This is a genomic window from Ruegeria sp. 6PALISEP08, assembly GCF_001238295.1.
Lineage (GTDB): Bacteria > Pseudomonadota > Alphaproteobacteria > Rhodobacterales > Rhodobacteraceae > Ruegeria.
This window is the reverse complement of record NZ_LGXZ01000021.1, coordinates 1-43,511: the sequence shown is the minus strand read 5'-3', so window position 1 is coordinate 43,511 and position 43,511 is coordinate 1. Positions and strand designations below refer to the sequence as shown.

Annotated in this window: 41 protein-coding genes and 1 tRNA gene; 21 read left to right on the top strand and 21 right to left on the bottom strand. The window is 54.4% G+C overall.

The features are described 5' to 3' along the window. Positions 1–143: 143 nt before the first annotated feature. Positions 144–758 (bottom strand): protein-methionine-sulfoxide reductase heme-binding subunit MsrQ, encoded by a 615-nt coding sequence (msrQ, locus tag ALB80_RS20810; protein ID WP_050606024.1) that lies wholly within the window; start codon positions 756–758, stop codon positions 144–146. Positions 759–762: 4 nt separating this feature from the next. Beyond that, on the bottom strand, positions 763–1,665 hold the full coding sequence (gene msrP, locus ALB80_RS20805; RefSeq protein WP_050606023.1) for a protein-methionine-sulfoxide reductase catalytic subunit MsrP: 903 nt from the start codon (positions 1,663–1,665) through the stop codon (positions 763–765). Between the two features lie 283 nt (positions 1,666–1,948). Between msrP and ALB80_RS20800 the strand changes: the two genes are divergently transcribed. From ALB80_RS20800 to ALB80_RS20790, 3 genes are all read left to right on the top strand, one after another. Next, the gene (locus ALB80_RS20800; protein WP_157054297.1) at positions 1,949–2,863 is read left to right on the top strand and encodes a hypothetical protein; all 915 of its coding nucleotides are present in this window, start codon (positions 1,949–1,951) and stop codon (positions 2,861–2,863) included. 162 nt (positions 2,864–3,025) lie between these two features. Next, on the top strand, positions 3,026–3,841 hold the full coding sequence (locus tag ALB80_RS20795; RefSeq protein WP_050606021.1) for a cyclase family protein: 816 nt from the start codon (positions 3,026–3,028) through the stop codon (positions 3,839–3,841). A gap of 96 nt (positions 3,842–3,937) precedes the next feature. After that, positions 3,938–4,561 (top strand): class I SAM-dependent methyltransferase, encoded by a 624-nt coding sequence (locus ALB80_RS20790; RefSeq protein ID WP_253276945.1) that lies wholly within the window; start codon positions 3,938–3,940, stop codon positions 4,559–4,561. 53 nt (positions 4,562–4,614) lie between these two features. Here the strand turns inward: ALB80_RS20790 and clpB are convergent, their stop codons facing one another. Both clpB and ALB80_RS20780 read right to left on the bottom strand, forming a co-directional pair. Next, positions 4,615–7,233, bottom strand: a complete 2,619-nt coding sequence (gene clpB, locus ALB80_RS20785) for an ATP-dependent chaperone ClpB (RefSeq protein ID WP_050606020.1) — start codon at positions 7,231–7,233, stop codon at positions 4,615–4,617. A 126-nt stretch (positions 7,234–7,359) separates the two neighbouring features. After that, positions 7,360–7,677, bottom strand: coding sequence for a hypothetical protein (locus tag ALB80_RS20780; RefSeq protein WP_050606019.1), 318 nt, complete (start codon positions 7,675–7,677; stop codon positions 7,360–7,362). Positions 7,678–7,817: 140 nt separating this feature from the next. On the opposite strand from ALB80_RS20780, the gene pyrF reads away from it, so the two are divergent. After that, positions 7,818–8,522 carry an orotidine-5'-phosphate decarboxylase gene (gene pyrF / locus ALB80_RS20775; protein WP_050606018.1) on the top strand — a complete coding sequence of 235 codons (705 nt, stop codon included), beginning with the start codon at positions 7,818–7,820 and terminating at the stop codon, positions 8,520–8,522. A 336-nt stretch (positions 8,523–8,858) separates the two neighbouring features. Then, on the top strand, positions 8,859–10,112 hold the full coding sequence (locus ALB80_RS20770; RefSeq protein ID WP_050606017.1) for a DNA polymerase IV: 1,254 nt from the start codon (positions 8,859–8,861) through the stop codon (positions 10,110–10,112). Between the two features lie 2 nt (positions 10,113–10,114). Here the strand turns inward: ALB80_RS20770 and ALB80_RS20765 are convergent, their stop codons facing one another. Then, entirely contained in the window at positions 10,115–10,975 is an 861-nt protein-coding gene (locus tag ALB80_RS20765; RefSeq protein WP_050606016.1) for an N-formylglutamate amidohydrolase, read from the bottom strand. Positions 10,976–11,123: 148 nt separating this feature from the next. On the opposite strand from ALB80_RS20765, the gene ALB80_RS20760 reads away from it, so the two are divergent. From ALB80_RS20760 to ALB80_RS20735, 6 genes are all read left to right on the top strand, one after another. Beyond that, positions 11,124–11,198 (top strand) — tRNA-Val (locus tag ALB80_RS20760). A 90-nt stretch (positions 11,199–11,288) separates the two neighbouring features. Further along, positions 11,289–11,414, top strand: a complete 126-nt coding sequence (ykgO, locus tag ALB80_RS22045; RefSeq protein ID WP_008755722.1) for a type B 50S ribosomal protein L36 — start codon at positions 11,289–11,291, stop codon at positions 11,412–11,414. Positions 11,415–11,528: 114 nt separating this feature from the next. After that, complete coding sequence (locus tag ALB80_RS20750; RefSeq protein ID WP_050606014.1) at positions 11,529–12,689, top strand: sialidase family protein; 1,161 nt, start codon at positions 11,529–11,531, stop codon at positions 12,687–12,689. A 185-nt stretch (positions 12,690–12,874) separates the two neighbouring features. Then, positions 12,875–13,891 carry a Fe(3+) ABC transporter substrate-binding protein gene (locus ALB80_RS20745; RefSeq protein WP_050606013.1) on the top strand — a complete coding sequence of 339 codons (1,017 nt, stop codon included), beginning with the start codon at positions 12,875–12,877 and terminating at the stop codon, positions 13,889–13,891. Between the two features lie 118 nt (positions 13,892–14,009). Beyond that, positions 14,010–14,564 (top strand): helix-turn-helix domain-containing protein, encoded by a 555-nt coding sequence (locus tag ALB80_RS20740; protein WP_050606012.1) that lies wholly within the window; start codon positions 14,010–14,012, stop codon positions 14,562–14,564. Further along, positions 14,561–15,082, top strand: a complete 522-nt coding sequence (locus tag ALB80_RS20735; protein WP_050606011.1) for a GNAT family N-acetyltransferase — start codon at positions 14,561–14,563, stop codon at positions 15,080–15,082. Before ALB80_RS20740 ends, ALB80_RS20735 begins: the two co-directional genes overlap by 4 nt. A gap of 14 nt (positions 15,083–15,096) precedes the next feature. Here the strand turns inward: ALB80_RS20735 and phhA are convergent, their stop codons facing one another. Continuing rightward, positions 15,097–15,897: a phenylalanine 4-monooxygenase gene (gene phhA / locus ALB80_RS20730; RefSeq protein ID WP_050606010.1), complete on the bottom strand. Its 801-nt coding sequence runs from the start codon at positions 15,895–15,897 to the stop codon at positions 15,097–15,099. Between the two features lie 119 nt (positions 15,898–16,016). On the opposite strand from phhA, the gene ALB80_RS20725 reads away from it, so the two are divergent. Together ALB80_RS20725 and ALB80_RS22950 are read left to right on the top strand one after the other, a co-directional pair. Continuing rightward, positions 16,017–16,475 (top strand): Lrp/AsnC family transcriptional regulator, encoded by a 459-nt coding sequence (locus ALB80_RS20725; protein ID WP_050606009.1) that lies wholly within the window; start codon positions 16,017–16,019, stop codon positions 16,473–16,475. Positions 16,476–16,564: 89 nt separating this feature from the next. Next, positions 16,565–16,792, top strand: a complete 228-nt coding sequence (locus ALB80_RS22950) for a LysR family transcriptional regulator (protein WP_083445412.1) — start codon at positions 16,565–16,567, stop codon at positions 16,790–16,792. A 13-nt stretch (positions 16,793–16,805) separates the two neighbouring features. Here the strand turns inward: ALB80_RS22950 and ALB80_RS22780 are convergent, their stop codons facing one another. Continuing rightward, entirely contained in the window at positions 16,806–17,045 is a 240-nt protein-coding gene (locus ALB80_RS22780) for a hypothetical protein (protein ID WP_253276944.1), read from the bottom strand. Between ALB80_RS22780 and ALB80_RS22035 the strand changes: the two genes are divergently transcribed. Next, entirely contained in the window at positions 16,938–17,174 is a 237-nt protein-coding gene (locus ALB80_RS22035; protein ID WP_371256012.1) for an oligopeptide/dipeptide ABC transporter ATP-binding protein, read from the top strand. The two genes, ALB80_RS22780 and ALB80_RS22035, sit on opposite strands and share 108 nt — an antisense overlap. A gap of 87 nt (positions 17,175–17,261) precedes the next feature. Here ALB80_RS22035 and ALB80_RS20715 read toward each other — a convergent pair whose 3' ends face one another. The 4 genes from ALB80_RS20715 to ALB80_RS20700 all read right to left on the bottom strand — a co-directional run bounded on the left by ALB80_RS20715 (position 17,262) and on the right by ALB80_RS20700 (position 23,463). Beyond that, a complete protein-coding gene (locus tag ALB80_RS20715) occupies positions 17,262–20,051 on the bottom strand; it encodes a bifunctional aconitate hydratase 2/2-methylisocitrate dehydratase (protein ID WP_050606007.1) in 2,790 nt (929 codons plus the stop codon). A 189-nt stretch (positions 20,052–20,240) separates the two neighbouring features. Beyond that, on the bottom strand, positions 20,241–21,587 hold the full coding sequence (locus ALB80_RS20710) for a serine hydrolase (RefSeq protein WP_050606006.1): 1,347 nt from the start codon (positions 21,585–21,587) through the stop codon (positions 20,241–20,243). A gap of 516 nt (positions 21,588–22,103) precedes the next feature. Then, positions 22,104–22,874 carry a hypothetical protein gene (locus tag ALB80_RS20705; protein WP_050606005.1) on the bottom strand — a complete coding sequence of 257 codons (771 nt, stop codon included), beginning with the start codon at positions 22,872–22,874 and terminating at the stop codon, positions 22,104–22,106. Positions 22,875–22,947: 73 nt separating this feature from the next. Then, the gene (locus tag ALB80_RS20700) at positions 22,948–23,463 is read right to left on the bottom strand and encodes a DUF805 domain-containing protein (protein ID WP_050606004.1); all 516 of its coding nucleotides are present in this window, start codon (positions 23,461–23,463) and stop codon (positions 22,948–22,950) included. A gap of 559 nt (positions 23,464–24,022) precedes the next feature. On the opposite strand from ALB80_RS20700, the gene ALB80_RS20695 reads away from it, so the two are divergent. Next, positions 24,023–24,322: a hypothetical protein gene (locus tag ALB80_RS20695; protein WP_050606003.1), complete on the top strand. Its 300-nt coding sequence runs from the start codon at positions 24,023–24,025 to the stop codon at positions 24,320–24,322. A gap of 462 nt (positions 24,323–24,784) precedes the next feature. Here ALB80_RS20695 and ALB80_RS20690 read toward each other — a convergent pair whose 3' ends face one another. Next, positions 24,785–25,516 carry a hypothetical protein gene (locus tag ALB80_RS20690; protein ID WP_253276943.1) on the bottom strand — a complete coding sequence of 244 codons (732 nt, stop codon included), beginning with the start codon at positions 25,514–25,516 and terminating at the stop codon, positions 24,785–24,787. A 373-nt stretch (positions 25,517–25,889) separates the two neighbouring features. Between ALB80_RS20690 and ALB80_RS20685 the strand changes: the two genes are divergently transcribed. Next, positions 25,890–27,422, top strand: a complete 1,533-nt coding sequence (locus ALB80_RS20685; RefSeq protein ID WP_050606001.1) for a phospholipase D family protein — start codon at positions 25,890–25,892, stop codon at positions 27,420–27,422. 246 nt (positions 27,423–27,668) lie between these two features. Here ALB80_RS20685 and ALB80_RS20680 read toward each other — a convergent pair whose 3' ends face one another. After that, positions 27,669–28,775 carry an alkene reductase gene (locus ALB80_RS20680; RefSeq protein ID WP_050606000.1) on the bottom strand — a complete coding sequence of 369 codons (1,107 nt, stop codon included), beginning with the start codon at positions 28,773–28,775 and terminating at the stop codon, positions 27,669–27,671. Positions 28,776–28,896: 121 nt separating this feature from the next. After that, positions 28,897–29,631 (bottom strand): TetR/AcrR family transcriptional regulator, encoded by a 735-nt coding sequence (locus tag ALB80_RS20675; protein WP_253276942.1) that lies wholly within the window; start codon positions 29,629–29,631, stop codon positions 28,897–28,899. Between the two features lie 432 nt (positions 29,632–30,063). Between ALB80_RS20675 and ALB80_RS20670 the strand changes: the two genes are divergently transcribed. The 3 genes from ALB80_RS20670 to ALB80_RS22845 all read left to right on the top strand — a co-directional run bounded on the left by ALB80_RS20670 (position 30,064) and on the right by ALB80_RS22845 (position 31,185). After that, on the top strand, positions 30,064–30,483 hold the full coding sequence (locus tag ALB80_RS20670) for a hypothetical protein (protein WP_050605998.1): 420 nt from the start codon (positions 30,064–30,066) through the stop codon (positions 30,481–30,483). 129 nt (positions 30,484–30,612) lie between these two features. Beyond that, positions 30,613–30,816 (top strand): hypothetical protein, encoded by a 204-nt coding sequence (locus tag ALB80_RS20665; RefSeq protein WP_050605997.1) that lies wholly within the window; start codon positions 30,613–30,615, stop codon positions 30,814–30,816. 237 nt (positions 30,817–31,053) lie between these two features. Beyond that, positions 31,054–31,185: a hypothetical protein gene (locus ALB80_RS22845; RefSeq protein ID WP_256364033.1), complete on the top strand. Its 132-nt coding sequence runs from the start codon at positions 31,054–31,056 to the stop codon at positions 31,183–31,185. 59 nt (positions 31,186–31,244) lie between these two features. Here ALB80_RS22845 and ALB80_RS20660 read toward each other — a convergent pair whose 3' ends face one another. Continuing rightward, positions 31,245–31,940 carry an alpha/beta fold hydrolase gene (locus ALB80_RS20660; RefSeq protein WP_050605996.1) on the bottom strand — a complete coding sequence of 232 codons (696 nt, stop codon included), beginning with the start codon at positions 31,938–31,940 and terminating at the stop codon, positions 31,245–31,247. A gap of 228 nt (positions 31,941–32,168) precedes the next feature. Here ALB80_RS20660 and ALB80_RS20655 point away from each other — a divergent pair, with 228 nt between their 5' ends. Together ALB80_RS20655 and ALB80_RS20650 are read left to right on the top strand one after the other, a co-directional pair. Continuing rightward, a complete protein-coding gene (locus tag ALB80_RS20655) occupies positions 32,169–33,794 on the top strand; it encodes a murein L,D-transpeptidase (RefSeq protein WP_253276941.1) in 1,626 nt (541 codons plus the stop codon). A 112-nt stretch (positions 33,795–33,906) separates the two neighbouring features. Then, positions 33,907–36,651 (top strand): AsmA-like C-terminal region-containing protein, encoded by a 2,745-nt coding sequence (locus ALB80_RS20650; RefSeq protein ID WP_083445410.1) that lies wholly within the window; start codon positions 33,907–33,909, stop codon positions 36,649–36,651. Between the two features lie 11 nt (positions 36,652–36,662). Here ALB80_RS20650 and ALB80_RS20645 read toward each other — a convergent pair whose 3' ends face one another. From ALB80_RS20645 to ALB80_RS20620, 6 genes are all read right to left on the bottom strand, one after another. Beyond that, the gene (locus ALB80_RS20645) at positions 36,663–37,163 is read right to left on the bottom strand and encodes a hypothetical protein (RefSeq protein ID WP_083445409.1); all 501 of its coding nucleotides are present in this window, start codon (positions 37,161–37,163) and stop codon (positions 36,663–36,665) included. A 124-nt stretch (positions 37,164–37,287) separates the two neighbouring features. Then, a complete protein-coding gene (locus ALB80_RS20640; RefSeq protein WP_253276940.1) occupies positions 37,288–38,901 on the bottom strand; it encodes a mechanosensitive ion channel family protein in 1,614 nt (537 codons plus the stop codon). After that, positions 38,898–40,220, bottom strand: a complete 1,323-nt coding sequence (locus tag ALB80_RS20635) for a mechanosensitive ion channel family protein (protein ID WP_050605992.1) — start codon at positions 40,218–40,220, stop codon at positions 38,898–38,900. The genes ALB80_RS20640 and ALB80_RS20635 overlap by 4 nt, the downstream gene beginning before the upstream one ends. A gap of 151 nt (positions 40,221–40,371) precedes the next feature. Then, a complete protein-coding gene (locus ALB80_RS20630) occupies positions 40,372–41,595 on the bottom strand; it encodes a carbohydrate porin (protein WP_050605991.1) in 1,224 nt (407 codons plus the stop codon). A 62-nt stretch (positions 41,596–41,657) separates the two neighbouring features. Next, on the bottom strand, positions 41,658–42,059 hold the full coding sequence (locus ALB80_RS20625) for a hypothetical protein (RefSeq protein WP_157054296.1): 402 nt from the start codon (positions 42,057–42,059) through the stop codon (positions 41,658–41,660). A 71-nt stretch (positions 42,060–42,130) separates the two neighbouring features. Further along, on the bottom strand, positions 42,131–43,511 hold a 1,381-nt coding region (locus ALB80_RS20620), incomplete at its 5' end, for an amidohydrolase family protein (protein ID WP_050605989.1).

The following is a 43,511-nucleotide window of genomic DNA, read 5'->3' as shown; positions in this document are numbered from 1 at the left end:
CCATCTAATCTGCTTTTCGATTATAATTCAAAAGCTTAATCACCTCTACGCTCGCCAAGAACTGCCGAAACCTGGTGACGTCACCCCAAAATTTGTGGCGCCGACCCCTTATGCACACAGTTACCCACAGACTCGGCGGCGAGTCAGACGGAATCTGCAGCTTTGGATCTGGAAACGACACTTGGAATCGGCAAACGAAGGGCAAGAAGAGTGAGAATGATCGTTAGATAAACCAGCGGCTCGATCTGAAACCCTTTGGCAAGCATGACGTAGTGCAATGCACCCAGCAATGCGGTCGGATACATCAATCGGTGAAGCTTGCGCCAACGCCGCCCCAACCTGCGCACCGACCAGTTGTTCGATGTCACCGCCAGCGGCAACATAAGAAGGAAAGCAGCCATGCCAACGGTGATATAGGGGCGCTTGAGGATATCCGCCCAGATCTGGCTGGGAAGCTGTACATCCAATACCAGCCAAACCAGAAGATGCAGACTGACATACGAGAACGTCAGAACTCCGATGGCGCGCCGAAACTTCATCAGGTTCAAACCCGCAAACCGACGCATGGGAGTGATTGCCAGACCGGCGATCAGAAGTTGCAGGGCCAGTTCACCATAGCGATGCTCCAACGCTTCGATCGGATCGATACCCAAACCTCCGGTCAGGCCGAGATAAAACAGCCAGGGCGCAGGCAGAGCCCCTAGCAGGTACACGACCCATACCGGAATACGGCGGAATATCTGGTTCACGGCCTGCATGATCTTAGTAGTTCTTAGCCAGATCCATGCCTTCATATAGGCCGGCGACTTCTTCTTCATAACCGTTGAACATAAGCGTGCGGATCCGCTTGGCGAACAAACCGCCGCCAATGCGACGCTCGGAGGCCTGAGACCAACGCGGATGATCCACATTCGGATTCACATTACTGTAAAACCCATATTCGCGCGGGTTGGACATGTTCCAGCTTGTGGGCGGCTCTACATCGGTCAGTGTGATGCGCACAATCGACTTGATCGACTTGAACCCGTATTTCCATGGAACCACCAACCGCAATGGCGCACCGTTCTGGTTCGGAATCGTTTTCCCGTAAATTCCGGTGGCCATGATCGTCAGCGGATGCATCGCCTCATCCAGACGCAGCCCTTCGCGATATGGCCATTCAAGTATCGGGAAACGTGTTCCGGGCATTTCATCCGGGCGGTACGCGGTTTCAAGGGCCACATATTTTGCGCCCTCCTTCACACCAGCCATATTCAGAAGGTCCGCAAGTTCGAACCCGTTCCAGGGAATGACCATTGACCACGCCTCGACGCATCGGAAGCGGTAAATCCGCTCTTCGATGGTCATTTCGGACAGAATATCCTTGAAGTCAAAATCACCCGGGCGATCCACCAGACCATCTATCTTGACACTCCAAGGTTCGGTCACAAGCGATCCGGCATATTTGGCCGGGTCATCCTTTCCGGTCCCGAACTCATAATAATTGTTGTAGGTCGTGATCTCTTCCCACGTGTTCGGCTCCAGCTCCTCCTGCGCCGCCGCCGGGCGTGCCATCGCGGTCAGTCCGACACCTGCCAGACCGGCCATCACCTGCCGCCGGTTCAGGAACGCCGCCCTAGGGGTGACGTCGGCTTGTGTCAAGGTATTAGTCCAGCGATGCGCCATATGGGTCTCCGTTACGTACATCTGTCTCTGTTAAGGTATAGTGCTGATAGCACAGCGCCACCGAAACAGGCGTAACGATTGAGCGAAGTGACTGTAACGTTCCCCAATCGGCCATCTCACACGCAAACCCGCTCTGAACACCGGTACCGATTATCTTCGGAAAAATCTGGCAACTCTGGAAGAAAATCCGATTATCCGCGCGCAACCATTGATTGTCTCAGGTATCAAAATACTCGTCATTAGAACCCTGCCGCTTTCCTTCGCCATACTCTGGCGCTTCATTGTGACCTTTCCGCTTCTTGTGATCGGCTTGCTGGTCTATGGCCTCATCAGCGGTGTGATCGCAGGGGTCGTTGGCGGGTTGCTCAACCTGATCCTTCCGGGTGCATTCACTCTTGTCCTGATTCTGGTCAGCGCATCCTCCAGTGTGATTCCCGTCATCGTTAGGACCCGGTTTGGCTTTCAATCCCGCCACATCCGAGCAAACAACAGCTACACCGGGTTGATCTTTCCCGCACTGACGTACGGAGCATTGGAAATCATAGTTATCGGGATGTCATTTGCACCGGCTCTGGGGTTTTTGCTTTTATCGACTGGGTCTGGAATTCCGGAATTGGTATCGCTGCAAAGCACAGTTCTGGATGAGCTTACGGGCGCAACCAGCCCGATGATACTTGCTGTGGTCCTGCCCTTTCTTGCTGCTTGCGCCATCCGGGCAAGCCTGCTGGTTCCTTTGGCTTCCGCCTCAATCGGACGAGATCCGCACAGCCGCACACATACGCCGTTCGCAAACTTTGACGCTTCGTTCTGGTCGTTATTCCTTCTGGTCATCTTCAGTTATCTGTTGACGGTGGTGATTTTTGTCCTGGTTTACGGGGGTCTCCAGCTGTTCGCAGACATCGGGGCAATTGAAGCCCTACTGAACGAGCTGGAGGCCATGATAGACAACAAGGCTCCAATTCGGTTCAGCTGGTCAATGGCCAGTATTGTTACAGGCTATTTCATTGTCATGCTCTGGATTTTCAGCCTCCAATGTACCGGAGGCTTACTGGGGTTTCTAAGGCTTGCTCCTGCGAAAGAGCACAGTCACGAAACTCAGGCCACGCGCGCACAGACGCCGGGCCCTGCGGCCTCGGCCCCACGCCGGTCAGCCGAAGACCTGCGCACATTGCGAAAAAGCCGACAATCCCGACCCTGAGTTTCAAGCGTTCGGAATCCACTTCTGACACAGGGCATTTTGCCTGCAACCTTTACAAAAGCTTCGGCCAACCTGCACTGTGACAGGCAGGCAGCACGCGCTCTCTGGCGCGTCGCTTGTCTGATATTGCAGCCGTTCCGCCGCAAAAAGGGAGGAAGAAATATGTGTGACATCTGTGTAATGAATGCCGTCAAGGACAGGATGCTGTCTCGCCGCGGGTTCTTCAAAGCTGCAGTTGCGACAAGCGTTGCCGCTGTCGCAACCGGTGGTACGGCCCCCGCATCTCTGGCCGCAGGACATGGCGGCATCGAGGACATGACCCACACGCTCAGCCCTGAATTCCCGACATGGGGCGGTGAGCCCGGCATTTCGGCCGAGCAATCTTTCAACTTTGCGGATCACGGGTTCAACCTGTTCAACTTATCGATCAATGAACATACAGGCACTCATATCGACGCCCCGCTGCACTTTTCGGCGGATGGCACCTCGGTTGATGAGATTCCGGTCAACGATCTGGTCGCGCCTTTATGTGTGGTGGATATCGCCGCGCGGGCAGCAGACGATGCCGACACACGTGTCACACCGGACGATCTGAAGGCATGGATATCGGCGAACGGAGACATCCCTGACGGTGCCTGCGTGGCGATGCATTCCGGCTGGGGTGGAAAAACCGCCACAGACGCGTTTCGCAACTTCGATGGCGCAGCGCAACATTATCCGGGCTTCCATGTTGAAGCGGCGCAGATGCTGATGGAGGACACCGGCGCGCGGTCTATAGCCGTGGATACACTGTCGCTGGATCATGGCATGTCAGCAGATTTTGCCACCCATTATGCATGGTTGCCTTCAGGTCGGTTCGGGATTGAATGCCTGGCCAATCTGGATCGGGTGCCAGCATCCGGCGCGACACTCGTTATCGGTGCGCCAAAACATGCAGGTGGCACCGGTGGGCCAGCGCGGATTTTTGCGTTGGTGTGAATCTATGAGCGAACAACCAAACTGGCTTGCCTGTATTGTTGGTCAGTTTCTCACTGTGCGCACCAAACACCTTGGGCCCAGAGGGCACATCAACCTATGGAAAAGACGACTTCAGACACTACTTTGCACTATGACACCGCCGCACCAAAATGGCGGGACAAGATGCGCACACTTGGCTACTACGATGCGTATCTTAGGTTTCTCTCAGCAGAACAACGCGCGCCTGAGCCCAAGTCGCGTGTTGTTGACATAGGCGCTGGGACAGCCTCCTTCGCAGAAGCTTGGGTCGCCATTCATGGACCGCCCAGTGAAATGACACTGCTTGAACCCAGTCACGTCATGGTAAAGCAAGGCCAAGACGCATTGCGCGCGCGGGGAGTGGAGCCGAGCATTGCACAAGGAATGCTCGGCTCTGTAGAGCTCAAACCCGCTGATGTAGCATTGGCGGCGCATGTGATCGAACACTGCCCGGACGCCTTGAATGCGCTCGAGCAGATACGCGACCTTCTGCGACCCGGCGGGCGTTTGTATCTGGTCGTGTCAAAGCCGCATTGGTGCAATGCGATCATCTGGCTGCAATGGCGACACCGCACGTTTCGCAAGGAACAGATTCTAGGTCTTCTGGAGAAGGCAGGGTTTACCTGCGACCGTGAGTTTTCTTTTCCCGCAGGCCCACCATCACGGACAAGCCGGGGTATCCTAGCCCATCGAAGGGTTTGAAGGTATTAAGATAAAGACCCGCCGGAATGGCGGGTCTTCTGTTTTGGCCAGGCTTAATGCACCACAGCATCATCCGGGCGTGGTCGTTCTGACGTCCCCAGCCGGTCACCGATGATCAGACCGTCAGCGCCAGCCGTTACAGGCACAGTCTCACCATCCTTGATCTCACCCGCCAGCAGCGCTTCGGCCAGTGGGTTCTGCAAGGCGCGCTGAATCACGCGCTTCAACGGACGCGCACCAAAGACCGGGTCATAGCCTTCGTCAGCCAGCCATTCCTTGGCACCATCGTCCAGCACCAGCTCGATCTTGCGGACGGCCAGACGTTTCTGCAGGCGTGCCATCTGGATATCGACAATGCCATCCATATCGGCCCGCTTGAGCCGGTCGAAGATGATAGTCTCGTCCAGACGGTTCAGGAACTCAGGTCGGAAATGCGCCCGGACTGCATCCATCACGTCGCGCTTGGCCTGTGCGCTATCGGCCCCTTCGGGCAACTGGCTGAGCGCCTGCGACCCAAGGTTCGACGTCAGGATGATCAGCGTCTGCTTGAAGTCCACGGTGCGGCCCTGACCATCGGTCAGCACACCATCATCCAGAACTTGCAACAGCACGTTGAACACATCCGGGTGCGCCTTTTCGACCTCATCAAACAGCACAACCTGATAGGGCCTGCGCCGCACAGCTTCGGTCAGCACACCGCCTTCGTCATAACCGACATAGCCCGGGGGCGCACCGATCAGACGGGCGACCGCGTGTTTTTCCATGAACTCGGACATGTCGATGCGCACCATCGCGTTGTCGTCGTCGAACAGGAAATTCGCCACAGCCTTGGTCAGTTCGGTCTTACCCACGCCGGTCGGCCCCAGGAACAGGAACGAACCCAGCGGGCGTCCTTCGTCATTCAGGCCCGCACGCGCACGGCGCACAGCGTTGGACACAGCCGTGACTGCCGCATCCTGTCCGATCACGCGGGAATGCAGATCATCTTCCATCCGCAGCAGTTTCTCACGCTCGCCTTCCAGCATTTTCGAGGTCGGGATGCCGGTCCAGCGTTCGACAACCGAAGCGATCTGTTCCGGACGAACAGTTTCCTCAGCCATCATTGCGTTGCTTTCGGCGTTCTCGGCCTCGGTCAGTTTTTTCTCAAGCTCGGGGATGACGCCATAGGACAGCTCCCCTGCCTTCGCCAGATTGCCTTCCCGCTTCGCGATTTCCAGATCAGCCCGTGCCTTGTCGAGCTGCTCTTTCAGATCACGCGCGCCCGCCAGCTTGTCACGCTCAGCCTGCCATTGCGCGGTCATCTCTGCGGATTTCTCCTGCAGATCGGCCAAATCCTTTTGCAAGGTTTCCAGACGATCCTTCGAGGCCGCGTCGTCCTCAAGCTTCAGCGCCTCTTCCTCGATCTGCATCTGCAGAATCTGGCGATCCAGCTGATCGAGTTCTTCCGGCTTGGAATCCACCTCCATCCGCAACCGCGACGCCGCTTCGTCGACCAAATCGATGGCTTTGTCAGGCAGGAACCGGTCAGTGATATAGCGATGCGACAGCGTCGCCGCCGACACCAACGCCGAGTCCGAGATGCGCACGCCGTGGTGCAACTCGTACTTCTCTTTGATACCGCGCAGGATGCTGATCGTGTCCTCAACGGTGGGTTCAGCCACGACAACAGGCTGGAACCGGCGCGCAAGGGCCGCGTCTTTTTCGACGTACTTGCGGTACTCGTCCAGTGTGGTCGCGCCGATGCAATGCAGCTCTCCCCGGGCAAGCGCGGGCTTGATCAGGTTGGCGGCATCCATCGCACCGTCGGATTTCCCGGCCCCGACCAGCGTGTGCATCTCGTCGATGAACAGGATGATCTCACCGGCGGCCTCGGTGACCTCGGTCAGAACGGCCTTCAGTCGTTCTTCGAACTCACCACGGTATTTCGCGCCTGCAATCAGCGCCCCCATGTCGAGCGCGAGCAGCTTCTTGTCCTTCAACGATTCCGGCACGTCGCCGTTGATGATGCGCAGGGCCATACCTTCGGCAATCGCGGTTTTACCGACGCCGGGTTCCCCGATCAGAACCGGGTTGTTCTTGGTCCGACGCGACAGAACCTGCATCGAGCGGCGGATTTCCTCATCCCGCCCGATGATCGGGTCGATCTTGCCTACGGCAGCCGCCTCGGTCAGGTCGCGCGCGTATTTCTTGAGCGCGTCATAGCCCTCTTCCGCAGACGCGGTGTCCGCGGTGCGGCCCTTACGAATGTCATTGATCGCCTCATTGAGTTTCTGGGCGGATACGGCACCGGCCTCCAACGCCTCTTTGGCCTTGGATTTGACCAAGCACAGCGCCATCAGCACCCGTTCAACGGGCACAAAACTATCACCCGCCTTGGTGGCAACCTTCGTGGCCTCGTCTAGAACCTTGGCAGTTTGGCCGTCCATGTAGATCTGGCTCGCGTCGCCGCTGACCTTCGGGATCTTGCCCATGGCCGCATCCAGCGCCTCAACCACGCGGTTCGGCGCACCGCCTGCACGTGTGATCAGGTTGCTCGCCAGCCCTTGATCATCATCCATCAATGCTTTGAGTATATGTGTGGGCTCCAACCTCTGGTGCCCCTCGCGCAGCGCAATGGTCTGCGCCGCCTGCACGAATCCCCGTGCCCGCTCGGTGAACTTGTTCAAGTCCATGATATTCTCCTTTTCCAAGCGCCCCGTTTTGACATGCCCGCTTGGCGGCACATATCGGTCGAAGCCTCACATTCAATCTGGGAAATATCTTTACCGGTTCAAGAGGCTAAGACGCAGACATCGCCACTATTCGCGCTGTATGGTGAATACGGTGTAGCCCCCGGTCTCGGCGACCTGAACTGCACCCAGATCAGCCACCAGAGACTGCGCTGCGGCACTTCCCGTCGGGCATGACACCAGATCAGCCGTGTGATCCAGGAAGTTACCAGTAAAGGCCGTTTCACCCGTAAGCTGACACCAATCGTCTTCAGATCGATAGCCGCCCACAAGACGTAAATCATCATTTGTAGGTGCCGGTGCTGCCCCGGTTTCCGGTGTTTCAGGCGGAGTTTCCTCACATGCAGCCAGCGCAACCAACACGCCCAGCACAACCAGCTTTTTCATTTTCTGTCCCTTACTGTGAAATCAAATGCTCAATTCCAGTACGATAACACAAAAAGACACGCCCTGCGTCCGGCATCTCAGATGGACAGAGTGTGCCGAACCCGCTAGGACGCAGACGTTTGCCAAAAAGGAGCGCCCCCATGTCCGATGACCGCCTTATAGTAGCCCTCGATGTCCCCAACGCCCTGCAAGGGCTGGCCATGGCTGAACGGCTGGGGGACAGTGTGTCCTTCTACAAGATCGGGCTGGGAATGCTGACCGGCGGCGGGTTGGCGTTGGCCAATGAACTGAAACAGGATCTCGGCAAGCGCATTTTTCTGGACATGAAGCTGTTCGACATTGGCAATACGGTTGAAAACGCGGTGCGGGGGCTGGCGCAGTTCGATCTGGATTTCCTGACCGTACACGGCGACCCGCATGTCGTGCGTGCCGCGAAAGAAGGTGCCTCGGGCAAGGATCTGAAGATCCTCGCTGTGACGATCCTGACTTCGCTGAACCGTGATGATCTGGACGCCAGCCTTTTGAAAAACGGCGACGTGCAGGAATTGGTCGTCGAACGTGCCGCCAGGGCGCTCGAAGCCGGGGCAGATGGCGTCATCGCCAGCCCGCAAGAGGCCGCCCTGATCCGCGCCCTGCCCCAAGCCGAAGGTCGCCTGATTGTCACGCCCGGTGTACGCCCTGCCGGTGCCGCTCTTGGTGATCAGAAACGCGTGGCGACGCCGGCCAACGCGGTTCAGGATGGCGCGGATCATATCGTCGTTGGCCGTCCGATTTATCAGGCGACAGATCCAAAAGCCGCTGCCGAGGCCGTTCTGGCAGAGTTAAATTCCTTGAAAATTCACTGACTGGACCAGCCGATTTCGTCCGGTTTGTGCCTCCGGTTTGCCAGATAACAAGTTGACCTTAGGTCAATTTTTCGAAGAACCGCGCCAAATCGTCCCTGTGCCGGAAAACACACATTCAAAAAGTGAGTTTTAGAAAAGCGGTCTTCATCCTATCGAAAACCGAAAAACTTGGCGATTCTTAAGGGGAATTACTCCCCAACGGACCATTTCTTCCTGAGGTTCGTTACTTCCCCCCGCGACGTTGCGGGGGGTTTTCTTTTCATGAATGATCTTTGATCGCGGTTGGGGGATGATATAAGGGACCCCAAGCCAACTGCGGAGCACACGAGGTCGCAGATGCACGGTCTTTGCCGAGATTGCCTGACACCTTTGACGAACGAGCAGCGCTGCCCGGCCTGCGGTAGCCCCAGGGTCAAGTCGCACCCCGAGCTGTTTGACCTGTCCATCGCTCATATGGATTGCGATGCTTTCTATGCCTCGGTGGAAAAGCGCGACAATCCCGAACTTGCGGACAAGCCGGTCATCATAGGTGGCGGGAAGCGGGGCGTAGTGTCGACGGCGTGTTACGTGGCGCGAATACGCGGCGTAAAATCCGCGATGCCCATGTTCAAGGCCCTACAGCTCTGCCCGGAAGCCGTCGTGATCAAACCGCGCATGTCCGTTTACGCTGAAGTGTCGCGCGATACACGTGCCATGATGGATGAGCTGACTCCGGTCGTTGAACCACTCTCTCTGGATGAGGCGTTCATGGATCTTTCCGGCACCGAGCGATTGCACGGGGTACCCCCGGCCGTCATGCTGGCGCGTTTGGTCAAACGCATGAAAGAAGAGTTGGGCGTGACGGGGTCTATCGGGCTGAGCCACAACAAGTTCCTGGCCAAAGTCGCTTCAGATCTCGACAAGCCGCGCGGCTTCTCGGTTATCGGCAAGGCCGAGACGGCAGACTTCCTGAACGACAAATCCGTAAGGCTGATCTGGGGCATTGGCCCAGCAGCACAAGAATCGCTGGACCGGGCAGGGATACGAACGTTCAACGATCTACTGCGCTGGGATCAGGAGGCACTAACTGCACGCTTCGGCGCAATGGGGTATCGCCTGTGGCATCTGGCCCGCGGGCAGGACAAACGCCGTGTCTCGGCGCATGAGCCGATGAAGTCGATAAGCAATGAGACCACATTTTTCGAAGACACCGCCAACCTCGAGATTTTGGACGGGCATTTGTGGCGCATGGCCCTGAAAGTCTCGGACCGGGCCAAGGCCAAGGACCTGGCGGGGCGAGTTGTCACGCTCAAGCTGAAGAAGGCCAACCACAAGACCCTGACCCGACGCGTGTCCCTTCGGGATGCGACGCAGATTGCCGACCGGATTTATCGCACGGCAAGGGGGCTTTTCGATCAAGTGGGTGATCAGGGACCCTATCGGCTTTTGGGATGTGGCCTGTCTGATCTGTGCTCGGCAGATCAGGCCGACATCTCGGGCGACCTGCTTGATCCCGGCGCCGCCCGCAGATCGCAGGCGGAACGGGCTACCGATGAGATCAGGCAAAGGTTCGGCTCAGATGCCATTGTGAAAGGCCGCGCGCTGCGCTGAGGTTACTCTGCCGCCAAACGAACCGGTTCCGACCCGATGCTTGCAATTTCGCGCACCACCTGTCGCAAGAGTTTCGAAAACGCCATGAAATCAGCGTTTGGTGCGATCCTCTCTTCGTCCATGTAAAGCGCGCGGTCGATTTCGATCTGAATGGCGTGCTGATGGCGACCCGGACGCCCGTAGGTCTGGGTGACATAGGCCCCGGCAAACGGCGCGTTGCGCGCCACGTTGAGACCTGCCGAGGCAAAGGCCGATTCGACAAGATCCACGATTTCCGAAGACGCGGATGCACCAAACCGATCCCCTAGCACGATCTCGGGCCGTTTGCTGCGGGCCGTGCCGGCCATGGAAACGGCCTCATGCGGCATAGAATGGCAATCGACTAGAATCGCCTGACCAAATTTTTCCTGCGATTCGGCCAGCAGGGATTTCAGCCGGGCGTGATAGGGGCGCCAGTACGTATCGATGCGCAGCCGCGCTTCATCCATGGTCAGCTTTCCGCTGTAGATCGCGCGACCATTGGCCACGACGCGGGGAATCACTCCCAACCCTGAAGCAACGCGGGGATTGTGCCCATGTCTGCGCGCACCGCTGATCAGGGCTGGGTCCAGCTCGTCGAGGCTGCGATTCAAATCCAGATATGCACGCGGCATGGCTGCTTTGATCAAAGGCGCACCGTTTTCCGCCGCAGGCGCAAATAGCTGGTCCACGAATGCATCTTCTGATGACCGAATCACATTTTGATTCAACACGGATCGCTTCAGAAAAGCCGCCGGATACTCTCGCCCGCTGTGAGGAGATGAAAAAACCACGCACGAGGTGCGGTTTTCGGGCATGTCCAAGACATAAGCTGCGTTATGCATGATCCCTCCATGTTCGTAATCAACATAGACCGGAAAATAGTTCTTCCAAACCCCTTGAACCCCTGAACGACTCCTTTTATAGACCCCGCTACCGGCGCGGGTATCCGCGCCCCATTTCGTTATGGGGCTGGGCACGCAAAGGGAAAGTGGGCGGTTAGCTCAGCGGTAGAGCACTTCGTTGACATCGAAGGGGTCACAAGTTCGATCCTTGTACCGCCCACCATCGTTTCATTGTTCCGGATTTCCGGGACACCCGCTAACCCAGGCGCTGGCCACGTCCTTGATGAAGGCGCCGCAGATTGGAGACAGACCCATGAAGGTCAAGAACTCGCTCCGCTCGCTCAAGAACCGGCACCGTGATTGCCGTATTGTGCGTCGCAAAGGCCGCGTCTACGTGATCAACAAGACGCAGCGCAAGTTCAAAGCTCGCCAGGGCTAAGAACTGCACAACACTGTTTTGAAGAACCGCGCTTCCCAGCGCGGTTTTTTTTGTTTTCTGCAACTTTGGGCGTGGCGTGGTACACTTGCTCCGATAATACGGAGCGCGAAGACCATGCTGGAACACGGCATCGATGTGCTGGTGGGCACGACCAAGGGCGCCTTTATAGTCTCTGGTGCCCAGGGCAGATCAGACTGGAAAGTATCGGGCCCACATTGCGACGGCTGGCCGATCAACCACGTCATCGGTGATACCGAAACTGGCACTCTTTGGGCCGGAGGCGGCGGCGACTGGCATGGTGCCGGTGTCTGGAGATCTGAAGATGGCGGTGAAACCTGGGAGGTGACGAAACTCACCAACGGTCAAAGGGACGAATGGGCCGCGAACGACCCTGATTTTGCCCAGATGATTGGCTGGACCGGAGAGCCCGCGCCTTTCGCTGACGCGTTTTCGCAAATCTGGTCTCTGCGCCATGAGCACGGAGCGCTATACGCTGGAACCAAACCGGCCCGTCTGCTGGTCAGCAATGACAATGGTCGGACATGGGACACAGTAGAGGGTCTGACCAACCATCCTTCAGCACCCGACTGGAATCCTGGCGGCGCGGGTCTGGTTCTGCACACGATCGTGGTGGATCCAAATGATGCCAAAAAGCTTTGGGTTGGCATCTCGGCGGCAGGTGTTTTTGCGACCGAGGATGGTGGTGCGAGCTGGGAGCGACGCAACAGGTTGTCCAATGCCGAAGCCTGTGCGCACCACGATCATCCAGCGGCCCCCAGAGATGGCGAGACGGGTCATTGCGTCCACAACATGGTTCAAGCCCCGGGAACCACGGATCTGCTGTATCAACAAAATCACCACGGGGTCTGGCGTTCGCCCGACGGAGGACGCAGTTGGGAGAACATCACCGAAGGCCTACCGTCTACCTTTGGGTTTCCGATCCATGTTCACCCGCGCGACCCAGACACGATCTGGACATTGCCTTTGAATGGCGACAGCATCGGGCGCTATCCGCCGGATGCAGCGGCTGCGGTGTGGAAATCCTCCAACGGAGGTGCAACATGGCAAGATCAGCGGCGCGGCCTGCCACAGGAGAGCTGCTATTTCACTGTATTGCGCCAGGCCATGGCCGGAGACCGCCGAGACCCTGCAGGCATCTATTTCGGGACCAACAGCGGATCTGTTTTTGGCAGTGTTGACGAAGGGGATACCTGGGAAGAAGTGGCGCGCCATTTGCCCACGATCCTTGCCGTTGAAGTACTCGATCGCGGGTGATCCACTTGGTTTTGATCCCTCTTATTCAAACAACTCGCTGATGATGGGGTAAATCCCACATCATCCCCTGCGATTATTTGACCAAGTAAATCTGTCGGATTTCCTTGCATCCCACCGAGAATCGTATAATTGAGAAAATCAGTCGGGTTACAGACCGGCACGAAATTCAATTGTTGGGACACACTATGCTGAAATCCACAACCTGCCTGGCTGCCGCTCTGTCGGCATTGGTCGCGACCTCCGCCGCCGCCGAAGGTGAACTGAACCTGTATTCGTCGCGCCACTATGATACTGACGAACGTCTGTACACCGACTTCGAAGACGCCACTGGCATCAAGATCAACCGGATCGAAGGCAAAGCCGACGAGTTGATTGCGCGTATGGAAGCGGAAGGCGCGAACTCTCCTGCAGACGTGATGCTGACAGTCGACACCTCGCGACTGGCGCGCGCCAAGGATGCAGGCATCCTGCAGGCGATCGACAGCGAAATCCTGGAAGACCGTGTTCCCGCCAACCTGCAAGACACAGACAACCAATGGTTCGGCTTCTCACAGCGCGGGCGGATCATCTTTTACAACAAAGAGAACGTCGCCACCCCCCCAGCCACTTATGCCGATCTGGCAAAGCCAGAATACAAAGGTCTGGTCTGCATCCGGTCGTCGACCAATGTTTACAACCAGACCCTGCTGGCTTCGATCATAACCCACGAAGGCGTAGACGCGGCCAAGTCCTGGGCAGCAGGCATTGTTGCCAACATGGCGCGTGATCCGCAGGGCGGTGACACCGACCAACTGCGCGGCATCGTTTCTGGTGAATGCGATATCGCCGTGTCGAACACGTATTACTTTGCGCGTTCAATCCGCAAAGACGTCAAAGGTCTTTCGGCTGATCGCGACATGATCAGCTGGGTTTTCCCAAACCAGGACAGCTATGGCGCGCACATGAACCTATCGGGCGGCGGTGTTGCGGCGCACGCACCAAACAAGGAAAACGCCATCCTGTTCCTCGAATATCTGGCGAGCGATAAGGCGCAACAATACTTCTCGTCGGGCAACGACGAATACCCAGCCGTTCCAAGCGTAGAACTGGCCGAGTCGGTTGCCACACTGGGAGAGTTCAAGGCTGACGGAGTGAACCTGTCCGAAGTTGCCAAGAACATTCCCGAAGCACAGAAGATCTTTAACGAGGTTGGCTGGAAGTAATCTTCCAAATCGCTGACGGCTTTAAAGGGTGCGGAGTTTTCGCACCCTTTTTTTGTTTGTATTTTGTTTTATTCGAAGTATTTTTTTCTTATCTGAGAATTTTTCCACCATGTGCTCTATGCTTGATACCCTTTCAAACCGCCTTGCCAATCGACTGAATGAGCTGCGTCGCGGGCGCGGGTGGTCTCTGGACCAGCTGTCTGAGCACAGCGGCATCAGCCGTGCCACTCTGTCACGTATGGAGAAGGGCGATGTCAGCCCAACGGCAGAAAACCTTGGTCGTCTCTGTGCCGCGTATGACCTGCCAATGTCACGCCTACTCATGATGGTCGAGGACAGTTTTGATCCCAAGATCCCGCTTGAACGTCAGACCGAATGGAGCGATCCCGAAACAGGCTACACCCGCCGCGCGGTTTCACCCCCCGCAAATGGTCTGAACGCCGAGGTCGTTGAAGGCCATCTGCCCCGGAACACGGTCATTACCTATGATACGCCTCCCAAATCGGGGCAAGAGCATCACCTGATACTGATAGATGGAGCTCTTACGCTGACCGTCGATGGAACGCCGCACAGCCTGAGCGCAGGGGATTGTCTACGCTATCACTTGTCTGGCCCGACCCGGTTCGAAACAGGCGTGGCACGGGGTGCCCGATATCTTCTGGTGCTGGTATGATCACACGTCTGACCGGTTCCGATTTTGACGCAGCACTGGATGATCTGACCGATGTTTTGCACGCCTGTGTCCATGATGGGGCCAGTATTGGCTTTATCCTGCCATTTACTCTGGAAGACGCGCGGTCCTATTGGCAGCAGAACGTGCAGCCCGGTTTAACCGCGGGTGCATTGGACGTCTTTGCAGCGTATGATGGCCCACGCGTTTTAGGCACCGCGCAGTTGATCCCGGCCACGATGCCCAACCAACCCCATCGCGCCGATGTGGCAAAGCTTTTGGTTCACCCAAACGCCCGGCGTCGTGGATATGGCCGTGCTTTGATGGAGGTATTGTTTCAACGCGCCCGCGACTTGCACCGCACGATGCTGGTATTGGACACGCGCAGCACCGATCCCTCCCGGCTGCTGTATCAAAGCCTCGGGTTTCAGATTGCAGGGGAAGTACCGAATTATTGCCGCAACCCGTTCGAACCCAGGTTGGAGCCGACAACTTACATGTACAAAGACCTGTCCGCCTGAAGGTGGCGGCGCGACTACTCTGCTGCAGTGACCTTTTCGGGAAACTTGTTTGGCAGCAACCCCAAACCACGCGCGTGCCGAATATCAGCCAGAAGGTCACGCTCGGCCGCTTCAAACAGATCCTCAGGGTCATCCAGAACGAAATACCCCATCTGGTGCATGTCGATCCGGTACGGCGTGCGCAGGATGGTCAGGATGTCAAACGGGTCCCGGTCCGGGATGTCGCTGCTCACGGCATAAACCAGCTCGGTCGGCGAAGACGCCAGTCCCGATCCCAACGCTTTGATCTGGCCGTCCTGGCGGCGCAAACCGAACTCGATGGAAAACCAGTACAGCCTGATCAGCCAGGCATAATCGGCATCCGTCGCCTGCTGACCTGCCCGCCCGATGGCATGGCTGAACGCGGCAAAGCGCGGGTCGCTCAGCAAAGGGGTGTGTCCGAAGATCTCATGAAAGATATCCGGCTCTTCAATATAGTCGAAATCCTCACGTGACCGGATAAAGGACGCTGCGGGAAAGACGCGATCCGCCAGCATACCAAAAAACGTCTTGAATCCGATCAGGGCCGGAACCGGCTGTACCCGCCACCCCGTCATGTCCAGCAACCGATCCGAGATATCCGCGCAGGACGGTACCTTGGTCTTCGGCAAATCCAGCCGGGCAAGACCGTCCAGATATTCGCGCGCCATATAACGCTGCACATTCTCCTGTTGCGCTGCATATAGATCCGTCCAGACAGCGTTTTCTTCATCTGTATAGGCAATGTGGCCACGCGCGTCGGCGATCTTGGCGACGTATTTGGTCGATTTAGGCATCCGTATCCTCCTGCTTGGAAACAGGATACCGCGCCAAGCCCGGCAGATTTGTTTTGATAAATGGTAATTCTGCACTAAAATGAACGAAATAATTCATCTTCTCTCAATCGGTGCAACAAATGCTCCATTCTGCCGACATCGATATCCTGCGAGAGCTTCAGATCAGTGGACGTCTGTCGATGCAGGAGCTGGCAGATCGGACCGGGTTGTCGGCCTCGCAATGCTGGCGACGTGTACGCGATCTTGAAGCAAGCGGAGTGGTTACAGGATATCGCGCGCAAGTCCCCGCCAAGGCGGTTGGCCTGAATGCCATCGCCTATGTTCATGTTGCACTCAAGGACCATCAGGAAAAAAGCATCGCCGATTTCCTCCGTCTAGTCGAAACTGAACCGCAGATCGTCGAATGTGCCTCGATCACCGGGGATCATGATTTCATTCTGAAAGTCTATGCCAAGACGCCCGAAGATCTGGAGATTTTCATAATGCAGCGCCTGTTGAAATCCGGCCTTGTCCGCGACACCCGCAGCAACTTCGTTCTACGGCAAACTAAGACCCGCGGACCATTGCCCATCCTTTAACGGTGTACGGTTGTGCGCGTTTTTGATTGTGTCCCACCCGGTAGAAAAGCGAACCTCAGTTAAAGCAAAACCACGAGGCGGATACCCTTGTGAAGTCAAAGATCAGTCTCAAGCAACTGCAGGCTCTGAAAGCGGTAACTCGGCTTGGTAGCTTCACTCTGGCCGCAAAAGATCTGAGTGTCTCTCAGCCAACCGTTTCCAATTTGGTCGTCTCGCTCGAGCAACAGTATCAATGTCGTCTGCTTGATCGATCAGGGACCACAGTCACGCCAACGCCGCTACTCAACACGATCAGAACCGCGACGAGATCAACGTGATCGTTTATCTGGGTCATGGTAAACCGATGCAGGGTGTTCCGGCGGAGCCCAAGACTGTTTCGTTCATCTCGGACGACGTACTGGCCCGCGACATCGCATACGCACCAAACTGTTCTTCGCACCCAAGCATCCGTACACACATGCCCTGCTCAGCGCGATTCCAACTGCTGACCCGGATGCAGTGTTCGATCCGATCCGGTTGCAGGGTGAGATTCCAAATCCGCTGGCTGCCCCTTCCGGATGCCGGTTCCATACACGCTGTCTGTTTGCAAAAGAACGATGCAGTTCGGAACAGCCCGAATGGCGCGAGCATGAGCCAGAACATTTTGCAGCGTGCCACTATGCCGACGCGTTCGACTTCAGTCGGAAACGCAACAGCTGACCCAGTAGCGCTTAAGCTTTGTTCACAAACGAAAAACCCGGCCACCTGAGGGGCCGGGTTTTCTGTTTTTCCAATCTAAGACTGGCTTCAGAAGTGAGCCGACTTCGTGCCCGCCGGTTTTTCCATCGGAGGGGCGAACTTTGTAAGATCGATGCCTTCAACAGCGGTCTTGTATTCGTCGATATTGGGCGTCCGACCCAAGATGGCCGACAACACCACAACCGGGGTCGAAGCCAGCAGGCTTTCGCCTTTCTTGTCGGGCGCATCTGCCACGACGCGGCCCTGGAACAGACGGGTCGAGGTGGCAAGAACCGTGTCACCCTTGGCGGCTTTCTCCTGGTTGCCCATGCAGAGGTTACAGCCCGGACGTTCCAGGTACAGAATGTTCTCGTACTCGGTACGTGCTTGCTGTTTCGGGAACAGGTCGTCGAATTCGAAGCCCGAGTATTTCTCGAGCACTTCCCAGTCGCCCTCTTCCTTCAGTTCGTCGATGATGTTGTAGGTCGGGGCCGCGACCACCAGCGGTGCCTTGAATTCGACTTTACCGGCTTCCTTCTCAAGGTTCTTCAACATCTGGGCGACAATCTTGATGTCACCTTTGTGCACCATGCACGAACCAACAAAACCCAGATCCACATGCTTTTCAGCATTGTAGTACGAGATCGGGCGGATCGTATCGTGAGTGTAACGCTTGGAGACATCGGAGTTGTTGACATCCGGGTCGGCGATCATCGGCTCTACGATTTGATCCAGATCGACGACAACCTCAGCGAAATATTTCGCGTTGTCATCGGGTTGCAGAGCAGGTTTTTCACCCGATTTGATCCCGGCGATGCGCGCATCCGCGATATCGATCAGCTTTTGCAGCATACCGTTTTCATGCTCCATGCCCTTGTCGATCATGATCTGGATACGCGACTTGGCCAGCTCCAGCGAGCCGATCAAAGTCTCATCATTCGAGATACAGACCGAGGCCTTGGCTTTCATCTCGGCAGTCCAGTCGGTGAAGGTGAAAGCCTGGTCCGCCAACAGCGTCCCGATATGCACTTCGATCACACGGCCCTGGAAAACGTTGTCGCCATGCTGTTCCAGCATCTGCGCTTGTGTTGCGTGCACCACATCGCGGAAATCCATATGATCCGCCATTTTGCCTTTGAAGGTTACTTTGACCGATTCCGGGATCGGCATCGAGGCTTCGCCGGTCGCGAGCGCCAATGCCACGGTCCCCGAGTCCGCACCAAAGGCCACGCCCTTGGACATACGGGTGTGGCTATCGCCACCGATGATGACAGACCAGTCATCCACGGTGATGTCGTTCAGCACCTTGTGGATCACGTCAGTCATCGAATGATAGACGCCTTTCGGGTCACGCCCCGTGACGAGGCCGAAGTCATTCATGAATTTCATCAGGCGCGGCGTATTGGCCTGCGCTTTCGCATCCCAGACTGACGCAGTGTGACAGCCCGACTGATAAGCTCCATCAACGATCGGGGACACGACGGTGGCGGCCATCGCCTCAAGTTCTTGCATGGTCATCAGGCCGGTGGTGTCCTGCGACCCCACGATGTTGACCTTCACGCGCACGTCCGAACCTGCGTGCAGGGTCTTGCCCGGCGTTGTGCCCACGGCGTTCTTGTTGAAAATCTTCTCGACCGCGGACAGGCCCTGGCCGTCGTGGCTGATTTCTTTGGATGGTGCAAAAACCAGCGGCGCTTCGACGCCCAGTGTTTCGGCCGCTAATGTCTGCAGCTTCTTGCCAAAGACGATGGCGTAAGAACCACCAGCCTTCATGAATTCCACTTTTTGGGGAGTGAAAGACGAGGACACGTCGACCAGTTCGTCGCCATCTTCACTTAGCAGTTTGTGGTCTTTGGTGTTGATCTTCAGAACCGTACCTGTGGCGACCGAATACTTCTCTTCAAGGATCGGGTTGCCGTCGTTGTTCAGGATCGCGTTGCCGTCTTCGTCCACCTTCTTGACCCAGTTTTTCAGGTCAAGACCGATGCCACCGGTTACACCAACGGTGGTCAGGAAGATTGGCGAGATGCCGTTCGTGCCCGCGACGATTGGGGCGAAGTTGACGAACGGCACATAGGGGCTGGCCTGTTTACCGGTCCAAAGCGCCACGTTGTTCACGCCGGACATACGCGACGAGCCCACGCCCATGGTCCCCTTTTCAGCGATCAGCATGACGCGTTTACCAGGGTGCTGAAGCTTCAGATCCTGGATTTCCTGCTGCGCTTTCTCCGAGATAAGGCATTTGCCGTGCAGTTCGCGATCAGCACGCGAGTGCGCTTGGTTGCCCGGCGACAGCAGGTCAGTGGAGATGTCGCCTTCGGCAGCAACATATGTGACGATTTCGATTTCCTCGTCGATGTCGGGCAGCTTGGTGAAAAATTCGGCCTTGGCATAGCTTTCCAGGATGTCCCGCGCGATTGCGTTTCCTGCATCAAGCGCGGCCTTCAGACGGTCGGTATCAGCATCATAGAGGAAGACCTGCGTTTTCAGCACCTCGGCCGCGTTGCCAGCAATTGCAGCGTCATCACCCAGAGCAAGATCCAGAAGAACCTCGACCGAGGGACCACCTTTCATATGCGACAGCAATTCGAACGCAAAGTCCTGCGAGATTTCTTCGACGTCCGCTTCGCCCAGAATGATCTCTTTCAGAAAGCGGGCTTTTTCACCGGCGGCGCTGGTTGTACCGGGTAGCGTGTTATAGATGAAGAAGTTCAGCGAATCCGCGCGGTGTGCGTTTTGGGGATCGCGAATCTGATCAATGACCTCTTTCGCCAAGGCCCCATCGTCGATGGGTTTAGGGTTCAGGCCCTGCTCTTTGCGAGACTCGATTTCGTTCAGATATTCAGTATAGAGGCTCATGACGTGTCCGACCATTTAGCTGGGTGTACCGGTGGTGATAAGACCGGCAGTTTCTATTTGTATGCGGCGGTATACTAAAAGTACAGCTCATGCAAGTCTTCCACCTGCGACCCGGTGTCCTGAGCCGATTTCAAACCTGCCCAGATCCCGGTGGATCTGGCCGGTACGGGACCAGGAAAAAGTGGTCTGCTAAGTCGGATCGTCCCCAAAAGCTGAAATCAACGCCTGCGCCAACGGCAAAGAGGAGTAGCCCAACCGAGATGGGGTTAACCCCATCCGAAGAACGACCATATCATGAGACGGGAAAACACCGATGAACTGACCATCGTGCCCCTGCAGCCAATACGCGTCTTCAAAGGGCGGGAAATCTCCCGGAGGCTCCAGCCAAAGATGCCCCTTGGCATAGCGCCCGTCTGATGCAGCAACCGGCTCAACCATCCAGTCCACAAACCCTTCGGGCAAGATCCGGGCATTGTCCCAAACCCCCTTTTGCAACAAAAGTTGACCAAACTTGGCCCAGTCACGGGCTGTTGCATACAAATAGCTGGACCCGATGAACGTGTCGCTGACATCCGTTTCAAGGATCGCCGAGGTCATACCCAGCGGCTCAAACAACGCGGTCTGCGGATATACCAGCCCACCATCAGGCAAGTGATCCTGCCACACCCGCGACAGAATTGTGGTTGTCCCCGAGGAGTAATTGAAATCCGTACCCGCTTTGGCTTCGGGTGCCCGATCCGCTGCAAAGCCAGCCATATCATTGCTGAGATACAGCATCCGCGTCACGTCCGAGACATCGCCATATTCCTCATCCCATTGCAATCCGCTGGTCATCGACAACATATCGGCCACGGTAATGTCCCGGCGGGTGTCCTCGGCCCAATCCGGAAAGCTGTCGACCAGGTTATCCGATAGGTTCATCCGACCGGCTTCAATCAATGTACCGATCAGCCCAGCCGTGACTGTCTTGGTCATAGACCAACCCAGCAAAGGCGTTTGCGCGTCGAACCCGTCGGCATAATTTTCTGCAACAATGCGCCCGTTTCGAACCACGACTACGGCGCGGTAACCTTCGCCCAGCAAACTCTTGTCGGACATGACGGTCTGAATCTGTTGGTCCTGTGACAGGGCAACATCGTTGCCTTCTGGCCAAAGGCCCACAGCTGAACGGGTGGGTGCAACAAGCGACTGATCACTCAAGGCCGCATCATGAACATTTGTGCAGCCCAGCCCTTCGCGGAACTGCGATGTCGCGGGGGCAAAGAACCGAAACAGCCGCGCCTGAACTGTTTGCGCTTCTCGGTCAACGTCGATCGAGACCTGTTTGAGCAACGGATGCCCCGGGGCTTGCACATCCACCGACAGCACCTCTTGTGGATCGCGCCCGGCAATAAAGACGTTCGAACAAACGATTTTTGCAGAGTAGTTCGTGCCGACCTTCAACAGGTCAGGTGGCGCAATCAGAAGATAGCCGACCAGCCCCAGACCGCCCAGAACAACCAGCCCGGCAATTACTTTCAATAGTTTTCCAAACATCCGCAAGAACTGCCTTTGCTGCTGTCTTTTCAAAAAACGTTAGATGCAATCGGGCCGGTTTTTCTACACTTCCGTTTACTCCGTCACAACTGGATCCATGGACGTCCGCTAGGACAATACGTTGACGCCCAAAGTCAATGACCGTCCAGCCTTGGTTTAGCAAGCAGTGCGCCTTTTCACTAACCCAAAAGTGCGACATGTATCCGCCAGTGCCGCTGTAAAGAGAAGCGGCGCTCGAACACGCAAAACCAGACTCATTCAGAACCCAGTCGCGTTGTAGATCCCCGTCGAGATCCACCCTTTCAACCGCGCCCCAATCCAAGTCAAACTGACCGTTGTTGAACTCTGCGCAGGCCTGTGCCGCCAGATCAACCTTTGCCCGCAAACCGGTGGGAAGTTGCGAAACGTCAGCCGCGAAAAGCTGGTGAATTTCAAATTAGAACCGAAACAAGCACAATCCCGGAAACCAAACCTTTCAACTGGCGCACTATTTTGGAAGCCGGTTGGAAGGCTGCATCAATTGCATTGATCATACCTGTAGTCCCCGTACTCCAGCCAGTTCGCCGAGCCCTCGCTAAAAATCAGAAACTCGGACCTGTCCTCCCCAAGCAGGGCGACGACAAATCCGGCGGGCGGCACAGAGTTTCCGAAGTAACTGTAGGCCGTCATGGCTCTGATCGACTCGCCGTTGACCGTTACTCGTGCGTCCCACTCTCCCTCTGGATTGTCCAGAATTACATATTCGATCTGGCGTTTTATCGCTCCGCCACCACAATAGACAATGCCTTCGGGCGCTTCGTAGGAGGCCCCCTGGCTAGCACCTGACTCGCAGGCGGAACGAAGGGACCGAATTGCCGCGCCGGAACCTTTCAAGTCAAAGATTCCATAGCTGACATCTTGATCAATCATCGACAGATTAACCGATGCATTGGCCGCAAGCTGGTCCAGTACAAAACCATAGTCCTGCTGACTATTGAAACTGACCTCGACGGGATAGTTGTCGACGATCTGCACGGCAGCGTTTTCTGCGCCAACCTGATATGCCCCAACTTCGGTGGTGCCGTTCTTCAAAAACCGAATGGAAAGCCCTTGCTTCTGCACAATGTCCTGGCTGTCCTCATATCCAGCCGGAGCAAAGCGGATACGGTCACACTGAAGTTCCAGCGTCATGTTTCCGGTCTGAATAAATGCATTGGGATTAGGCCCGGAGTTGAACGACCACTCCGCCGATGCTGTGGTCGCCATTGCCATCATCAACGCTCCAATGGAAATCGTTTTGAACCTCATTTTTTCTCTCCATGGTGTTACGTTTCGCGCAGTCATTCAGCAGAGATTCCGGCCCGCCGCCCAGGCAACCAGGTTAGGAAACAGGTTCGCCGTATTCGTTTGCGCCTTCTTGGGAAGGTCGCGTCAGCCACCAGATCATCAGGACAGACAGAACCAATTGAAGAATTGAGACAACAACAATCCCGGTCACGCCCAGGACTGCCGCGGGTCCTCGCAATGCATCGGGGTTTTCCGTCCCTTGCTCCAATACCGAGAAGAACGCCACCCCACCCAGCATAACAAAAAGCGTTGTAATGCTGAGCGCCATCGGCAGCAGCAAATACCAGCCAGGTCGCCCTGTATCATGTAACCTCCGCCAACCGGCGGCCACCATTGGTATGAGAACGGCCAGTTGGAAAACAGAGGACAGAACCCGAGATCCCTGTCCTGTTTCGGGATCGGTCCCGAATATGATTGTGTCCAGCACAGCTAAAGCGGCACTCACGAGAACCACAAACAAGAAGAACCACCAGTATTCTGAGCGTATAGCCCGACCGGAGAACTGGAAGTATTTCGAGAAACACGTCTTAACGGCTTCACCAAATCCCATCTTTCAATCCCTTTATTGTTTCTGTGCGGCCTCAAATCGCTTCGCCGCTCAGGGGAACACACTCGCAGCTCCCACTTACTTTTTGTTTGAACGCAGAGGCCTATCGTACGAGAGCGTAGAGAAATTTACGCGCGGAAAAAATATTGATTTATTAAAAATTAGATTCAAACATGCGAATTCGACACAACTTTATTATACCTCCGTTGTTGTCGTTGCTGCTCGCTGTGCCGAGCCCTTCAGACTGCTGGAGTGAGTGCTGGCGGTGGGAAGGCACTTTACAATGATTGAGCGCTGGGAGGACGCGATGCTTAGACTTAACGTACTCGCCCTCTGTCCAGAATTTGCTCTAGCATTTGCTAGTGACGTCATTCGGCCTTCACACGTTATTGTCGGCCCCGATAGTCAACGAAATATCGTCCCGCCGACCAAGCGCCCCGCGGGAAGTTTTGGGAAAGGTAGTCTCAGGATCAAGGTATGTTCAATTGGCTGCACAGACGCGGGAGCTTCAAACAAGCGCATCCAATTTCACTAATTTCAAGGGAACCAGAGGGAGAAGAAAATGACTAACAAGACGGTGATGATTGCAGGCGCGACATGTTTCGCACTGCTTGCGGCCTGCGACGACACGAGTACATCAAGCGCGTCCGCCGAGCTCACGCCGGCTCAGCAGGCGTGTTTGCGAGATGTAGCTAACACGACGAACAATTCGCAAGTCGTGGTGCTCTCATCCGCGTTTAGCGAGGCGGGAACACAGGTCACAGTCGGCGTTGGCGAGGATCGTGCTCCTTGGAATTGCATTGCTTACAGTGATGGCGCGACAGCTGGTATCGAGTTCCTTGGCGACGAAGGCGCATTGTGAGCAGTCTGCTGCATAGCCGATAACGGCTGCGCAGCACTGGCTCGCTCTTCGGGTAGTTCGATTTGGTTTGTAGAATGTCCTGCCGTTACGCGAATTGAAAACAGCTTGCGAAATACAGCCACGGCGGCAATCACACGGCTTGGAAACGAGATTGCCGACAATCTGATTACGCCGGGCATGCGCGACCGGTTTCAACAAGAGATTGTCGCGCTAGCAGGTAACCGTGTTTGCGTCGAGGTCGCGCGCTCCGGAGGCAAATTTGGCTCGCCACAAACCGAGGTTAAGCTCAAGGCCAACCCAAAGGCCAAGGTTCATGATGTGCTCAGCGAGGGCGAGCAGACCTCTGCGGCACTGGCTTCCTACCTTACAGAATTAGCCAACGCAGCGCGTAACTCAGCACTTGTGTTTGATGGCCCCGTTTCCTCGCTTGATCATCGTTGGCGTTCGAAGGTCACTAAACACCTAGAATATCATACAATCTGCGCCCGAGGGCAGCGGCGTTAATCCTTCAGGCAAGGTGGGTGTGTAGTCGAACGTAACAATCTTCGCTCCGCTGTCGAACGCCACGAACAGTTGGCTTGATCCCGGCCTGATAGCGATGCCTTCCGGATCGGTTCCGAACTCCAACAAGCTTTTCTGGGCGAGCAGTTGGCCATCAGCCGTGAACTCATACAGGCTGTTTGACCCTTCCCAGTCATCAACAATCAACATGTGGTCGGTGCGTGGATCAATCGCGATGCCCTGCGCCTCGCTTAACGGAGGAGAGAGTTTCATGGTATCCAACCTCGCCGTGAGGGCACCCTCTGAAGGGAACCAGGACAATTGTTCGGGGTCGTCTTCTACGGTCACGATCTGCCCCATAGCATTGATCGCGATCCCTTCCGTGTCAGCAAATCCACCTTCCAGTTCAAAGGGCGCTCCTAAAGGCTCTCCGTCCTTGGTAACTCGTTGAAGCCTGCCAAGACCATCTCCCAGCAACAAGTGATCCCCTTCAACAGCAATTGCTTTGATCCGGAAGAGATCGCTGGATATGCGTCTCAATTCATCGCCTTGCAATGTGACAAGAACTGCCTCGGGCCCTTGATTCGCGATCCACAACCCACAAAAGGTTGGGTCGTAATCGAGACTTGCGGGTTGATTTAGTTCGTAGCGCCCGGTTTCGCTGAGCTGCAATGCAATGGCCGGGGAAGACACGGCGCAGATCAGTAAGGCTATGGTCCTCGCAAACACTCAGGATGCTCCTAAAATTTGCTTCAGAATAGTGGGACAGTATCGCGACAGGTCAATACAAAGAGTACTTACACTCCTTAAACCAGAGAGCATCACATTATCAGAACAGAGAGACTTAGAACGCGGAAACTGGTTGCGAACGGTGTGGTTCGATGCATTTGGGTTGTGCCGGGTACGTTTGAACTGGGTTTGCGAAAAATTCGCGAACGGACAACATGGCGTTTGTCGGATTTGCGAAATCAACACTAACAAACGAAACAACCTCAAGCTCCTTAGAAGAAACTTGCAATCGTATGCTTGTGCGTAGTCACCTAAGGCATGGGGTTGGAGGAAGCCTATGGCGCAATTGAAGTTCGTGGTTAGTGTTTGTTGTGCGATGTTTCTTGTCGCTTGCGCTCCAAAAACCCGCACATATGAAAAGACGGTATCGGCTGCGCTACCGGTAAATTCGGGCACAGCTTTGGGTCAGGCGGCCAATCGCCTTGGGGACCCCAAAGACGGACGATCAGGCATCAAGCTGATCAGTGATGGAGAAGAAGCGCTCGTTTCACGGCTGCTGATGGCCGCTGCGGCCGAGCAAACGATAGACGCGCAATACTACCTTCTGCACAACGACCCCACGGGTCACCTTTTTGCGGCCAGTCTTTTGCAGGCAGCCGATCGGGGTGTTCGTGTCCGATTGTTGCTGGATGACATGGATACGTCTAGCTATGACGCGATGACGGCCGCATTGGACGATCACAAGAATATTGAAATTAGGCTGTTCAATCCGTTCTGGCGAGATCAGAGCCTTCTGATCGCGGGTCTGACAGATTTCAAACGCATCAATCGCAGAATGCACAACAAGTCCATGACGGCAGACAACGTGTTCACGATTGTCGGTGGGAGAAACATCGGTGCCGAGTATTTTCTGGCGCGGGAAGAAATGAACTACGCTGATCTAGACGTGCTGGCCGCAGGCCCCGTTGTACGCGAGGTGTCACGTAGCTTTGACACTTACTGGAACAGTGAGTTCGCCGTCCCGGCCAACGTGGTCGTTGGAGAACCCGAAGAATTTGACCTTAGCGATGCACGAAGCAGGTTAAATGAACTCGTCGAGGAAGCGAAGCAAACGCAGTACGGCGCAGCCCTCAGAAAGTCAGCAAAAGAGAACTTCGCAGATGGAGCCCTGTCACTGGATTGGCTGCCTGCGAAACTTTATGCTGATCCGCCTTCAAAAGCCGCGGGTCTAGAGAATTCAGACCCCGTCCTGGCATCTCAGTTGCTTCCATATTTTGAGAATGCCAGCAGTGAGGTGAATATCGTGTCCGCCTATTTCGTGCCGCGCAACAACGGTGTGAAATGGCTGACAGAACTGGAGAACCGCGGGGTCGACGTAAAGGTCGTAACCAATTCGCTTGCATCTAACGACGTCGCACCCGTTTACGCGCACTACGCCAAGAAACGCCGAGCACTTTTACGCGGTGGAGTAGAACTCTATGAGCTGCGACCCGACGCCTATCAGGTCCAACGCCGCGGTATTAACTGGGCTCAATCAAGGTCAGGCCTGCACTCCAAAGCATTTGCAGTTGATGACCGGTACTTGTTCGTAGGGTCGTTCAACTGGGACCCACGATCTGTCAACATCAACACCGAGATGGGAATTCTGATTGACTCGCCAGCATTGACTGCACAGACCATGGGTGCCTTGGACGACGTGCTACCCGCATACACATATAACGTGACACTCGAGCAAGCTGGTCAGCTTAAATGGACGACAAGAGATGATGATGGCAACGTCCTTGAATATCAATCCGAACCGACAGGATCAGCCTGGGATCACATAGTTTCCGGTTTCCTAAGTATTTTACCAATTGGGTCCCAGCTTTAGGTTTGTTGGGAAATACTTTGACGGCTTGTCTCCCTACTTGGGGACACGACTAGACTGAAAGGGATTTCACTCTGAAGCATTTCAGCACCTCGCTTGGGCGACCTTCAGTAGAAATCAATCTCGCTTACATCTAGGCGGGCCTCATGATCGCGCCCGTATAGCCTTAACCGCTAGGTGAGCGCGTCCAAAACTGGCGCGCTCACTTTGCTTGGTATTGCCTGTCACTACAGGGTTAAGAGCGATGCATTACTCTGCGGCAACAGCTTCCTCGTCCAGTGCCGGGTAGTCGATGTACCCTTTTTCATTTCCGCCGTAGAGAGTGGCTGGATCGAGCTCATTCAGTGCGGCGTCTTTCTCCAGCCGGTTGACAAGATCCGGGTTGGAAATAAACGGCCGGCCAAAGGCCACCAGATCGACGGCGCCGGTATCAACCGCTTCAATCGCCATGTCTCGGTCGTAAGCGTTGTTGCCCATTTTCGCACCGTCAAACAATTCATAGAGCGCCTTCAGATCGCCACCTTCCGGAATATCGCGCGGGCCGCCGGTCTGTCCCTCCACAAGATGGAGATAGGCCAGCCCATAGCCATTCAGCAAATTGACCGCATGGGTGAATGTCGCCTGCGGGTCGCTGTCGGAGATGTTGTTGGCGTCCGAGAATGGGCTGAGGCGGACACCAACGCGGTCGGCGCCCCAGACATCGACAACCACGTCCATGACCTCTTTCAGGAACCGTGCTCTATTCTCGACTGCTCCGCCATATTCGTCTTCACGCTTGTTGGATTCGTCCCGCAGGAATTGATCGATAAGGTATCCGTTGGCTGCGTGGACCTCGACACCGTCGAAACCGGCCTCTTTGGCGTTTTCTGCGGCCCTCCGGTAGTCGGCAACGATGCCAGAAATTTCATCGATGGTCAGAGCCCGCGGTTCAGATGTTTCAACAAACTGCTCACCATCAAACGTCTTGGCCTTAGCGCCAATTGCGGATGGTGCAACAGGGGCGCCACCATCGTGCTGCAAACTGGTATGCGAAATCCGGCCCACATGCCAAAGCTGGATTACGATCTTCCCGTCCTTGGCATGGACGGCCTCAGTCACTTTTTTCCAGCCGTCGATCTGTGCTTCGGAATAAATGCCGGGCGTCCAGGCATAGCCTTTTCCTTGGGGCGAGATTTGCGATGCTTCCGTGATGATCAATCCAGCACCTGCCCGCTGCGCGTAGTACTTGGCCTGCAATTCATGGACGCTGTCATCCTCGGCTCTTGCCCGGTTGCGGGTCAGTGGTGCCATGACAATGCGGTTTTTCAGCTCGATTGCACCAGCTTTGATGCCGGAGAACAGTTTTTCATCAGCCATTGCTGCTTCCTTCTTTGGTAAACTTCGTTCAGATATTATTGGACCAATCGGTCCAATATTAGGGTCACTGTCTCTTGTTTGAGTTTGTGTCAGGTTTCATTTCCTTATGGTGGCGGGGGCCTTATGGCGAAATCACCAACCGGGCTTGTTTCAGGGTTTGCGATATCTGCTCATCGGGAACGCCCGCCTTACGCAAGGCTAGCGTGCCAATTGCAAGGGAGGCATAGGCGCGTGCCTTGTCGAGTACCTGTCCCGGATCCGAAGGCTCAAGCGCTCTTGCAATAATCTCGTCAATACTCTCCAAATGCTGCCGCCCGAGAGCCGCCACTTCATCATCATGCGGAGCAAGCTCCGTAAGGCAATTGATCAGCATGCAGCCGTCACGACCACCTTGTGGGTTCGCCAAAGCTTCCATTATCGCACCAACGGGGTCATTTCCGCCCGCATCTGCAACGTCACGCAGATTTTTAAGACCACGCCTTGAATAGTGCCTGAGAGCTTTGTGAAACAAAGCCTGCTTGTTGCCGAACGTTCCATAGAAGCTGGACCGGCTCAAACCCATGGCCTTGGTCAGATCATCCACAGATGCGGTCTCGTAGCCCTTGTGCCAAAAAACGCACAAGGCTTTTTCCAAAGCCTCAGCTTCGTCAAAGGCGCGCGGCCTACCCGGGCCTGCGGGTGATTTGATGTCGCCAACTGCGTGAGTTTCTTTGCTCATGAGCAAGATGTGGAATGGTCGGTCCAGAAATTCAAGGTGGCGGTAGAGAATTTTTGGAATGGTCAGTCCGCATTGTGAACAGAGAAAGGAATTTAGGTCGGTAGAAATGCAAAACCTCCCCATCCCGCTTGGTGTCACACCAGTCTTAGGATCGGGACCTTTTGTCTTTTTGCGAGAGTGTCAGAAGAAGAGGATCGAGATCGTAGCAAAGAGAGTCCAACCTCAGTACTAGTTTCCAACATTGGACAGAGTGACTTGTGGCTTTGTCCAATGCGTTGTTGTTGATCCCTCACAAACCAGAGATTGGTTCGGTAGATCCATGGCCAATGCCCTCAGCTTGTGAGGATTACCACCCCAATGAGTAACAAAGCCACGAATTCAGAACTGGTTTTACGAGCATCAGTACGGCGGGCCATTGTAAGCAAACCAACAATAATTTCAGCGCGCTAGGTTAAAAAAGCGAGGTTAGCTGAAGTTAAGTTTGCCCAATGTGAACTTCTTAACTTTGGCTAGAACGATTTTTTGGCAGTATCGTTTCATGAGTTGTTAGTGAGTTCAGTGAGTAAGTAGATGTATTTGCATAATTTCGAGGGGCATTGTTGCGCCGTCAATGACATCCGGATGGATGATTTTGCGCGTGAGTATCCGTTGCTGGACGATGCCGGCGTGCACGCACAATGGCAGAAGGGCTCTTGGCAGATCACGCGGATAGCCGACATCTGGACAAGAACCGGGAAGGTACTTTCTTTGCCTTACAAAGGGGCCAACGCCTATCCATCTTTCCAGTTTGCTGAGGATGGAACCCCGCTTCCTTTGATGGAAAAAGTGTTGAAAGCCCTGCCACGTGAAATGACCCCGTGGCAATGCGCGTTCTGGTTAACCTCACCCAAATTGGAACTCGGAGGGGAAAGCCCGGCAATTCGCATTCAGACCGGCGATGACTGCATAGTCGATATCGCAGGCGAAGCTGGTGGTCTGATGGCAGCTTAGTATTGGGTTTTGGTCACTCATACGTCGTACAGCATCTGGTAAATTCGTGTCTCCCCTGCGTTTTCTGCCTCCGGCAAGAATAGCAAGATCAGGGCACTTACTCCAATCGCAGAGGCCCGTGTAGGAAACATGTCCGGGCTCTCTGACATCTCTGACTACAAGGTCCGAGTTTTTGAAGAAGAAACATCGCATCTCGATATCCCTGCCAAGGATGTGACCGGCTGGATCAAGGGGCACACACGCCGCAGCAGCGTTTGGTATCTGGTTCGAAAAATCGCCGGGTTGGCAGTTCGGGAGATTGAAGCAACGTCTGACAATGAGCAGGATGTGTAGCCAGATGACACCCAACAAAACGAGCAATGAGGAGCATCGGTGCTGAGCTCTCGTCTTTCTGCGCAGTTGCAAACTACTTGCACGGAAGGACGAGGTTGTTTGCAATATTAGAGCCTCTCCGGAAGATGCGCTCGCACGCCAGAGAACTGGCTTACCTAGGGCGATGAAGTATTATGCAAAGTTAGCCAATTGCCCGAGAGCGTCAGATACAAAGGGGAATGTCAGAAGAAGGGCCCAATGAGACGACCGAAGATGGTGCATCGAGATCAATGCCAGCTGATCAGTCGAGACGCGGAATCACATGTGGAGCTGCGGCGCATCTCGCCCGAAGCGCTGGTTGAAGCAGGACAATCGGGATGGATGCAATAACTATTCCTACTCGGGTAATTTCGCGGTCCACGCGCTCGTGCAGGAACCGGTGGCCACCTTCAAATTGCGGACATTAGCATTCGGGCCAAGTCGTCAGGCCTATCGATCATCACGTAGTGACCGAATGGCACCGAAATCGCCGTCCACCCCGGCTGATGCTGATATCGCTCGAAAAACGGTTGGCCAAGCCCTGGGACCCAGCCGGTGGCATAGATGTAGGTCAGCTTTAACACCTTTGCTCCGCCGCTCACCAGTTGAATCGGTTGCTCAAATGTCTTGAGTGGTTGCGCGACAGTTCGGCGGTCCACCCACGCACAGTCTGCTCCATTCACCGAAAAAGCCTCCGCTGGGCCCGGCGCGACTTTACCATCGACGGCACTATCACGAAGCCCTGCCGCGATATCCGCAGGCAAAACGTCCAAGGCAGCCTGCCCATCGCCCGGCACGAGCGCATCGAGGTACACAAGTGAGCGAATTTGGTCGGGCGCTCTATCCGCGACTCCGGTGACAACCATGCCGCCATAGCTATGACCGCACAAAACAATGTCGGAGAGTTCTTCGCACGTGATCACCCCCAGGACATCCTCGATATGCATGGCCAGATCGGTTTCGTCACTCACGAGGTGAGCACGTTCACCCAACCCTGTCAGTGTCGGGGTGAAAACGTCGTGGCCCTCCCTGCGCAGAAGCGCGGCTACGCGCGCCCAGCACCATCCCCCTTGCCACGCTCCATGGACCAAAACAAATGTCGCCATAACCCGCCCAACTCCGTCGATACTGTAATGACATTAGATTCAACAGGGCCGCCTCGTCCACATCATCGTTTGGACGTTCAGCGCCGATCCCCTGCATATCCACACGGCTCTCGAACCCTCTAATCAAATGGCCATACTAAAATCATAAATTACGATTTGATTATACATTATGTATGAGTATCCTCCCACATAGAGATAGCATGTGGAGCGAAGCCGCAGGAGGTATTGGTGGGTCACGTTAAGTCGTTAGTCGCGATTTCGCTAACTGCATTGGTAACAATATTCCCCAACCCAAGTGTCGCAAACGAAATCTCAGAGCAGATTGCTTCTCTACTCGGTGCCAAGTTGGACGTGAGTAACACGCTACCTGACAGCAAGAGCTTAGATGCTGAAATCCTAGTGCCGCGTTTTTACGAAGAGAGGGACTTCACTCCTGCGTGGGCACGCGATGTATTGTCGGACGAACTCTTTGATGAGTTGGATAGTGCAATAGAACAGGGTTTCAGACCAGAAGACTTTGACTTAGCGGAACTTCAAGCCGCATTTAAGGCCGCCCAAAGTGGGGATGTCTCTAATCAAGCATTGTTCGATATTCTGGCAACTGACGCTGCCGTGAAACTGGTTCATCATTTGGTGTTCGGGAAAGTTGACCCAAATGCACTGGACGACGATTGGAACTTCTCAAAACCGGTAATTCAACAAGACCCAGCCGTTGTCCTGAATCAGTTTCTTCAAGGTGAAGGTTTTAGCGCGTTAATCGAACGCATCGATATCGACAATGCGCAGTATACGATGCTTGTCGAAGCACTGAGTAAGTATAGGGCCATTGCTTTACAGGGCGGTTGGACCAATGTTCCGGATGAAACCGTTCTTAAACCAGAAATGGTAGATCCTGCCGTCGCTAAGCTGCGCGAAAGGCTGGCGGCAGAAGGCTACGTTGAAACAAGCAGTTCTTCTGAAGATGGCGAAAACGGCACAAACCCAGCTTGGGTTTACGACGATAGCTTGGTGAAATTAGTCAAATCTTTTCAGAGTCGGCATGGATTGGAAGCCGATGGGGTCATTGGCGGGAAGACGTTCGCATCGCTCAACAAACCGGTGGCAGATCGCATAAACAAGCTGCGTCTCAGCTTGGAACGCGGCCGCTGGCTTATGCGGGAAGTCGACGACGAATTCGTGCTGGTGAACATTGCAGGAGCCCGCACATATTTGGTCACATCGGATGGCACGCTTTGGACCACTAGATCAATCACAGGGTCAGCCTATCGAAAGACCCCGGTGTTCCGAGACGAAATCAAGTACATGGAATTCAATCCCACCTGGACCGTTCCCGCCTCGATTTTTCGCAAAGACAAACTTTCGCGCATCCGCAAGGATCCAGCCTATCTGACACGCAACAACTATGTCGTTCGGAACAAGGATGGCCAGACAATCCCCCCAAACGCTGTAAACTGGGGGGCGAAGAACCCCGGCGTGACCCTGGTTCAGCAACCGGGCCCGGACAATGCACTGGGTTTGGTTAAGTTCATGTTTCCAAACAAATACGCTGTATACTTGCACGACACAAACGACAAAACCCTTTTTGACCGAAACGAGAGAAATCTCAGTTCCGGCTGCGTTCGCCTTGAGTATCCGTTCGAGTTCGCGAGCCTTCTGATGGAGGGAGAGCCAGATTGGAGCCGACAGAAGATGCAGTCCATTCTGGATAGCGGGAAGACAACGCGCGTTGATCTACCTGAGCCAATGCCAGTTCTTTTAACATACTGGACAGCGTGGGTCGAAGACGGGGTCGTTCATTTCCGCGAGGACCCATACGAGCGGGATGCTCGTATCCTGGCAGCTTTGGACCGATGAGCACGAAGTGCACGGCGCGAGAGAACCGAATTATGTGCCCAACTTGTCCAGTAGTTTGGCAAACGCCGAATTAAAGATAGACAAAACGGCGTAGGCGACGACAGGGGGATGCATGAGGACTTGGCTGTTTAGAACAATTGGGATTGTCGTACTACTTGTGTTTGCAACAATCGCATTTGTTTGGTTGCTACTTGCTGCTCCGCTATTCTCGGGGATGCGACGTGACCTGGTCGAAAAAGTCCTTTCAGAACAAATCGGACAACCGATTGTGGTCAATGACGATGTAAGTATCGCGCTTGGTCGCATTACCCACATTTACGTCGGTGGTGTGGTTATCCCGAGCCAAACTATGCCGGAAACATCTCTTGCAGAATTGAACCTTCTGGAACTGGAATTGGATGTTGCTGCTTTGGCCAATCGGCGTCTGCACTTTGATAACCTCGTCGTTGACGGTCTCCAGGCGAATTTCCTTACAGCTGCTGACGGCACTACAAGTTGGCGAAAAGGCCGACCGACGCCAAATCCTGAACCCGAAAACGCCACGGAAGAGGACAATCAAGAAGATATAGCTGAGACAGGCGGGTCCAATGAGAGTGACTCAGAAGGTAGCGGGATCCTCTCATTTCTGAGCGACAAGAATGTAAGTTTCACATCCATTGGTTTGAACATTGATGATCAAACATCTGGCTTTTCGTTCGTGTTTGACCTCCAGTCTCTCGCTCTGGAACAGGTAGACCAAGGTCAAAGAACAAAGGTCTCGGGGACAGGTTCCGTCAACGGCCAAAGTTTCGAAATCGAGGGTGACTATCCTCATAGTGCACCGTTTACGACGCACGCCAATTTTGGCGAAATGACGGTAAGCTATGACGGTGAACCATTTTCGGAAAGCGAGGGTGGCGGCTATCGTGCCGTCTTGCAGATGGACACTGGTGAGTTCGGTGACTTTCTTGAAGTCATTGGGCTGGAGCGCGTTCTGGAAGGGAATGGCCAGCTGCAAGCAGAGCTTGTTTCTCAGGACGCTCTGAAAATCGAGACTTTCACGACCAGTGTAAACCTTGAGGACGGACAGCGACTTACAGCAGAAGGATCGATGGAAAACCTCTACACTGCCCAGGGCGTTGATCTGTTATTTGACGCTCGGCTGTATCCTGAGGGGCAGCCGCCGAACGCAGCAAAGAGTTTCCAAGAGCTGAAGTTTACAGCCTTTGAAATGCACATGGTGGGATCACTTTCGTCTTTCGAGTTCGAGAAACTTCTGTTCCAAACTAACGCATTTGACCAAGGCCTGGACGTGATCGGGCCAGCCTCTATCGAACGCATTCGCCGAATGCCCGATGGTCGGCTTGCCATGCTGGGCATCGCCTTACAGGCCGGACCCATTGAGGACCCAATTCTAAAGGCCGACGGCGAAATTCTCGACCTGCTTCAACTTCAGGACGTGACCTTCGAAGGCACTCTCAACGGGCCAGCCAAATTGATTTTGCCAAATATGGATGAAGATTTTGTCGATCAGCTCGGTGGCATAAATGCCGACTTCAGCTTGTCCAATGAAGGAGGGCCTGTTTCGCTCAACAGGTTTAACGCAACCACTTATGGCACAGATCTTTGGGCGCTTGACCTCGCGCTATCGGTCAGCGAATTGAAAGGGCTGTCAGGCCTTGATTTTGACGTGGAACTGGATGTCAGCGACGGAGCCAGTTTTCTGACTGCGCTCAAGTTACAACCTGTCGAGATTGGCGCACTTGCCGTCGATGCAGAGACGTCGAAGCAGGGCGAGGACTTCACTGCCTCAATTGAGTTTGCAGCCGGTTCGTCACACCTTCTGGCCGCTTTGGATGCAAAATTTCCCGAGGGCGCTTCTGTAGTTCGCGGAAACGTTGCGAGTAAAAGGCTCGATTTAGACGATCTAAAAAACCTGACCGCTACGCTGGACCAGCTTAAAAACTTGGTAGGCGACGCTTCAAAAGATCCTGAAACCGACGTACAGCCCTTAGTTCTACCGAAAGAAACCAACGTACAGCCCCTGGTTTTACCAAAGGAGAAAGGAAAGCCTGCCGATCTTCTGGATGTGCAGCGCGTACTGAGAGAGGCTGACGTCGAGGTACAGATCGACTTTAAGGAAATTGTTGGCCAACAAGGCGTAACTTCTGTTTCCAGCCAATTGTCTGCAAAAGAAGGGACCGTAGATTTTGGCCCGCTCCAGATGGCATATGGCGGTGGAAACTTCAGCCTACGGGCAGTGATGGATCTGATTGACTCACCTGATTGGCTCTCCGTGTCGGGGTCAACCTCGGGATGGGAATTCGGAGAGATTCTCGATGAACTGGGTATCGGGATAGATGCCTATGGGCGTTTGAGTGGTGAGTTCAACGTTTCAGGCAATACCGCGTCGGGCAAAGCGTTTGTGAATTCCATGCGCGGCAATGCTTCTTTGTCAATGTCACAAGGCTATGTCAGCACCAGCCTTCTGGAGTTGGCAGGGCTTGGTATTTTCCCTTGGCTGTTCTCAGAGGAACTCCGTCAAGGTTACACGGACATAACATGCGTTGTGGCACCAATTAAGATCGAAGTCGGCCGGGTAAGCTCAGATTCTATCGTGGTTGAAACGGGTTCTGTTCAATTGGTGGCCAAAGGCCAAGTGGATTGGGTCAAAGATACTATTGCGATCAGGGCGGAACCACGTCGAGTTGGCAAACCGTTATCCCGTAGCGCGTGGCCGTTTGATGTGACTGGCCAACTTTCGTCACCGAAGTTCAAGTTGGATGTGGGCGGATCCAGAAACAAGGCTCCGGAAGGCGCTGATGCGATGCCAGCAGACAGGCAACCGTGCGTGCCAGACATCAATCAACTGCAATAGTCGGTCACGACCTAGTTCTTGAGTGGTTCCGGCTGTTCTGCCTGACATGTCAAAACGGCCTCGATGGCTTTCGAAGACCCACTCAGATCAAGTTCTACTTCGGCTCCACTTTCACCAATTATCGTGACGCTTTGGCGCTTGCCGAATTCGGTTACAAACGCAGGGTTGTCGAAAAAGGCATACCCCCCGGGGACGCCATTCTTAAAAACACCTACGGCTTCGCCTTCAAACTTTGCGTCACCAAAATCGAAGTTCACGATGCCGGTCGACCCGTCCTCAATCTGAACCCAGATCGGATTATAAGCGGCGAAGAAGCCGCCAGCCTGATTTGGTGCGACGCCAATCTCAACTGTCATGTCGCCTTCGAATGGCTTCCAAGCGAGACAGCCATTTCCTTTCTCAGGATCGATTAAAATTGTCCAGTCGCCGGACTCGCCCCACCGCTCCATACCAGCGGCAAGAGCGGCACCCGCGAAAAGCACTACTATTGCGGTCAGCAACCCTCTGCTCATCTGACACCCCAAAACGTTTTTAAGACTACGTCGTTGATCTTACCCATTGCTCTGGATCAATCAAACTAATCCATCGAACCGCAGTGACGGAGTTAAGTGGATCCAGAGTGGAAGTAATATTTTTTTACTCCGCTATTTGAGCAAGCTTTCCATCCCATTCCTCAGTGGGAATCTTAGGACTTGGCGGGTCAGCCATGTAGGACGGTGTCATTATTTGCGTACCGTTCTCGTTGAACACTTCCACGATGTTTTGGTGTAGATCAGACAGAATCTTAGGCAAACTCGATCCCCGAGACGTGTATGCGTTGATTTCGTAATTGATTGCGTAGTCGGCCAACTGTGTCCAAAGCACAAAAGGTTCCGGGCTTTTTCTCAATCCCTGTGTGCGATGAGCCGCCTCTATCAACATTGCTGTAATTTTTTTTGGCGGCTCCTCGTACCCGATCCCGACCGTTGTGTGAACGACAAGGCCTCGACCATCGACTTTTCGCGAATAGTTCACGACCTCTGAGTTCAACAACTGGGCATTTGGAATACTGATCATTTCATTTTTGATGGACTTGATAAGTGTTTCCATGAGCTTGATTTCGGTCACGTCCCCTATCTTGTCTCCGACCATTATTCGATCACCAACATTCGTGCTGCGCCGATAGATGACAAAAAGACCTGCCATCATGTTCGATACAACTGTGTTGGATCCCAACGAGACCATGATACCGGCAAGAATTGTCAGGCCTTGAAACGCCCGGGAACCTGAGCCCGGAATGTATGGGTAAGCGAACACCAGTGCGATCACGATGACCAAAGCCCTGAACAGCATGTTCGTCGGCGCGATCCAATGCGCCTCGAAATCTTTGATTTCGAATGCACCGTTTTCCAGGTTTTCAAAGAACAGGTCTAGGCCACGGATCGCAAATCGACATAAGGTTGCAATAATTACCAGCATGATCAGATTTGGGATGTACCCAACGACAGCCAGCACAACATTTATCAATGGCTCACTGACGTACTTAAGAAGAACTTGAGCAATGGCCTGGGTTTCCGCGAACGACAGCAATACCAAGGACAGGTAGTAGTAGAAAAAGAACAGAAACAGCACCCACATCAGAGCATGAATTGAATAAACGATGATAGACGCGATTGCTCTACTTCGTAGTATTGACTTTGTAGCTTCCTCAACGCTTTCCGCTCTCTTTTCCAAGTTGTTTCTGACGTAGCCTAGAAACTTCTTCCGTTTAGCAAAGAAGAAGTATGACACCAGTGCAAATATTGCTGTCCAAGCTACAGCGGCCAGCGCGCTGTCAACGCGGCCTTCGTTGGATCGCGCTTCCCGGTACTTTAATATGGCATTTTCGATGGCATCTGCTTGCAGCCCGGCCAGAACTTCAATGTCCATCTGTTCGTGGTCTGCGTCAGCCTGAGTGGTAATAGTGACCATATGGCCGTCGACGCGTACGAGTTGTCCAAATTCAGCCCGAGAGATTTGGATGTCGACCGTTTTGCTCTCTGATTTATCCGCGACCTGAGCAATTCTTTCTTCAATCTTTGTGGCCCTGTCCGTTGCGGGCAATGCGCTGGATCCGCGGACGACAAAAAGTTCATCCCCATCGACAATAACCGGTGCTATGAATTCGGGATCTTCTCGCTCCTGCTGTGGCAGCAGTATTTCTTCTGACTGGGCCGAGGCTACACTGCAAAGAAGCAGAAAGGACATCACCCATATTACTAATGCTCTCATGCCTTTGCTCCTTCCACTGGGATCAGGTGAACATCGCGCTGCGGGAACGGTATTGATATTCCCTCTTGGTCAAACCGCTCCTTGGCTTGTCCTGTGAGGTCCCAATAGACAGTCCAATAGTCATCAGACTTGGACCACGGTCGACAAAAGATATTGACTGAATTGTCGCCAAGCTCACCAACAAATATTTCTGGATCAGGCGATTTCAGGCATAATTCGTGCCTTGCGACTAATTCCTTCAGCACATCGATTGCGTGAGCAGCATTGTCTGAATACGCGATACCAAAAACCAGATCGACGCGACGCTCATCAGATGCGTTGACATTTGTGATTACGTCACCCCAGATCTTACTATTCGGCACAATGATGATCTGGTTGTCGAAGGTTCGGATTTTTGTCGAAACGACCGACATCTCGTCAACAAAACCAGATGACCCGCCAACCTGAATATAGTCCCCGGTATCGAATGGCTTTAAAACCATGATCATCAGACCGCTAGCGAGATTGCCCAGCGTTTCCTGAAGCGCAAAGCCAAGAATGAAAGACAAACCACCAAATATTGCAAACAAAGGAGTGACGTTCACACCAAACAAGGCAAGCACAACCAGAATACCGAGAATAAAGACCGCCCAAAACACTGCGGTCGCAATGAATTTCTTAAGCATCCGCGAAATTGTAGGTATCTTTTCAAGGCCGCGCTCAGTTAAACGACGCACCATTTTGGCGACAAACATCATGACCCAAACAGCAGCCAAAACACCCAACCCAGCCAATAAAAGACCAGCACCTCCTTCCCAGGAAACCAACCATTGGAGAGCGTTATTAAATAGCGTCTGAAAATCCGTTGTTTTAAGAACGCCAGTTTTGAGCGCTAAGAGATAATCTGTATGCGGTTTCAGATCTTCTTCTGCAGCACCCTTTAGGGCCCATTCATCCAAGACCAGAGTGTAATTATCCAAAATTACGGTGCCGGTATCGTTTATTAAAGACAGTTGTGATCTCAGGTCATCTTCTTGCGCTTCGTTCCCGGCCTGAAGGCTAAGATTGATACGGGCAATTTCTTCGAGTTGGTTGCGGACATGGTCTTGCCAGGCAACAGCAATTTCCGAAAGCTCGTCAGTCGTCAGCGGAACAAGCAGTATCTCCAGGTCGCCAGCGGAAATCGATTTGTCGGCAACCTGAGTTAAGAGATCTTCTTGCTGTACCTCAACAGGTTCCTGTTCACTCGCCGCGTTCTGTGCGTACGCTGGAACAGCGTTTGACGTCGATACCGCCGCAGCAAAAAGCAAAATAACCAAACCGTAGATGTATCGCGCCATGACACTAAAGCTCCCACATAAAGACTGAAGAGATCATAAGGCGACCGAAAAGGTCTGCCACTATGAAAAAGTTGGGGGCGACCCACTCACTTGCCGCCCCCGCCATTCTGGCCAAAATTAAGCCCGAACGGAATTTGTTACCCGGCATGCATCAAAGATTGACCCTCAGTCTTAATCCTAAAACCAGCGGGTCGTTCGAGTTTGATCCGGGATTTTTCAGGTATTGCACGTCTGCCGTCAGCGCCAGATTGTCAGCCAGGTCCAGACGGTAGAAAGCTTCAAGTGTCGTTTGATTGGGCAATCCTGGTGACGTCAGGTCGGCAACAGTGGCCGCTATGCCAAAGAGATCATCATAGGTGCCAGGTCGCCACATCAAGCCTGCGTTGATAGCACGCGTGGCCAGCGCACCCCCGCCATTGGACCATCCCAGCCGTCCGAAGATCATCAGTTGGTTGTCAAATGTATGGTTGGCAGAAAGTGTGGCTCCATATGTTTCCGGAACGCCTCCTTGTTGGCGCGCATCTGTGTGAAACATCCCCAAATGAACATTCGTAAGAAATCGTTTTGATTTTTCGGGCGTCCAGCCGATCTCGGCGTATTTGTAGAATTCGCTACCCCCGGAAAACCACTCGATGTCTGTGAGAGACCCATTGGCATCGCTAACTACCCCTAACGCGTAAATCTGATCCGTCAGATAGCCGCCGACGGTGACGCCAAAGCCTGGATCTGGGATTGGCAGTACGGGGCTAAACAGGATTGAATAGTTCGAAAAGGTCGTTCGTGGGTTCACGTAACCCAGAATGTCAGAGTAGTCGCCCGGATCAATCCGACCCACCACCACTCCTCCGCGTCTGTTTGCGAAGGCTTGTTGCCAGTAAGCTACCGACAAGGTCGTGTTTGTGTCCCCAAACGTGACCGCGGTTGCCCCTTGATATCCAATTTGCGCAGGCAGTCCGGAGGGTGCAATGGACTGGCCCAACCGGTGTCGGTTCTCCAGAATAAAGACAAGGCTACCCGGGTTTTCGCCACCCCGGTTTGCCAATTCCCACGTCCCGATCATCCTAAGCTGACCGGATGCAGATTCGTCCTGCCCGGTCAGGCTGTGAGAGCTGCGCTGGTATAGCGCCTGATAGTCAAAGCTGAGCGCCAATCCGGTGTTTTCCCGAAATCGACCCAAAGCGGTCTCGGCTGGATCAATGGCACGGTCCAAACCTGGCCATCGTGAGTCTTCAAGTCTGCGCAACCTGTCTTGCTCCTGCTGTGCGCTGGCTGATCCCGGACCACCCAACGAAACCTGGGCTGCGGCCTCCAGTTTGGCCTGTCCAGCGTTTTCCTGTGCGTCAGCAGCACCGCCAAATAGTGCAAAGGCGCTCAATAATGCAGTGGCAAGGGTCGGTCGTGGTGGAAGATACGATCTCTGGTGCGACAAACTTCCAATCACTTTACGTCATCCACAGCTTTGATTTCGGGAACACGTTCCAGCGCCACAGCCATTTCGGCGCTGCTCATCAATTCGATCATCTGGTAGTCATCCAACAAGCCGTCGCCGAGGCGGCTGACATAGAAGGCTTGGATAAAGGTAGGGTCATCTGGCAGGGAGACGGTGATGTAGTTCTTCCCGTTCCCAAGTCCCCAGTAATAGCTCAAAAGCTCTCCACCGAGCGCTTCGATCCCACCCTTCACCGAGGCTGCGCGATCCCCCGGATTGGCGATCTGCAATTCCCAAGCGGTGCTATTGGACGTGCCAATGAACAAAAACGTACGCATGCTTTCGGCGTCTTCAGCTGCGGCAATTGAACCACAGATCGCCATAAAGACGCCAAGGCTGAGATGTTTCACAGTCTTTCCTTTCAGGGAAGGTTTCTTGGCTGAAGTGTGGGTTATCAAAGATAGACCACCCCACTTTCCTTTTATTCCAGCGTATTCTTGTAGAATTTGCCGTCCTTCATGATGACACGGATGGTGTCGAAACCTTCTTCACGCGGTTCCGCGTCAAACCATTTCGGTTGGGCCCCCAAGACAGAAAGATCTTCAAGCGGGTTGCCATCGACGATCAGGATATCGGCATAGGCTCCTGCCTGGATCACCCCCAACTGCTCTGGATAAGGATTACGTTGGCCAGTCAGCTGTGCCAGTTCGCCCGCGGTCGACGTAGCGGAGACCAGCATAGCATAATTGCCGAACCAATCGGCAAACTGGTACTTTTCGAAATCGCGATGGGCACGGCCCTGATCGAGCGTTGACAGTACTGTATCAACGTTGTGCACGACCTTAGGTTTGTACTTCTTGACAAGCGCGATGAGATCCTTGCTTTGGTCATGTGCAACCGCAAGCTTGATGCCTGCTGGCGTACCTGGTGCAAAGTTGGGGTGCTCAAACAGGATTGGTGAGAACCCGGCGGTATTGAGGGACCAGAATATCCCTTCATCAGCCATGCGCTTCACGGTTTCTTCTGTGACCATCTGGCCGTGTTCAATGACCTTGACGCCCGCATCCAGTGCCATTTGGACAGTTTCGTCCGTGTAGGCATGCGTGAAAGCATAAGTGTCAAAAAAAGCAGCAACGTCGACCGCTGCCTTTATTTCTTCCACGCTGTATCCAACGGACCAAAGCGGGTCCAATTCCGAGGAAACTCCGCCGCCGACGGTTAGCTTGATTTGCGTGGCCCCATAGCTGAGGTTCCGGCGCGCGGCCGTTCTGATTTCGTCTACGCCGTCTGCAACGACCGCGAGATTGAGTTCTTCCACCTGTGCGACGGGGCCACCTTCAGCCCGGGCACGAGGGCTGCGCCAGTCCGTGTGACCAGATTGTGGGCCGATGCACGCGCCGCTCGGGTAAATCCGTGGCCCTACAAGGATATTCTGATCGATCAGCTTTTTCATCGCATCGCCTTGGCCACAGGCATCGCGAACCGTTGTGTACCCATCCATAAGGTAATCACGCGCGTTTGCGACCGCCATCGCGCCAACGCCGTCCCAATTCGCATATTCCGCGCCACCAAAGCTTGTGAACAGACCGGTCAGGTTCAGGTGGACGTGACTGTCGATCAGCCCCGGCATCAATGTGCGACCACCTCCATCCACAACCGCCGCGCCAGGCGCGTCAATTGCTTGGGTGGACACTTCTTTGATCAAGTTGCCTTCAACCAGAACGCTGGCGTTCTCGATCCGCGCCTCATTTACTCCGTCAAAGACATGGACGTTGGTGAACAGCGTTTGCGGTAGGGTATCCTGTGCAAACGCGGCAGTGGCCGTGCAAAAAACCAGGCTCGCGACCGCAGCCGCCTTTGTT

What these genes read in the sequence shown, in the direction of transcription:
- ALB80_RS20790 (WP_253276945.1), top strand. Translation starts at nt 3,938, where the DNA reads ATGGAAAAGACGACTTCAGACACTACTTTGCACTATGACACCGCCGCA.
- ALB80_RS20750 (WP_050606014.1), top strand. Translation starts at nt 11,529, where the DNA reads ATGCTGGAACACGGCATCGATGTGCTGGTGGGCACGACCAAGGGCGCC.
- ALB80_RS20680 (WP_050606000.1), bottom strand. Translation starts at nt 28,775, where the DNA reads ATGGCTGATGAAAAACTGTTCTCCGGCATCAAAGCTGGTGCAATCGAG.
- ALB80_RS20700 (WP_050606004.1), bottom strand. Translation starts at nt 23,463, where the DNA reads ATGGGATTTGGTGAAGCCGTTAAGACGTGTTTCTCGAAATACTTCCAG.
- ALB80_RS20695 (WP_050606003.1), top strand. Translation starts at nt 24,023, where the DNA reads ATGACTAACAAGACGGTGATGATTGCAGGCGCGACATGTTTCGCACTG.
- clpB (WP_050606020.1), bottom strand. Translation starts at nt 7,233, where the DNA reads ATGGACTTGAACAAGTTCACCGAGCGGGCACGGGGATTCGTGCAGGCG.
- ALB80_RS22845 (WP_256364033.1), top strand. Translation starts at nt 31,054, where the DNA reads ATGAGACGACCGAAGATGGTGCATCGAGATCAATGCCAGCTGATCAGT.
- ALB80_RS20640 (WP_253276940.1), bottom strand. Translation starts at nt 38,901, where the DNA reads ATGAGAGCATTAGTAATATGGGTGATGTCCTTTCTGCTTCTTTGCAGT.
- ALB80_RS20670 (WP_050605998.1), top strand. Translation starts at nt 30,064, where the DNA reads ATGTATTTGCATAATTTCGAGGGGCATTGTTGCGCCGTCAATGACATC.
- ALB80_RS20685 (WP_050606001.1), top strand. Translation starts at nt 25,890, where the DNA reads ATGGCGCAATTGAAGTTCGTGGTTAGTGTTTGTTGTGCGATGTTTCTT.
- ALB80_RS20705 (WP_050606005.1), bottom strand. Translation starts at nt 22,874, where the DNA reads ATGAGGTTCAAAACGATTTCCATTGGAGCGTTGATGATGGCAATGGCG.
- ALB80_RS20650 (WP_083445410.1), top strand. Translation starts at nt 33,907, where the DNA reads ATGAGGACTTGGCTGTTTAGAACAATTGGGATTGTCGTACTACTTGTG.
- ALB80_RS20735 (WP_050606011.1), top strand. Translation starts at nt 14,561, where the DNA reads ATGATCACACGTCTGACCGGTTCCGATTTTGACGCAGCACTGGATGAT.
- msrP (WP_050606023.1), bottom strand. Translation starts at nt 1,665, where the DNA reads ATGGCGCATCGCTGGACTAATACCTTGACACAAGCCGACGTCACCCCT.
- msrQ (WP_050606024.1), bottom strand. Translation starts at nt 758, where the DNA reads ATGCAGGCCGTGAACCAGATATTCCGCCGTATTCCGGTATGGGTCGTG.
- ALB80_RS20770 (WP_050606017.1), top strand. Translation starts at nt 8,859, where the DNA reads ATGCACGGTCTTTGCCGAGATTGCCTGACACCTTTGACGAACGAGCAG.
- ALB80_RS20795 (WP_050606021.1), top strand. Translation starts at nt 3,026, where the DNA reads ATGTGTGACATCTGTGTAATGAATGCCGTCAAGGACAGGATGCTGTCT.
- ALB80_RS20725 (WP_050606009.1), top strand. Translation starts at nt 16,017, where the DNA reads ATGCTCCATTCTGCCGACATCGATATCCTGCGAGAGCTTCAGATCAGT.
- ALB80_RS20780 (WP_050606019.1), bottom strand. Translation starts at nt 7,677, where the DNA reads ATGAAAAAGCTGGTTGTGCTGGGCGTGTTGGTTGCGCTGGCTGCATGT.
- ykgO (WP_008755722.1), top strand. Translation starts at nt 11,289, where the DNA reads ATGAAGGTCAAGAACTCGCTCCGCTCGCTCAAGAACCGGCACCGTGAT.
- ALB80_RS20710 (WP_050606006.1), bottom strand. Translation starts at nt 21,587, where the DNA reads ATGTTTGGAAAACTATTGAAAGTAATTGCCGGGCTGGTTGTTCTGGGC.
- pyrF (WP_050606018.1), top strand. Translation starts at nt 7,818, where the DNA reads ATGTCCGATGACCGCCTTATAGTAGCCCTCGATGTCCCCAACGCCCTG.
- ALB80_RS20635 (WP_050605992.1), bottom strand. Translation starts at nt 40,220, where the DNA reads ATGGCGCGATACATCTACGGTTTGGTTATTTTGCTTTTTGCTGCGGCG.
- ALB80_RS20660 (WP_050605996.1), bottom strand. Translation starts at nt 31,940, where the DNA reads ATGGCGACATTTGTTTTGGTCCATGGAGCGTGGCAAGGGGGATGGTGC.
- ALB80_RS20740 (WP_050606012.1), top strand. Translation starts at nt 14,010, where the DNA reads ATGCTTGATACCCTTTCAAACCGCCTTGCCAATCGACTGAATGAGCTG.
- ALB80_RS22780 (WP_253276944.1), bottom strand. Translation starts at nt 17,045, where the DNA reads ATGGAACCGGCATCCGGAAGGGGCAGCCAGCGGATTTGGAATCTCACC.
- phhA (WP_050606010.1), bottom strand. Translation starts at nt 15,897, where the DNA reads ATGCCTAAATCGACCAAATACGTCGCCAAGATCGCCGACGCGCGTGGC.
- ALB80_RS20645 (WP_083445409.1), bottom strand. Translation starts at nt 37,163, where the DNA reads ATGAGCAGAGGGTTGCTGACCGCAATAGTAGTGCTTTTCGCGGGTGCC.
- ALB80_RS20715 (WP_050606007.1), bottom strand. Translation starts at nt 20,051, where the DNA reads ATGAGCCTCTATACTGAATATCTGAACGAAATCGAGTCTCGCAAAGAG.
- ALB80_RS20745 (WP_050606013.1), top strand. Translation starts at nt 12,875, where the DNA reads ATGCTGAAATCCACAACCTGCCTGGCTGCCGCTCTGTCGGCATTGGTC.
- ALB80_RS20765 (WP_050606016.1), bottom strand. Translation starts at nt 10,975, where the DNA reads ATGCATAACGCAGCTTATGTCTTGGACATGCCCGAAAACCGCACCTCG.
- ALB80_RS20665 (WP_050605997.1), top strand. Translation starts at nt 30,613, where the DNA reads ATGTCCGGGCTCTCTGACATCTCTGACTACAAGGTCCGAGTTTTTGAA.